We start from the raw sequence: 46,033 nt of genomic DNA, 5'->3' as shown, positions 1-46,033 counted from the left end.
CGGTGATCGACGGACGCGCGAGCTTCGGCATCGCGGGACCCTTGCCCATGCTGCCTGGCGGGCTCGTCGCCGAGCGCCTGACCCACGTGCGCTTGATAATGGTCGCCGCAGCGAACCACCCGTTGGCCGCTTGGAGCGGCGTCATTCCGAAGGAGGAGCTGGCCCGGCACGTCCAGCTGGTCCTGACCGATCGCTCCGCCTTGACGGCCGGGCGTGAGTTTGGAGTCATTGCGCTGACCACCTGGCGCCTCGCAGATCTATTCGCGAAGCACGCCTTTCTTTTGAACGGACTGGGCTGGGGCGGAATGCCTCGTCATACCGTCCAATCCGATTTCGACGCCGGCCGGCTGGTCGAGCTTGCGATCGAGGACATACCTTCTGGCGGGCTCGCCTTACCCATGTCCGTCGTCTATCGGGCGTCCGACCCGCCGGGACCGGCGGGCCGCTGGATGATCGAGCGTCTCGCGGCCTGTCCGGTGGGGATGGGTGGCAAGGGCGCGATCGACCCCGTGTGCCGTTGAGCAAATGCGCTCGCTCAAACGTGAAGAAGGCGCCCCGGTGGGACGGCGCAAGCGGTCCCGCAAATGGCATATGCCTTGAGAGTGGCGATGCGCCTGCGGCGAATAGTCTTCCCGCTCGCGCCGTAGCCAGCCGGTCACCGCGCCGGAAAAGCGGAGCCGGGCCGCCTCGGCTCACGAGAGCCGATGCTCAATATTTCGGCGGAGTGCATTATTTATGTAATTGAAATACATAATGCGTCGACTTCAGATGCGCCGGACGCCGGTCGAGATTCCCCGCCACCGGATCGGCGACGATTTGGAGCGAACGCAATGGGCCAAAGAGCCGGCATTTCTATCGAAGGCCCCCGCAGACGCGCTCGACGCGTGACGCCTATGCTCTTTGCGCAGAAACAGAGACAATTCGGCGCGCTCGGCATTTCCGCGCTCGGCGTGAGTCTCGCGGCGCTTTCGATCTCGGCGGTTCGAGCGCAGAACGCGCCGACCGAGCTCCCGACCGTCGATGTCGCCGCGACCGGCGCGCCGACCAGCGCCGCGACCGTCGAAGGCGGCTATCGAGTCAAAAACGCCTATGTCGGGCCGTTCGGCGACAGGGCCCTGGTCGATACACCGCTTTCGATCACCGTCGTTCCGCTCGATCTCATGAAGAACCAGCAATTGCTCAGCCTGCGCGAAGCCTTTCGGCTCATTCCCTCGGTGCAGGGCGAAAATATCCGTCCGCAGACGCGCGGGATGCAGGCGGGAGTGGTGCAGAACACGCGCGTCGACGGGCTGAATATCGCGGCGACGACCGATTATCCGCTGGAGCAATTCGAGCGCATCGAAGTGCTGAACGGCTTGTCGAGCGCGATCTATGGTCCGTCCAATCCGGCAGGCACATTCAACTACATCCTCAAGCGGCCGACAGAGGCGCCGTTGCGCGAATTCAATTTTTCCTATCTGTCGCAAAGCGCCTGGCTCGGCCACGCCGATCTCGGCGGCTTTCTCGACCCCGAACGCCGATTCGGCTACAGACTGAATCTGCTAGAGCAGAATGGCGATACGTATGTCGACGGCAGCCAGTCGAAGCGCCAACTGGCGAGTCTCGCCTTCGACATTCATGCGACGCCGAGCACCGTGCTCGAAACCAATGCGAGCTTCTACAATTTCGTGACGAAAAACCTGCCGGGCACATTCACGCTCGGCCGCAACGCCACGATTTTTCCGGCTGCGCCCGATCCTTCCCGGCAGGGCTATGGGCAGACCTTTGGGGCGACGACAATCAGACGGCGATCTTCAGCGGCAGGCTGCGTCATGATTTCGATCAGGACTGGCGTCTGACATTGGGCCTCTTGCGCCAATCCAACGATCGCGCCTCGACTGTTCCGACCAATACGCTGACCGACAATTTTGGAAATTATACGACGACGGCCGCGACGACCACATTTTCCTTGGACACGGTGCTCAGCAATCAGGCCGCCCTGAACGGGCGCTTCTTCACTGGACCTGTCTCTCATGATGTCGTCTTCGCCAATAATGGCTTCATCTGGGACCGCTATCGCCCCTATGTGCTGGGCGCCGTCACGCTCGGCAGCGCCAATCTCGCCAATCCGGCGCTGTTTGCCGCCCGTTCTTTTCCCGATTTCAAGAATCGCTTTCTTTCGGTCGAAACATTTCAGCAATCGCTCACCGTCGGCGACGTCATTGGCTTCGGCGAACATTGGGGCGCGCAATTCGCTCTTTCACAGAGCTGGATCAACGCGCGAAACCTGAACAGCGCCGGCGTGACGACCAGCGCTTATGACACGAGCGGCGTGAGTCCGACGGCGAGCCTGTTGTTCAAGCCGATGCGCAATCAGACCGCCTATCTGACCTATTCGGAAAACCTGCAGCAGGGCGACACGGCGCCGAACGGCGTCGCCAACGCCGGGGCCGTTCTCGCTCCCTTCCGCGCCAAGCAATGGGAGCTCGGCTATAAGATCGATCTCGACCGGATCGATCTGCGAGCGGCTCTGTTTCAGATCGAGCGACCCTACGCCTACACGGTCAACAATGTCTATGGCGTCAACGGCAAGCAGATCAATCGCGGCGTCGAGCTGACCGCCTCGGGAAAGGCGACCGACGACCTCACCATTTTCGCCGGTCTCTCCTTGCTCGATCCGAGGCTCTACGACACCGGCTCGGCGCTGACGAACAACAAGCAGATCCTCGGCCTGTCCCATGTCGTATTCAACATTCTCATGGATTATCAGATCCCGTTCGCGCCCGGCCTCGCCGCGAACGCCAACATCAATTTCGCCAGCGACAGGCCCGGCAATTACGCGAACACGACCTTCGTCGACGGCTACACCGTCGCCGACCTCGGTCTACGTTACAGCGCGCGTCTGCTGGATCGCGCTGTGACATGGCGCCTCAACGTCTACAATGTCGCCAATGCGCATTATTGGGCCAATGTCACGCCGACCGGCCAGAACGGCTACAACAGTACGGACTTCGGCTCGGGCACACTCGGCGCGCCACGCACGCTGCGTCTTTCCATGCAGATGGAGCTCTGATCATGTCGATCTCACGAGTCCGGCGCATCGTCGCATTGTCACTCTTTCTTTCTCCGTTCCCGCCATGCGTGGCGGAGGAGGCTCCTGGCGGGCCTCCGCTTCACATTCATGCGGCGGGCAGCCTCGGCGGCGCCCTGCGCGCGATTGTCGCGCGCTACCAACAGGAGACGGGCGAGACGATCACCATGGTTTTCGGCCCTTCGGGCCTGCTGCGCGAGGGCATAGAAAAGGGGAATGAGGCCGGTCTCTTCCTTTCCGCGGATCGGCAGCATCCCGAGCGGCTCGCTGCCGAGGGAAAGGCTGCGCCGCCGGTCATTTTCGTCCGCAACACGCTCTGCGCCACGGCGCGCGCCGATCATGCGCTGACGACCGACCGGCTTCTCGACCACATGCTTGATCCCGCGACAAAGATCGGCACGTCGACTCCCAAAGCCGATCCCGGCGGCGATTACGCCATGGCTCTGTTCGCCAGGGCCGAGAAGGCGCATAAGGGCGCAGAGCAAATCCTGCGAGCGAAAGCGAGAGCCCTCGTGGGTGGAGCCCCGCCGGAGCCATCGGCAATGCAGCCGAATGCGCGAGCCGGACAAAGCGCCCCCGCGCCGACAAAGAAGTTTCTGCTCGATGGAACGGTCGATCTCTTCATCGGTTATTGCAGCCGGCGGGAGACGCATCCCGATCCAGATCTCGTCAGCGTGCCGGCGCCGGAGGCGCTCGCCATGCGCGCCGATTACGCCCTGGCGCTATTGCGCGACAAAGCGCCCGAGCAGCAGGCCGCGGCGGCCCGTTTTGCTCTGTATCTAATGACGCCGCGCGCGCAGGCGATCTTCGCCGATTACAATTTCATCCCCATCGCCGCGCCCTCGGAGCCTTGAAATTGACGGGCTCTCGAAACTGGAAACGACAGCTTCCGGTTCAAGGACAGCTCGGCGAAGGCGGACAAACCTGCAAAGGAGAAGACCAAAACCTGACGACCGACTGACTCGCAAGCCATCTTCAACCCGGGTCATGTATGGATGACCCCGTTCACGCAAGTGGTCTTTGATCGGCGCCGGCGTACGATCGGGTGCGGTCATGTATCAGGCCTTTACTTGCGGCCGGATGCAGACCGCTGGCCGGTATGGAGAAGCGCGGACCTAGTGCAGATCAGTTCTGCGAGCTTTGAAGCTCGATGACTCGCATGCTTTTCCAGGCCCGCCCTGACCGATCGCTTTGCCCTTACCGTTCACTGACCTCCTCGCACGCCGACGTGCCCGGACCGGATCGTTGCCGATCAGGCCGGAACGGGGTCTGCTTGTCTGTAATCCTCTTTCCTGGTCAGCATGGCCCAGACCGCCTGCGCCTTCTTGTTGGCCAACGCGATCGCCACCAGTTTGCGTGGCTTGCGCGCCTGTCATTCGGCGCGCCACGTTGACCCCCAATCGGCGTGGAGGCCACAAGAATATATAGGAACAGGCAACGGCTTGGTCTTGTGCCCCCTTGCCGATTGGGGGTCAAGGCGTCGAGCCGATTCACACATCACGGCGTAGCGGCGCAGCGCTTCCAGCCGAGCATCGGCGAGGCCGTTGGCGCGCTTGCCACCGAAGAGCCAGCCCAGCACGACACGGACGAACGCCGCCCTTCCGGCCGAAGCGGGAAGGACGGCGCCGCGTCTGCAATGCGCCGATTGTGTTGAAAAACTCTGGCGTTGCCGGGCGCCGGGGCTCGTGATTCACTTCCTCTGCTGATTTGCGGAGGATGTGGCGATGATGGGGACTCAGGCAGCAACCGCCCGGTTTTTCTACGATTTCTGCCTCGATGACCATGTGCCGAAGGACCATCAGTTACGCGGAATCGACCGGCATCTCGATCTCGACGGCATTCGCACCGCGCTGAAGCCGTTTTACAGCAGCACCGGTCGTCCTTCGGTGGATCCGGAGCTGATGATCCGCATGCTTCTTGTCGGCTACTGCCTGGGCATTCGTTCGGAACGCCGCCTGTGCGAGGAAGTGCATCTCAATCTCGCCTATCGCTGGTTCTGCCGCCTCGGGCTGGACGGCAAGGTCCCGGACCATTCGACTTTCTCCAAGAACCGGCACGGTCGCTTTCGCGAGAGCGACATTTTGCGCCAGCTCTTCGAATCTATCGTCGAGCGTTGCATGGCCGAAGGCCTTGTCAGTGCCGGCGGCTTCGCCGTCGATGCAAGTCTGATCGCTGCCGACGCCAACAAGCAACGCTCCGTTCCGAGCAGCGAATGGGACCCCGCCGAAATCAAAGATGACGCGTGCCGCGCGGCGCGCGAATATCTTGCGACGCTCGATGACGCCGCATTCGGAGCTGCTTCGCCCGTGACGCCGAAGTTCATCGCGCGATCGGACCCCGCGGCGCAATGGACCGGCGCGCATAAGGGCCACGCCTTCTTCGCGTACGCGACCAATTATTTGATCGATACGGATCACGGAGTAATCGTGGACGTCGAAGCGACGCGCGCCATCCGACAGGCCGAGGTCGGCGCTTTCGAGAACGATGGTAGAGCGCACGGAGGAGCGCTTCGGGCTGAAGCCGGGTTATCTTGTCGCCGACACTGCATACGGTTCGGCAGACAATCTCGCCTGGCTCGTCAAACACAAGCGGATTACGCCCTACATTCCCGTTTTCGACAAGTCGACGCGAACCGGCGGCACGTTCTCGCGTTCGGACTTCGCGTTCGACGCCGAGGCCGACTGCTATATCTGTCCGGCGGGTAAAAAGCTGGTCCAGTTCCGGCGCACCTACGCGACGCCGCGAACCGGAGTTGCGGCAGACGGCACGCGCCGCTACCGCGCTAGCAAAAAGGATTGCGACGTTTGCGAACTCAAAGCGCAGTGCTGCCCCAACGCCGTGGCGCGGAAGGTTCCACGCGATCTGCACGAAGATTCCTGCGACGTTGCGCGAGCGCTCGTTGGGACACCTGAATATGAAACGGCCTGTCAGAGGCGGAAGAAGGTCGAAATGCTGTTTGCTCATCTCAAGCGCATATTGCGCCTTGGGCGCTTGCGGTTACGCGGACCGTGCGGCGCCAAAGACGAGTTCCTGCTCGCCGCGACCGCACAGAACTTGAGAAGGCTCGCTCGACTGAGGCCGCCGACCATGCCGATGGCGGCATAAGCCGCCCACGATGGCGGCCCATGCCGCCATCCCGCCGAGGATCGCTTGCCCAAATCTTGAAAAACGCCTCGAACGGAGGTCGCCGATGCCGTGTCGCCGAGTTTTTCAACGAAATCCGCCCAGGCCTGCCGCTCCGGCCGGAACGGCGGGAGTGGGGATTTAGATGCGCACGAGATTGTGCATGGCGAGCACGCCGAACGGCAGGGAAGCCAGCCGACCACCGACATCCAGCGAGCCGAGATCGATCGCCAGGAAACCGATCGTCTCCAGGATGCCCCGAACCTGTGTCTTGGCGTCGGCATCGTCACCCGAATAGAACAGCACGCGCTGGCCACCGGCGGCTTCCGGCTCGGACAGGACGTTGACGTCGAGATGGTTGAACGCCTTCACCACGCGCGCGCCGGGAACCAGCTTCGCGACCAGGGCGCTCGAATGGATATCGCCCAGATCGACGGCCTTGATGCCATAGGCGGCCAGCGGATTGGTGGGATCGCTCGCTTCAGCCGAGCCGGGTTCGAGGAACAGGACCGGGTTGGTGCCGTCGATCACGATGCGGTTGTTCCAGGCGGGCAGGCCGCCGAGCACGTCCTCCAGCGCGACCCAGGGTATCGCCAGCACGACGATGTCGGCGCTTGCCGCCTCGGCCACCGTGCTAGCCGTGATCGTCTCGCCCAGTTCTGCGACCAGCGCCGTGAGCGAATCCGGACCGCGCTTGTTGGCGATGATAGCCGGGATGCCCTTCTTGGCGAGGGCGCGGGCGACGTTGGAACCGAGTGCGCCCGATCCGATGATACCGATAGTCATGTCATGTCTCCTGAGGAAATGGGGCATGCGAAAGGGGACGGCAGCGCCCCATGGGCTGGCCGTAACCGAAAGCTGAAAGTGTAAGGGTCGCGCCAGCTTCTACTGGCAGATCAGCCCCATTTGAGCGGGACTGCGAACTTGCCGAGGCGGGCGACGTCGGCGGCGATGTCGGCGATCGTCACCCCGGCCAGCTCCGCCTCCATGGCGGTGCGGGCGCGGTCGAGCACCGGGCGGATCGCTTCCTGGATATTCCCGCCCACCGCGCAGCCGCCCAGCGGCGGCATGCGGTGCAGCGTGAACAGCGTGGTATCCTCCACCGCTGCATAGACATCGAGCAGGCGGATCCGGGATGCCGGCTTCGCCAGCAAGGCTCCCCCGCCGGCGCCCAGTTGCGAGGTGGTAAGCCCCGCCTGATGCAACCGGGACAGCAACCCCCGGATGACGACCGCGCTGGTATTGGCCGACGCCGCCAGATCCTCGGATCGCAGCGGCGCGCCGTCGCCCACCGCCATGGCAGCAAGCGCGTGGACGGCAACGACGAAGCGGGAACTGGTTGGCACGCGACCGACCCTTTCGATGGTGTGTAACATTCACAATTACCGTTTTACTGGGCAAGACGGCGTCTTCGGCTTCGGTTCTGCGGAAATCGAAGCGCCGCCGCTCCCTGCCGAAACCCAGATCGCACGCTTGCGGCGGCCGCGGCAGCCTCTATTATTCGATCGAAACCATCGAATTTCCCGATGGTGGGAGTGTGCCGATGATCGACGCCATTTCGCTGGGCCAGTTGCGCACGTTCATCGCGGTGGTGAACGAAGGCAGCTTCTCCTCGGCGGCACGCGCGCTGCGGCGTACCCAGTCCGCGGTCAGCGAATCGATCGCCAATCTTGAAGCGCAATTGTCGGTGGCGCTGTTCGATCGCACCGGCCGCTACCCGCGGTTGACGCCGGAAGGCGCGGCGCTGATCGCCGACGCGCGCGCGGTGGCGACTGCGCTCGACAAGCTGCGCGCTCGCGCCAAGGGCATGGCGGGGGGACTGGAGCCCGAACTGATCGCTGTGATCGACGTGTTCGTGCCGATCGATGTCGTGGCGGATGTGGCCGAGCAATTCGGCGCCGAGTTTCCCTCCACGCCACTGCGGCTTTATGTTGAGGCATTGGGCTCGGCGGTGCAGCCGGTGCTCGAAGGCAGGGCGGGCTTTGCTCTGGTGGGTTCGTTGCCCGTGCTTCCGCCTGATGTCACCGCCGAACGCATCGCCGACGTCAAGCTGCTGATGGTCGCGGCGGCGACCCATCCGCTCAGCCTGCATCGCGGCGTGATCCCGCCGGAGGAACTGGCGCGGCACACGCAACTCGTCCTCACCGATCGATCCAGCCTGTCCGACGGCCAGCAATTCGGGGTGATGGCGCCATCGACATGGCGGCTGGCCGATCTCGCCGCCAAGCACGCGTTCCTGCTGCGCGGTCTCGGTTGGGGCGGGATGCCGGATCACACCGTTAGGCAGGATCTGGAGGAAGGCCGGCTGGTCGAACTGTCGATCCAGAATATTCCGCCTGGCGGCGCCTCGCTGCCCATGTCGGCGATCTATCGCGCCGCGGACCCGCCGGGGCCAGCGGGACGGTGGATGATCGAGCGCCTGAAGCGTTGCACCCAGAACGCCGAATAGTGCGGCGATGCCCCATCGGGTACTCCGATGGCGGCAATCGATTATCAGAGGCTTCTACGATGGCGTTCGCTGCGGCATTTCTTGCGCATCGCTCCCGAGGCGCAATGAAAGGAATGCAGCCATGAACGCACCCGCCGCGATCTCCACGCACCGCCGTGTCCGCTACAAGACGTCGGGCCAGGGCCACCGCCCGATCATCCGCTTGATGAGCCCCGGTGATCTCGGCCAGATGCTGAAGCCGTTCGTGTTCCTCGACCTGTTCTCGCCCGAGGCCGCATCGATCGGCGACATGCCGATCCACCCGCATTCGGGCATCGCCACCGTCACCGTGCTGACCGAAGGCGACCTGCATTTCGACGATCCCGTCGCGGGCTCTGGCTCGATCGGCTATGGCGGTGTCGAATGGATGCGCGCCGGTGGCGGCGTGTGGCACGGCAAGGAAATGTCGAAGGGCAGTTCGCCGCAGATCAAGGGCTTTCAGCTGTGGCTGGCGCTGCCGCCCGAACTGGAAAACGCGGCGGTCGACAGCCAGTATATCGAGGCGCAGGACATGCCGGTGGTCGGCCCGGCAACGGTGATCCTGGGCGAACTTGACGGCGCCGTCAGCCCGGTGCGGGCGCCGGCCGGGATCAACTATCTGCTGGTGACGCTCGCGCCCGGCGAACGCTGGACCTACACGCCCCCGGCCGATCACGACGTGGCGTGGCTGGCGATCAGCCACGGCGCGCTGGTGGGCGACGTGGTCGTCCATACCGGCGAACTGGCGCTGCTCGAGGGTGTAGGGGCGATCCCGCTCCAGGCATCGGCCGAAGGCGCCCGCTTCGTTGTGGCATCCGCTATCGAGCACCCGCACGTTCTGGTGACCGGCTATTATTCGGTCCACACCAACAAGGCGGCGCTGATCCAGGGCGAGGCGCGGATCGCGGCGCTGCGCGAGCGGCTGCCGGCACAGCGCGGCTCCGGCCCGACGCCGGTGTTCCGCGGCTGATCCGCTCGCTTTCATAGATTGCCGGTCGATGGGAGCATCCGCACGCCCGTGTGGATGCTCTTTTCGTTTGTACCCGGGGCAGTTGTTCCGGCCGGGAATAAATGAAACAATGCCGGGCCCATAGCTGATGGGTCGTCTTATCGCGGTTTCCGGGCTCTGCTTCACTCTCGGTGCAAATTAGAATCCTGCAAAGGCGGCATCCGCGCACCAAGGAGTTCGATGCTCGCGCGTCCGTACATGGAGCGCTTGAGCGTTTTCAACCGATTGATCTGCCGTTCTGTCTGTCCGTTGCTCCATGGCCCCACCACGGCATTTTGCACGGCGTCGATGTCTTGTCGCAGAGTCTTCGAAAAACGGCGCATGGCGTAAACGCTGCAAGAAGTCGCGTCCCATATCCACTCGTCCAACTTTTCCAGCGAGCCGCCACGAAATAAGCCGCGAAATCGCATCGCGAACTGGCGCATCACCGCGAAGTCCATCGACTCCGCCGTTAGCGCATCGACAATGCAGATTTGCCGCGGCGTCATTTGTCCCCGCGGCTTGACGCAAAGCGCGGCTGCGGTCAGCGGAGAAATACGGCGACCATTCATTGGATCGATTGCGGGCGCCTTCGCGCACGCGTTGAAGTCTGACGCCGCCGATTTTGACGGTGATGAAACGAAAGGCGCTTCGGCGACGACGTCGAGCGATCCGTCGGGATCTCTCCATGCCGCGAGAAAGCGCGCCAGATTGCTGTAGGAGCCCGCGTATCCCTGTTGCTTGATTTCTTCGAACAGCTGGCGGACGGACCTGCACGCTTCGGCCCAGCGCCGCGCCAGAAATGCCTCGAAACGGGCGGGCGTGCTCGCCGTGGGCGCCATGACGTTGCGCTCCGGCAAAACAAGAAAGCGCGTCCAACGCTCCACTCGCCGGCGCCCAAGCCCCAATTCCCTCGCGATCGCGGTGATTGTCTTGCCAGCCTCGAACAGAACTTTGATTTCTTCGAACCTGGCCTCGCGAGCGGCGCGCGCCGCTCGCTGTGTAGAGCGCCGATGCCTCTCGCCGTCGGAAACGGTGCGAGAGCCATTCTTGGCATTTGGCCCCGTCGAACCATTCGCGTCAACCTCGCTTGCTCTTTTCAGCGGCGGTCCAGGGTGGATCAAATGCCTTTCGACCGCCTCACGGAAATTTTGCAGGAGGTGAAAGCGATCGGCGACCTGCCGTGCTTGCGGGGCTCCTTCGTGCGCGCCCTCGGCATAGAGCCCGGCGCGATCGCGGCTTATGATCTCGATAGTGGGATGTTCCCTGAGCCACGCGGCGGTCGACGCCGCGGAGCGATCAGGAAGAACGTCGACGACCAGTCGCCGCTCGAGATCAACCATCACCGTTCCGTAGTTCGTGCCTTTCTTCCATGCCCAATCGTCGACGCCGACGACTTTGACATGGGCAGGCGCAGCGCCCGCGCGTGCGCTTCGCTTAATCTCTCTCAAAATCGTGGTGTGACCGACCCGCATGCCGAGGCGGCCCATCAGCCTTTCGGATGGCCGTCCGCCGACGCTATGCCCGAATAGGCGAACAACTCCCGCAAGGCGAGTTGTTTGTCGCGCGAACGGGGCTGCGGGCCCTGGAATGCGTTCGGCGAAGATGCGCCGGTCGCAATTTTGATTGCGGCATCGCCAGCGCGTCAAGCGAACTCGAACGTCGATTGGCGTCCCCTGCGCGGGAAGATCGCGGAGCTTTCGATGATAGGAACTATGCCGCGAATTCGATTGCACCCCGCATGCTGGGCATATTGCATGCGCGTCGGCGGTCAGAGAGACCGCCCATTCCGCCTCCAAACGCTCGACTGTCAGAATCTGCAAATTTGGCGCAGGAGCCCAGCGAGTTGATGTTTTCATTCCGAAAGATGCGACATCTCAAGCCAAACCGCAACAATCCGCTAATTTGCACCGAGAGTGAAGCAGAGCCCAGTTAAGAGCAACGTGACAGGCTGGACACCAACCCCGTTACGCCGCTCTCCTCACGCCGTCATCACCCACTTTCCGGCATAGCTCCTCGCACGGCATCGACTGGTTTCCTGATGTTTCGCGGCCACCAAGAATGCGGCCGTGTCGAGAGTCGTATCTAAATGAGGGATCCTCGTCAGGTTGTCTCGAGCGCAGTGCGGAGCTCAACTGGTTCGCGCGACGCAACTGGATTTGATGGCAGGCTTCTTAGCTTCCGCCAGAGGCAACTGCAGCCGGATATGTGTGCCTATCCACGCGCCGTCGAGGATTTCGATGGCGCCGCCGTGCAGGCGCGTAATCTCGAGAGCGAGGCTCAGGCCCAGACCTGCACCGCTCGAGCGCGGGCGTAGTCGATAGAACGGATCGAACACGCGTTCGCGCTCGTCGAGAGGGATTCCAGGTCCCTCGTCGTGGACTTCCACTCCGCCTGTTTCGTCGACCACGACAGTGATGCAGCCCGAGCCGCCGCCGTGCTCAATGGCGTTGCGCAAAAGATTGGCCACGGCGCGCTCGATCTGCTGCGGCCGGACGCAGACCGGCGCTTTGCCGTCGGACGGTTCGAACGAGAACTCATACCCGGCCTCCAGCACCAGCGGCGCGAAATCGGCGGCGAGCATCCTCGCCAGATCGACCAGATCGACCACGTCGCGCGGGCCGGTAGAATGATCGAGCACCTGACGATCGAGCAATTGCTGCGCTAGATGCGACAGCCGCTCGATATCCTTCAGCAGGCGCCGGCTTTCCGGATCCTCGCGCAGCAATTCAGCGCGTGTGCGCAATATGGCGATCGGAGTGCGCAGTTCATGTGCAGCGTCCGTGAGGAAGCGATTGCGCTTCTCATAGCCTTCGCCGAGGCGGGCGAGCGCACGGTTGAATGCCTGCACCAGCGACGCGATCTCCTGCGGCACGTCCTCGGTCCGCAGTTGCACGGCACGATTGTCGATGTCGATGGCGCCGGCTTCCTCGGCGGTGGCGACAAGCCCGGCGAGCGAACGGCGCACGACCGCCGGCGTTGTCAGCAGCGTCGTGAAACCCATGACAGTGACGATCGGTAGCAGCGCGACGAGCGTGACGATGACCAGGATCGGCCCGACGCGCAGCCAGTTGGTGCTGCCATCAGCGTTACGGGCGAGATCGATATGCAGGTCGACATTGATCTCGACGCCCGTATTTTCGTCACGTGAGGCGATAGTAGACGCCAGCACGCCTACTCGCCCCGCGGGCGAATCCAGATTGGCGTAGGAAGCGGCAGGGTGCGGGCATTCCGGCTCGAAGGTCAAGGTTGCACGATCGACTTGTCTGAGCAGCTCGTCGCCGCCGCTAACATAGGCGGCAGGGACATTGCCTCGCCTGAGCTCCTGGCTCTTTTCGTCTCGCACCACGAACCAAAGGCCGGGGAAGCTTTTGCGGAAGCTCTCGAGCTCAAACGTGTCGCGCAAAATGAGCCGACCATCGCCGTCTCGGCCCAAGGCGCCCGCCACCAGCTGCGTAGCCACCTCGTTATCGACAGCAAGACGCGGCTGCGCGATGAAAAACACCAGAGTGAGCAGGCCGAGGAAGACGAGCAGCGTGGCTGCCTGCAGCAGGATGAGCCTGCGCACCAGCACCCATTGCAACGAATATGGATTGGACTTTTTCATGAGGTGGCGCGCAGGAGATAGCCGAGATTGCGGATCGCCCTGATCTCGACGCCGGCGCGGGCCTCGTCGAGCTTGCGGCGAAGCCGTGAAAGATGAGAATCCAGCGCATTGGAGCCGATCTCGTCATCCATGGCGTAGACCGATTCCTCCAGCGTCGCGCGTAGCACCGCCCTGCCTGGGCGGCGAACCAGCGCCTCCAAGGCCAGTTGCTCGCGGCGAAGCAGTTCCAGTGGTTTGTCGCCGACCAGCGCCTCGCGGTGGTGAAAATCATAGGTGAGGCGGCCTATCACGATCGTCTCGGAACGCAGGTTTGCTGGCCGGCGCTTCAAGGCGCGGAGCCGCGCCATCAGCTCCTCGACGGCGAAGGGTTTGGTCAAATAGTCATCTGCGCCGCCATCGAGGCCAGCGACACGGTCGTCCAGGCCGCCGAGCGCCGTCAGCATCAAGATCGGCGCATCGACATGGCTGGCCCTCAGCTTTGGGATCAAATCGAGCCCCTCGCCGTCGGGCAGGCGGCGGTCGAGAACGAGCGCGTCATAGAGACCGAAGGCGGCGGCCGCCTCGGCGTCGGCGATCGTCGCCACATGGTCGACGATGATATGGCGGCGACCCAGCGCCGATTTCAGCACGGAAGCCATCTCCGGCTCGTCTTCGAGCAGCAGAATGCGCATTGTATCCCTCACGTCTCGTCACGCGCAGGCGCCGCCCGTAGCGGATATCCGAGGCTGCCTTGCGGCGATTTTCCGACAGGCTCGAACGCCTCACTCACATTCGAGCCTCGGCTTGCGAAAGCTCGTCACATACCAATCCTTGCCCCCGCCGCGTGCGTAAAATGTGTAGAAACATTCCCGCTCCTGGACATAACCCGGTGTCACCGTTTCTTCGTAGCGCGCGCCGCGCCAAGTATTCTTGATCTCACCGCTGGTCGAGCCGGCCACTACATCGGTTGAAACCTTGCGCCATTGATATGCGCGCTCGTCACGGCCGAGTTCGAGCACGGTGGAGGGTGGGCCGTAATCGATGATGACATCTTCGACCGGCCTGCCGACATAATTCTTCATGATGTCGGAAGCGCAGCCGACAAGAAGGGTTGTCGAGGCGAGCGCGGCGGCCGCGTATGCAGCGCGAATGGTATCGGAAGACATGGCGGATCCCGTTTAGCGTCACTGCCCGGCTGCTGGCGGTTGGCAGCGCGTTGGCGTGTTATTCGGCGAGCAGATTGCGGCCTTGCTCAGACGAGGCGATGTCGCCTGTCGCTATGCGACAGAAGTGTGCGTCCCCAGCCCCTTTGCAGGCGGGCGCAGACAAGGCAAAAAGCGGGGATGGCGGAACAGAAAAGATTGCGCATGACGATCCTCGAGCGAACGGGAGAAAAATAATGTCTGCATTAAAAATCTATCTGACAAGAGATTTTATTATGCAATCGACGCTGTCGCTGCAATGTTCATGCAATCTAGCAAGCATAGACTTCATTTAGCGGTCAGACCGCACATGCCTGGAAGGTCCGTTACGCATACCTACTCTCATCTTCTCCACCGAGAACAGCAGATGACATGTAAACACCGCTTCACCGCCCTGGTCCTGATTTTCTGCACGACGGCCGCCGACGCCGCTGATTTGCCGCGCAGCTACTTCGTCCCTCCCCCGCCTGTTTTCGTTCCCCCGCCGCCTGTCTTTCTGTTCGAAGGCTTCTATGTCGGCGCACAGATCGGCTATGCGCGGACTGCGACCCGCCTGCGGAATGTGTTTGTCCCGACCGGAGCGACGCTCACGTCGAGGACCATTCACGGCGACAGTTTAATCGGTGGCCTACACGCAGGCTATGATTGGCACAGCGGTCCGCTTGTGTTCGGCCTCATCGGGGATATCAATTTCGCGAACGCCCGCAGCTCGGCGGAGACGGTCTTCGGCGACAGCGTCGTGGACAGGGTCGGCCTACAGGGGTCGATGCGTGGCCGCGTCGGCTATGCCTTCGATCGCATTCTCTTCTATGCAACAGGCGGATTGTTCCTCGCGGATGTCTCGAGACATTACTACTCGGGCGCCTTTGCGGCTCATCGCAACGATATTGTCGTCGGCCCTACGCTGGGCCTCGGCGTTGAATATGCGTTAGACGACCGATGGCGCGCCAAGATCGAATATCGCGTCGATGGTCTACCGACGCAACGCGAATATTTCACGCCGATTTCACCCGGCGTGAAGTTGAGGCGCGAGTCCGGCGAGGGAGAAATCAAGCTCGGCTTGAGCTATCGCTTCGGCAATTGATCTGTAAAGCACGCATGTGAAAGCATGCGCCTCGAGGGCATGTCGGGCTCCTCCATTCGGGTCATGGCGCATCGGGGCATGAAGTCGTTCCGCTTTTTCATTGAAACGGCGGACGACTCGGCTTCTGTTTCGATACGTTTCCGACACAAAAACCGCGTCCACGTCGGCTGGCGCCGCTCTACATGCACGTCGAAGTGGATGCGAAGAAACGCTCGGCGTCTGGACTCGTGTGGCATGGGCGAGCAGGGCTGTTCAACGCTCTATACTTTGTCTGATGAATTGATGTTATTTTTCGCTTTTCATGCCTGGAAGTGTCTGAATCTATGGGGAGCAACCCGAATCAGAGGTTGCCCCATGACGACGATCGATCTCGCATCCTGCCTTGCCGCCATCCCGGATCGGCGGCGCGCCGATATTTTTCGCCGCTACGGCGCTGTGTTTCGCGCGGCGCAAGGCGCCCGGCTGTCGCTCGACCAACGCCGCGCGATGGCGGCCATCGAGACGTGCCGGACGGCGGCGCTCGGTGGGCATGTCGAGCGGTGCGAGGACTGCGGCGAGGTTCGCGTCTCGTACAACAGTTGTCGCAAAGGCATTGCCCCAATTGCCAAGGGCTCGCGCGCGCGCAGTGGCTCGTCGATCGTCGCGCCGAGCTCCTGCCGGTTCCCTATTTCCACGTCGTCTTCACCGTGCCGGCGCCGATCGCTGCGATCGCTCTTCAGAACAAGGCGCTCGTCTACGATATTCTGTTCAAGGCGGCGTCCGAGACGATCCGCGTCATCGGCGCCGATCCGAGACATCTCGGCGCCGAGACCGGCATGATCGCCATCCTGCACACTTGGGGGCAGACTCTCACGCATCATCCGCATGTCCTTTGCATCGTGCCGGGCGGCGGCCTCGGGCCGGATGGAGGCTGGGTCGCTTGCCGGCCCGGCTTCTTTCTGCCCGTGCATGTTCTGTCCCGGTTTTATCGTCGCTTGTTTCTCGAGCGCCTGACAGCAGCATCCGACGCCGGCGATCTGACGTTCTTCGGCGATCTCTCGGCGCTGCGAGAGCCGGCTGCGTTCGCGCGATATCTCGCCCCGTCGTACGACATCGAATGGGTCGTCTACGCCAAGCGCCCGTTCGGCGGCGCGCGACAGGTCCTTGAGTATCTCGGCCGCTACACGCATCGTGTCGCTATCGCCAATGGACGGCTGCTGGCGTGCGACGACGGCGCCGTGCGCTTTCGGTGGAAAGATTATCGCGCCAGCAACAAGTCCAAGGCAATGACCCTCGACGCCGGCGAGTTCATGCGCCGCTTCCTCATGCACGTCCTGCCCAAGGGCTTTCGGCGCATTCGTCATTTCGGCTTTCTCGCCAACGCTCGCCGCGCACAGAAGCTCGCGAAAATCCGCGCCGCTCTCGATATTGCCGAACCGCCGCTGGGCGCCGAGCCCGCCGATTATCGCGAGCGCTACGCCACGCTCACCGGCAAGCGCATCGACATCTGCCCCTGCTGCGGCGGCCGCATGGTTGATCTCGGCCCTCTGCCGCGTCCTTCGAAGCCGCGCCACTCGACGCAAAGATGCGACACCTCATGAGGCCGATGGATCACCGCTCGTCCGTATCCGCGAACTTCGACGGACGCATTCCCGCGCCGAACGGGAGCGATCGCCGCGGCGCGCGTTTCGATGCCGCCATCCAGAGATCGCGAGCGCTCGCGTCACCGCAAATCGCGCGTAACTCCGGCGTTATCGACTGTCGTTCCCCTTTCGGCAGCTCGTTGCTCGATCCTCGCGGCGCCTCAAACCTCCGATGGCGCCGTCCAAATCCGGCCCGGCGCATCAGCCTGACGGGCGACTACCTCTGGACCGAGCCGGATATCTCAGGCGACGGCTTCCGACCCCTCAACCTTATCGACGAAGCAGCATAATCGCGGGTGTTCACGCTCTGTCCAAGTTACCGTACAAAAAATCACAAACCTTGAGCTGACCTCCTTTTCGGCGAGGTCGACGAGTTCGTTCGGTGTTCCGCAGCCTTTCAGGGCGCGCATCAGCACACCGAAATTGCGCATCGCGGCGCGGCCGACGCCGAAATTCAGCCACGCGCGAGTGGCGCAGACAGCGTCGCGCGACGCTCCGTTGTCGTACCAGCGCAAATAGTCTGAACCGCGGTTCATGCACACGCCGACACACGAACTCGTGCGGGCCCACGCCGTTCTCCTTACGCGCCGTCGCGTAGCTGATCGCCAACCGGCGGGGACGTTGATGGAAACGACGGCCTTCCATTTCGCGCCGATCGTCGAGCGCATGAGCGCGCTGATGAAGCGGTCTGGCCGCCTGTTCATGGCGAGACTTGGGCGCCGGCGCTCGATCCCGGCCGCGGCCGGACGAAGACGGGCTATCTCTGGGCCGTTCTGCGCGACGACCGCGGGCACGGCGGCGCCCGGCGAAGAGATGATTCTTACGCCCGAGGTGCAATCACCCGTTCATTCTGTCCGTGTTGGAGACGAAGTCGCGGTTCATTCGCGGCGGGACCCTTCGGCGCGGAATCGACGCCAGACCACGTGAAGCGCCGACCTTCGCAATCGTCTCAGTCGCCGATCCAACGGCGCAGCAGGCGCCGCCGGTCGCCGGCAAGCTCTCCGCGACCATGCAACATACGCCTGTTGTCGATGATCAACACGCTTCCCGGGCGTAACGCGATGGCGACGCCGTGTTCCCCGGGAAAGTCGCCGAGCGCCGCGAGCACACGGCAGGCAGCCGGCGAAAGCGACTCCTCGACAATCAGCCAGGGCGCATAATTGACGCGCCAGCCGCCATGTCGATCGCCCGAAAGAAGCGGCAGACTCCCGGCTCCATGCGCGCCCTCGATCGCCGGAAACCGCACCGCGACGCGATTTAAGGCGTTGATTTCCGCCGGCGTCGCGCCGTCGAAAACATGCTTCGTGTCCTTGAGAAGCATTTCGCCGCCAATATCCTGCTGCACGAGGCATAGCCAAACGACGTAGCGGGCGAAGGGCGAGTCGGTATGATAGGCAAGAGGTGCCTCCCGTTTGAAATAACTCGTCGCTCCCGCCTCGACTCGAATTTCGCATTCGTGGATGATCGGCCCGAGCTTGTTGCAGATGTCGTCGTAATCCGCGTCGTCCACGCGATCGGGCGCGAAGAAATAACCGTGGTCGCGGATCTTTTCCCGGATCGCGTCGAGGGACGCCAGCGAAGCGGCCGCCGGAATCATCGCCGATGCTCCGCGGCGAGCGCCTTTGGAGTCGCGCCGATGGCGCCGACGGGGAGACAGCAAATGCGCGCCAGAACATTTTCGAGGACGCGCGACGGGTCCTCGTCCTCGCTCGGCGAGCGCCAGGCGATATACCCGTCCGGTCGCGCCAATAATGCGCCGTCCGCGCCGAGCCCGACCTTATCGAGAAATGTTGCGGACGGGTCGTCGACATCGACGTCCAGGCGGAAACAGTCGAGCGGCGCGCCTCCCTCCGCCGAGCGTCGCGCGGCCTCTATCCACGCGCCGCCGCGCGGACCCGCGAACAGCACGAAGTCACGCCCAATGAGATCATGTGTGGAGACGCTCAGGCCGTTTCGGCGCAGCTCGACATGCGGCAGGCGCGTACCGGGCGAGCCCGACGGCTGCAGCGGGTGTTCCGTCGCCGCGCCGTCGTCCGTCGCATCGGAGACGATGGCGGCGGAGCGATAGCGATAGCCGAGCGCGGCGCTCAGATAGTCCGTTTCATGCGCGCGTACTCTGATCTCGTCCCGATCAGGTTGCAGGCGTTCCACATAATTGGCGAGCTGGCGGGACAGGGCGATATGGGCGACGGGAAGGCGCTCCGCCTGATAGGTGTCGAGAAGCGCCGGCCCTGCGTCGCCCTTCAGCACATAGGCGAGCTTCCAGGCGATGTCGGCGGCGTCCTGAAGCGCGGTCTGACCGCCGAGCCCGCCGACGGGTGGCATGAGGTGGGCGGCGTCTCCGGCGAGAAAGACGCGACCCTGCGCCATGCGCGACGCGATTAGCGCCGATTTTCGCCAAAACAGAATATCGATCACTTTCACGTCAATGTCTCCGGCGCCCAGAGCGGCCCTGACGAGCGCCGCGCAGCGCGCCGCATCGAATTCGTCGGGCGACTCCGCCGCGGGATCGAAAGCGATGTTGAGCTGCCCACGATTGGGATCGTCGCAGCTGACGAAGACTCCCGTGAACACCGCATTGCGCAGATAGCAAAGCACGAAACCGGCGCCGGGAAGAATCGTCGCCAGATCGGCTTCGAACAGAATAGACACGGAGTGCGAGATGACGCCGCGACCCCGCATCTCGATCCCGAGTTGCTCCCGCGTCGTGCCATTCGCGCCGTCCGCCGCGATCATATAGTCGGCGCGCACCTCGATGTCGTCCTCGGCAGCCACGTCGTGGAGACGCGCGGTGACGCCGTCCCGATCCTGAACGAATTGCGTGAGCATCGTCGAAAACCGCACATCGGCGCCGAGCGCTCTCGCATGCTCGAGAAAAATGGGCTCGACCCGATCCTGCCCCGCCGTGCAGACCTGCGCCGGCGAAACGTTGGGGCCGTCGAAATCGCTTTTGGCGATGAGCGTTCGGATTTTCGGTCCCGTGACCGTTGCCGCGATATAAGCGAGAGCGTCGTTCGCCGCCGCGCGGGACGCGCCGAAGAGATCTTTTTCCAGGCCCGGAACGACGCGCAGCAGCTCCATGCTGCGCCGATTGATGCCATGTGCCTTGGGATGGCGGGAGGCGGCCTCGTGGCGCTCCGCCACGAGGCAGGAGATTCCGCGCCACGCCAAGAGCATTGCCGCCGTCAGCCCCGCGTAGCCGCCTCCGCGAATGAGAACTTGTGTGCGAATGCGTTCGACGCTCATTGCGTTTTCCTTTTCATGGTCGCGCAGTCAGCCATCGCGACGATTTTGCGCGCCGCGCCCGGCGGGCTCAACATTGCAAAGCGGGTTGGGGCGTCGGCTCGCGTGGGTCCGAGAGGCGTCTCCAAAGAACGGCCGCGCAAATCGCTTCCGGCGCGATCAAGGCGAGATAAGCGACCGCCGGCTCGTCGAGATGCAATCCGAGCGCGGTCAAGGGCAAGGCGACGAAACAGGCGACAAGGCCGTCGACCGCCGCCGCGTCGGCGAAGCGGCCGTCGGCCTGCAAGGCCCCGCGCATGACGTTCGTCGCAAATCTGATGGGAAGCGACAAAGCGAGCGCGGCGACGAATGTCGACCACCAGCGTCCCTCCTGCTGGTATATGGCCTGTCCGATCCAACCGCTGCTCAACAGCAGGATTGTCCCCGCGGCGATGGCGACGGGAATTCCCTGTCGCCACAAATGAACGATTTGGGACGCAATCTCCGGTCGCGGCCAATCCGAAAGACGCAATGCGAGAAATCTAGTGAGCGCGGTGAAGGGCGTGAAAAGGAGCAGGACGAGAATTTGCCCGGCGGCGTAAGCGTCCGCGCGCGCCGGTTCGAAACGCCCGATCCATGGCGCGGCAAAAAGCGCGAGCGATGTCAGGACGAGAAGTTGAGGCGACAAAACTCTCGCCGCTTCACACAGCGATTGCGCGAGAAACGACCGCGCGAAGGCCCAGGAGGGAAGCCGCGGAGCCGCGTCGTGATCCCGGCGCGCCGCCGCAAACGTCACAGTCGCTCCGGCCGTCGCGGCGACCAAGCCCGCGATGAAACATCCCTTGAAGCCGAAACCGAGCGGATAGACGAGCGTATAGGCGGCCACCGCCTTGAGGACGATCTCGAAGGATTTCCAGCAAAGCGCGACGCGCCCGCGCTCAGTCGCGAACAGGATGAACAGGCCGACGCCGGAGAGGACGCGGAATGGGATCGCGGCCAGATACCAGCCGAGCGCGGATCGAGCGAGACGGACGGCGTCAGTCGTTCCACCGATCAGGGTCAGCCCCGACGGATAGGTCAAGCAGCCAATCGCACCGGCGCCCCCGCCGACAACAAGCGCCACAACCCATAATTGCGCGACGATTCTCGACCTTCCGCAAGTGTCGTGCTCCTTGGCGACGATGACGGAGGCGACGCCCCCCACCGCCGCGACGAGTACGGCGTCGAGGAGGGCGACGCGCGCGAGCAGGGCATATGCCGCCGGCGCGCCGGCGCCTAATCTTGCGATCATCGCCAAGTCGATCTGAAACGAAACCGGCGCGATGGACAGGGTCGCGAGCAAGGGACAAAATCCTCGCCAGAATCCCCTTCCGTTCATAGCGGGAGGCTCCGCCAGCCGGGGAACTCCGCAATCTCCGATCCGGGAGTGGTGAAAAAGCCGAAAAACGCATCTCCGACGGCGATTGGCTGGTCCAGTTCCACCAATTCGACCTGACGGCCCGCGCTCAGGCTGCGGCATTTCCACCCAACGACAAAAGTCGGCGTGGCCGCGCAGCCGATAGCGAGGCCATGCGCCGCGCCGCGGTCTCTAATCGCCCAACGCGCGGCCGAGGCGCCCATGAGCGAAATCAAAAGTTCGTCGCCGAGGCGGTCGCGGAACACCGATTGCCGCAGCCATCGATACAGCCAGAGATAGTAAGACCAGGTGAAGCGAACGCCCTGCTCGCGCGCCCACTCCATGAAAGGCGCGAAAATCGTCATGCCGTCGGGACCAGACAACTCCAGCAGTTCCGGACAGATATCGAAAGTCGAGTGCCAATAGGCGCGCAGACTGACGTCGATCCGGCCATAGGCGCGAGAATTGGGTGGATAGTCCAATATCCGCGAAGGAGATGTCAGAACGTCGAACAACTCACGATCAGTTCGCGCAAGCGATGGCTCGTTCATCCTGCCGCTCCTCGGTCCCGCTGGTGAAAATTTCGCGCAAGCGCCGCAAATCGGCGATGATCGAGTCGTATTCGATATTGCCGTCGCGCTCGTAAGTGATCGTCGCGTCCGGCTTGTCGAAAATATGCCGGCGTCCGCGAAGGAAGGCGAGCGTATCTTCTGCCAACTCTTCCGCATGCGAGTCGTGAACAATATGCGGCGGGTTGACCGCGCGGCTGTAGCCGGCGACGTGAAAGTGATTTGTGGACGCGATCACCTTGTCCCAGGCTTCGAGAGGCGCGCCGCAATTGAGATTGGCGCAGACCGAGTTCGATGCGTCGAAAAGCGCGCCTGCTCCCGTGTCCTGCATCAGCCGCTCGAAAAAGCGCGGCGCTTCCCATCCTCCTTCCATGATCGATGGATAATTCTCGATGAAAATGCGTTGGCCGAGCATTTCCTGCCAAAGATCGACCCGCACGCGCACGCGATCATAATCCCGCGCGTAATCCAGTTCTCCCAAATGAAAGAGATTCACTCCGTGATGAGTGAAGCTCGCGCCATGGTCGGAGACATAAAGCGGCTTCATGTCGCGAATGAACGGACGAAGGCGTGTTGCGAAATTTTCGAGCGCGTCGAGATCTTCGTCGATGAACTCCGAAAACATGATATGAAATCCTGTCGGGCAATCGAACGCTCGCGCCAGCTCCGCCGGCGGGACGCAAAGAAAATTATCGATCAGCAATTCGCAATAATCAATATGTCCTTCGGCGATCATGCGCCGAACCATTTCTGTCGTCTCCGTGAGTGTGAAATTGAATCCGATCCGCATCGCATTCACCTGTGCCAGCGCATGAAGAATGGAATGTATCGTGCGCCGCCCGAAGGGAGGACGGCGCACGATACAGCTGCGATGCTTAGCCCCAGCAAGCAGTGCCGCAGTCGGCGCCGGTGCGGCCGTTGACGACGAGAGTGGTGCGCTTCACGATGTTGATAGCCATGATAGCCTCCTTGGACGATCGGTCGATGTCGCCGCATCTGTCATTGGAGCGGCGGGTCGGTCGCCTGCGCGAGCCTTCCGAAAAACTGAGACGGTTCTCCATGGGAAAACCCGACATGGAATTCGAATTGTTTGTTTCTGGCGCGCGCCTCGATGCGGTCGTCGTCGACTTGCGTCCGAGCCGACCGAGTAAAAATTCGCGCGCCTTGACCAGATTGCGTTCGACGGTTCTCGTGGCGACGCCGCAGCGCGTCGCGACTTCCGTTTGATTGAAATCGTCGATGTGGTAAAGCAGGAAAATTCTTCGACAGATCGGCGGAAGCTCGGCAAGACATGCGAACAACAAGCGCAGCTCGTTTGCGCTTTCGAGCGCGGTGTCCGCATCCGACGCATGGGCGTCCGACATGAGAAAGAAATCGATTGCTTCGTCGTAGCCGGAATGGATCCGGACCTTGCGGATCGCGTCCACAGTGAGATTCGCGACCGTTCGAAAAAGATAGGCTCTTGGATGCTCAACCTGCTGCGTTTTGGCGTGCTGGAGAAATTGCAGAAATGCGTCCTGCACGATGTCTTCAGCCTGCTGCGCGCCGATTCGACGGCGCGCGAAGCGTCGCAATTCCGGAGCATGGGCTCGATAAAGACGCCCGAAGTCGCCGATCGGGCGCTCGGGCGATGGCTCGATAGAATTTATCAAAAGAGACATGAGCTGGGCTCCATCGTTAATACTGGGCATGGGTGGTCGATTGGAGCGGCGTGGTGGAATGCCGCGAAGCTTATTGTCGGTCCAAGTCGAGATGACCCGTTTGCAATTCGATCTGGCGGCGGAAAGCGAGCGGGCGGCGCGAGATGCCAGCGTTCGGGTCCCGCCGCTTCAGCCGCATCTCGTCCAGGCGCATCCGGGTGAAAATGCGTTTAGGCGGCGCGCGGCGGTCCTCGCGCTCGAAAACACACGCCGACGCGTAACGCGTTCCCATTCGAGGATTCGTCGCGCCAGGGCGTCAGCCGCGTCGACGCCAACGGAGGCGACAGGGTCGCGAAATAGACCGGCACGTCTATGCCGCCGCAGGAAAAGCCGGCGAAGATGCAGCAGAGCCGGCAATCTTGAAAATCTGCCGGCGTCGGCGCGCGGGACGGGTCCAAGGCGCAGATCTGGCGAGGCGAAAGGCCGAATGCGCCTCCCCCCGCGGCAACGGGAAGAAGCATGTGAAATAGCAGCCATGCGATCGCCGCGATGCGGAACGCGGCGTGCCTCGATAACATGTCGACCTCGCCGCTCGGGTTTGAATGTTACCCGATGAATGGCCGCGGCTTGCGCCGATCGATTGCCCGATCCGATCGTTACGCTGATTGCCGGAAACGACATTCGGATACGGCGGTCGTCGAGCGTCGACGAGAACACGGCTGACTTCGATGACCGGACGTATTCAATATTCGAAGCGCAACGATCCCAATATGCTTCGCGGCGCCCCGAAGGAGCCGGCGAAACGGCCCGGAAATTGAGACGTTAGATGTAGGTCGAGTTGAGCAGATTATCGACGTTCACTTGCGCCGTGACATGGGTCGGGCCGAGCGCAAAGCGGTAGGACGCCATGGCGCGAAGCAATGTGTAAGCGGGGGCGATAAAGCTGTTCGCCGGATCGACCCAAGCCGTGCCGACCCGCGATGCGCCGATCGCCCCGCTCCATCCTCGGAACGCGCCGTCGGCGTCATATTTCACCCAGAGATTTCCCATATTCTCCGGAACGGCGGGGAGGCGCTTGCCGGCGACAGGCGCCTGCGTGACGATATCGAAAGGATCGCTCGCCGGCAGCGTCGATCCTTTCGTCACATGCGTGTTCATATGCAAAAAATTGGCGATGACGCTCCAATTGTCGTCGATGCGGCCCGTAACGTCGATCTCCACGCCTTTGCTTTCCGCATCGAGCAGATCGTACACGAAGCCTCTCAACGCGCCGGCAAGGCCCGGCGTGTTCCGGGCGATATTGTATTTTTTAATATCGTAATAGGCGAGCGTCACCGAAAGGCGCTTGTCCAACAGTTCGGCTTTGACGCCGCCTTCCATCTGGATCGCGGTTTGCGGGCCGAGTGCCGCGCCGGCGCGCGTGACGCCGTTGTTGAGACCGAAAGACTTCGTATAATTGCCGTAGAAGGAGAGCCACGGATAGGGTTGCACCGAGAGCGTCGCAGCAGCCGATCGAAATGATTCGAAACCCAACATCGGCCGCGTCACTCGCTTCACCGCTCGATGGTCCTGTTCGACAATATTATTGAGATATTTGATGCGGCGGATTTCGATGTCAGCTTCATGCTCCGCTTTGTAGCGTTCGATCGCTGCCGTGTTGGCGCCGCTCTTGTCGATCGTGATCTTCTGCGGCTCGCCACGCTGGCCGATCGCCTTGCGCAAAAAGAGCAACGCAGCTTTGTAGTCCCTCTTGGCCGTCAGCAGAAAATCCACCGTCGCGCCTGCCTTGTCGACAGCCCGATACAAATATTTCCAGCTGCCTTTGACTTTCACGTAGGTCTCATCGAGTCGCCAGCTCGAACCGACCGGGCGCTTGCCAGCACGAAACCGCTTCTCCAGCAAAGGGGCATATTTGACGACCCAATGGTTGAGCGTGGAATGGTCGACATCGACGCCGCGCTCTTCCATCATTTCCTCGAGTTGGCGATAGCTCATCGGATACGCCACATACCAGCGGACGCCCCACAAGACCACGTCGCGTTCAAAATGGCTTCCCTTGAAATCGATCATCGCACACGTCCGCCAGCTCCACTGCCACCGATCATAGCCCAAACCGACCAGCGACAAAAAATTCGCGACAGAACCCGCGCGCGGGCATGGTTCCAAGAGGCGGCCGCCGCGACCCGCGGCGGCCGGAGGATCAATATTCGACGCGCAGCGAGCCGATGACGGAGCGCGGCGCGCCGGGCGTGCCGGCGAAGCGGCCGGGGAATTGCGACGTGCCGTAGTAATAGGTGGAGTTGGTGAGATTGTCGGCGTTGATCTGCGCCGTCACGAAGCTCCCCCCGAGCTGGAAGCGATAGGAGGCCATCGCCTTCAGATTCGTATAGGCGGGCGCGAGAAAGGTGTTGGCGGGATCGACGAAGGCATTGCCGACGCGCGACACGCCGATCGCCCCGCTCAAGCCGCGCAAATAACCGTCCGCCTCATATTTCACCCAGACATTGCCCATATTGTCCGGCACTGCGGGCAGACGCTTACCGACAATGGGGGCCTGAGTCGTGACGTCGAAGGGGTCCGTCGCCGAGGGAATCGAGCCCTTCGTCACATGCGTCGACATATGGGAGAAATTGGCGATGACGCTCCAATTGTCGTCGATGCGCCCTGTCACATCGAGCTCGACGCCTTCGCTGCGCGCGTCGAGCAGATCGAACACGAAATTGCGCAGCGCCGCCGGAGCGCTCGGCGTCGCCTGCGCGATATTATGCTTGTCGATGACATAGTAGGCCGCCGTGGCGACGAGGCGCTTGTCGAAGAGCTCCGCCTTCACACCGCCTTCCCACTGGATCGCGCGCTGTGGGCCGAGCGGCGTATTGTTGCGCGTGACGCCATTGTTGACGCCGAAGGACTCCGTGTAATTGCCATAGAAGGCGAGCCAGGGTAGCGCTTGGACCGAGAGGCCGACGCGCGGGCTGAAGGCGTGATCGGCAACGCGCACGGCGAGATAATTGGCGCGCATCAGCGCATTGTTCAGCACAGCCGAGGTCGAGGACTGGCCCGAGCTCACGGCGCTGGCGAAATCATAGCGGCCGCCGAGCAGAAGATGGACGCGATCGTCGAAGAAGGAAATCATGTCCTGCGCATAGAGACCCTGCCATTCCTGCTTGCGAATGAAGGCCGTGCCATTAGCCGGCGTGATGAAGCGCGAGATTCCGAGGCCGCTATAGGGCGCGAAGCTCGCATCGTAATAATTGGGCGCATAGATGTTGAGCGATTGCGCCTGGTTCGACTGATAAATGTCGCCGACCTGCGAATAGCTCATATGATCCGTGCCGATGAGCACGGAATGATGCAGGAATCCCGTGTCGAACCTGCCCTTCACATCGAGATTGCCGGTGATGGTGCGATAGCTGACCGGGCCCCAATTCAGCGAGACATTGGATTGTCCAACCGGCCATGACGTCGGGCACCAGGCCGCCGGCGTGTTGTTGAGCTGGCCCGGCTGATTGGCGCAGACGAGGAAGAAGCTCGTCTGAATGGCGCGGCTGTTGGAATAGAGAAAGCGATTGGTGACGCTCCAATCCTGGTCGAGATCATAAGTCCAGTCGAAAGCCACTTGCCGGCGCATGTCGTGGCTCGGATTGTCGACGGTGATGCTGGGATCGCCGAGATAGCGGCTGATCGGAATCGGCGCGGCGTTGTAGCCGATGGCGGGAATATTCGGATTGTTGTCGACGCCCTTCACATCCGTATATTCGGCGTCGACATTGAGCTTGAAATGCTCGCTCGGATGATAGGTGATGGTCGCCGAGCCGAACCAGCGATCATCGGTCACATAATCGATGAAGGACGGATTGTGGTTGAATTCCGCCGTCACGCGATAGAGCCACACTTTATCCGGCGTGATCGGGCCGGTGGCGTCGATGGTCGTGCGCGCGCCGCCGAAGGAGCTTCCCTGCTGCTGCACGGAATAATAGGGCGTCTCCAGCGGGCGCTTGATGATCGTGTCGACGAGGCCGCCGGGCTCGATGCGGCCGTAGAGCATTGCGACCGGGCCTTTCACCACCTCGATCGATTGCACATTGGCGGTGCTCGGACATTTTTGCGCCGGCAGCAGCAGGCCGTTGCGATAGGATTGCGAGAGCTGGAGATTGCCGGTCGGAAAGCCGCGGATGATGAGATTCTGGAACAATGTGCAGCCGGTCGGCATCAAGGATGTGCTGCTCACCGCGCCGACGACGGCGTCATTGATGGAGATGGCCTGCTTGTCGTCCATCGTCTGGCGCGTCACCACTTGCACGGCGATCGGCGTGTCGAGGATCGGCGCGTCGAGCTTGGCGGAGGCGGCGCTGGCGGCGGCGTAGCCGGTCACGCGGTCGCCCGATCGCGCGCTGCGCGGATCATCGGCGCCGGCCGGGCGGCGCGCGGCGGTGCCGATGTCGATCGTCGGCAGCAGCTCCTGCGTCTGCGCGTGAGCCAGAAAAGCGAGGGATAGCGCCGTGCTGGCGAGGGCGCGCCGCGCCGCGCGTGAAACAATATGCATTGTGATGGTCTCCGGCCGCGTCTTCGAGGGACGCGCTTGAAGCAGACAGATCATGCGGCCCGACGGCTGCGCTCGATCGGCGGAGAGACGGGCGGCGGGCCGCGGGCCGAGGCGGAGCAGGCGCAGGCCGAAGGCGCGCGAGGCCCTCCGTCTTCGGCGCGGGCGGCGCAGCCGGAGGCGCGCGGCTCGGGAAATGGCGCGCGACTGGTGAGAATGGCGAGCAGATCGGCCTGCTTGTCCGCGCGGTCGACCGAACAGATCAGGCAGCAATCGGCCGGGTGCGGCCGCCCCGGCGTCGTGCGGCCCTGTGGCCGGCATTCGCCTGAGGCCGCGCCGACGCGGCCCATCCCGACCGCATGCGCGGCTGCGGCTTCGCGGCCGAGGCCCATAGCCAAGCCCTGCATAACGAGCAGAAGCGCGAAAACCCGAACCAGACGCCGCAAAATTGCATCCTCACGCCAGATGAGGACAATTCCTCTAACAAAATTCGCATAACGGTAGCGTAACGACAGCCCCGGCGATGGCCGGGCGGCGCGAATTCGCTGCGACCTGTTGCAAAGATACGACACCGGCGGCTAGGCTGTCGTTCGGCGGCGGGGCGGAAAAGAATAGATGCGGATTTTGATCGTCGAGGACCAGCCGGAGCTGGCGATGCTCGTCGCCGGGCGGCTCACCAAATCGGGTTATGTCGCCGACAGCGTCGCGACGCTGGCGGAGGCGGTGGAGGCGGTCGCGCAATTCGATTATCCGGTCGTCCTGCTCGACCGCCGCTTGCCCGACGGCGACGGCGTGTCGATTCTGAAGCAGCTGCGCGCGACCAAGCCGCGCTCGCGCGTGCTGCTGGTGACGGCGGCGCGCTCGATCGACGACAGGATCAACGGGCTCGACGCCGGCGCCGACGACTATCTCACCAAGCCCTTCGACGTCGACGAGCTGCTGGCGCGCATAAGAGCCGTGCTGCGACGTCCACAGGGCGCCGCTCTGCCGCCGGTCGCGCTCGGCGAATTGTCCTTCGATCTCGACCAGCGCGAGGCCTTCGTGCGCGGGAGCCCCCTGGTCCTCGCCAAGCGCGAATTGCTGCTGCTCGAGGCGCTGATGCGGCGCGCCGGACGAGCGGTCAAGCACAGCACCTTGCTCGACGAAATCTATGGGCTCGACGACAATGTGCAGCTCGACGCGCTCAAAATGTCGGTCTCGCGCCTGCGCCAGCGGCTGAAGGAATGCGAGGCCGGCGTCGAGATCCATACGCTGCGCGGCATCGGCTATCTCATCGAGATATCGCGCGCGTGAGGCTGCTTCGCTCGCTCTCCTCCCGGCTCGTCTTCAATTGGGTCGTCTTCTCGCTCATCGCCTTCTTCACCGTTCCGGCGACCGTGCTCTTGCCGCTGGCGGCGTTCGGCGTCAACGATGTCGGCTATGTGCGGCTCGAGGGCCATACGGTGAAGCGCGCGCGCGTCATCGTCATGCACGCCGTCCGCAAGACGCCGGAGGGCCGGCTTCGCATAGAGCCGACGCCGGAGCTGCGAGACTATTTGGCGCGCAATCCGCGCTTCCGTTTCGCGGCTTTCGACGCGCAGACAGGCGAGGCCTTCGCCGGCTCGTCGCAGCAGCTCGTCGATTATTTCAGCAGCCAGCTCGGCAAGCTCGAAATGCTCGGTGCGACCTTCCACATATTAGGCGACGCCGACCCCGACTCGCGCGGCTCCGCCCGAATGGTGCGCACGCCCCTCGGCCGTTTCGGCACCGTCGTCTATGGCGCGCAATTCCATTGGGACGATATGCTGTTCTGGCTCTACAACTATCCCACCACGGCAAATGTCCTCGCCTATATTCCACTCTGCGCGGTGCTGTCGCTGGTCGCGCTCGTCGTCGTGCGCAGGAGCCTGACGCCTCTGCGCGTCAGCGCGGCCAAGCTCGCCGAGATCGACCTCGACTCGCTCGATCGCCGCGTGCCCACGGCCGACATGCCCTCCGAGGTCCTTCCCTTCGTCGAGGCGCTGAATGGCGCGCTCGAGCGCGTCGACGCTGGCGTCGCCCGCCAGCGTCGCTTCATCGCCAATTCGGCGCATGAGCTGCGCACGCCCATCACCATTTTGCGCACGCGGCTCGATCAGCTCGACGACACGCCGATCAAACGAGAGCTAGAGCGCGATTCGCTGCGCATTCAGACGATCCTCGAGCAGCTCATGGTGCTGGCGCAAGTCGAGGAGCGCGCCAAGACTTGCGCAGCGCCGCAGCTCGATCTCGGCGAGGCCGTGCTGACCGTCACCGCCGATTACACGCCGATCGCGCTCCGCGCCGGCCGCCGCCTCGCTTTCGAGCCGCCGCCGACGCTGGTCGTCGCGCGCGCCTATGAATGGGCGCTGGAGAGCGTCGTCGGCAATCTCATCGCCAACGCCGTGCGTGCCGAGCCTTTGGGCGGCGCCGTCGTCGTGCGCGTGACCGCCGACGCCGTGGTCGAGGTGGAGGATCATGGCGAAGGCGTGGAGCCCGCCCATCGCGACGCGATTTTCGAGGCCTTCTGGCGCAAGAGCGAGGCGACGCCCGGCGCCGGCCTCGGCCTCGCCATAGCGCGTGAATTGATGGAGAAGCTCTCCGGCCGAATATGGGTGGAGGAGACGCCGGGCGGCGGCGCGACCTTCAAGCTCGCTTTTCAGAAGAACGACTGAGATCGCCGCCGGCGGTCTCAGGTTGAACACGGCCGTGCGACGTGAGAGTTGTCGATTGGCGCTTCAATCCGGGACTCGGGATGAATGTTACGATTTGCGGCACGCCATATGAGACTTTTGCGTGCTGAGTCTCGATTGAAAGGGTAGGCGGCGCATGAATTCCTTGGGTGAAGCGGGCATCGCCCTCGAAAATGCCTCTGTCGATCGACCGGTCGACGAGTTCGATTTCGAGTGCCCGGAATGTCCGCGCCAGTCTCGATTGAACTGTCTGGGCGGGCACTTCGGTCTCAGCTATCTTGTTGAGATCATTTAATGGGCAAGTCCCGGATTGAAATGCAAATTGACAACACTCGCGATTTCTCGGGTCGATCCCATCAAGTCCGATAAGGTTGGTTTATCGGACATAATCCCACAGCCCTGGATTTCCGGGCGATCGAGGCGGTTTCCGCGCTCGGGAGTGCTCCGCGGCGTCGGATTTTTGGCATCCGAGTGTGCCCGCGGGACGGCCCTTGGACAGGAGAGAGATCTTCGAGCGCTTCCGATGACACGACATCCATGGCCCCAGCCCCGTCCGGCCGACGCCGCTCTGCCTGCGCCGAGCGGCGAGCGCGGGGCGCCGATCGGCCGCGACAGAACGCGTCGTCGCCGTCGCTGCGGGAGATCTTCGGCGTCCCGCCATCTCGGATTTGCCAGGATCTCGCACGTGATGCGTCGGAATTCGCCCGCCCCGCCGTCGCTATACACGTGCGCCGAGCGAAGTCCCGCCGGAAGACCTCGCAACGGCGCGGGGGGCTCGAAGCGCCTCGACAGGGTCGGTAACCAGATCGAGAACCGCGTCCGCCGCGTTGAGCGTCGGGATGCGCAATCGGAGCGGTGAGCACCCGAGCGAATCGGGGGAGCCGATGACGTTCCGGGCGTCGCCACCTGCTGGCGCTGCGCAGCGCCAGAATCGGCCGCGCAATCCCCAGAATGTCGAGCTGCGCCCAGAGTGTCGCCAGGGCCGGGTCGCGCCGCGAGCGGCTCTCCTGTGCGCCGTTCACGATCGCGCTGATCCGATCCTGAAACAAAAGCGGCGCGTCGACGAGAGCGCCCCCCTCCTCCCGCGGCCGTCGGTGGTGCGCGTGGCTCGAGAACCAGGCCGACGGATGGCCAGGGTAGCGTCGCGACAGTGTCAAGCGCCGCAAACGCGCCGGAACGACGTCGCCGGCCCGCGCCCAAGACGTGAGGCGCTCTCGCGTCGCGCAGCGTCGTCGATCGGATCGCGCGCATCGCCCTCCGAGACGAGGAGGTTGATCAAACCGGCCGCATCGAGCCCAAAGGCGAGCAGCCCGCTCAAATCTGATTTAACTCGTGACCATTTGCGGTCGATACGAGTTCGCGCATCTCAATTCGCCTTATCGCCGCTCGTGAAGCGCGAGCGACAGGCGCCTCGGCGACACCGGGGCCGAGAGGACCCGCCACTGGTGTCGCGTTGCCTTTAACTCCGCGAATCCTGCGTTAGGAGGGTCTTCCTCACTTTCCGTGCTCATACTGTCGCGCGAGCCTGCCGAAAGGTATTGAAAGAATGGACAAATGTTAGCCACTCGAGCGATCTTGTTACTCCCGATTTTTCAAGCGGCGCGCATTTCAATATCCCATGTGTTTTCCGAGTGTTACGAATTCGAAGCGGCTATCAGCAGCACGGAAAGTGAGGAAGACCCCCTTCAGACGCGACTTCTCTCTGAAATCGGCGAACAATCCCTTGTCAGAGCAATAAATCAATCATATGATTGATTTATGCCAAGCCATGACCAAAAGCAGTCCTATATTCGCAAAGACGAACGCCGGACGATGATCGCTGAAGCCGCAAGGGCGCTGATCCTGGAAAACGGGTATGCTGCGTTACGGACCCGAGACGTCGCGGCGCGTGTCGGCATCAACATTTCCACCTTGCATTTTCATGTACCAAACAAGGCCGCATTGGTTGTGCTGGTCGCTGAAACCACGCGAGATGACTTTCTTCGCAAATTGCCGCCGCCCCCCGATGCGGAGAGGCCTGCCGGTGCGCAGCTTCGTGCTGAAGCGCAGGCATATCACGACAGTCTTCGCGACAGTCCTGAGTTGGCGGCTTGCTTGGCTCAACTCAGACAGGTCGGTCGATCCGAGCCAGAAGTTGCGGCAATGATCGATTCCTTCACACAGGAATGGTGCCGCCGTTACGCGGAGATCATTACGATAGGGCAGCAGCAAGGTGCGTTCCGCTCCGATCTGACAGCGCTACCCGCCGCGCTGGTCATCACCGGTGCATTGACGGCCTTTGGCGCTCGTGAACCTCACGACTTGGAAATGTTCTGGCCCGTTTTCGACGAGCTGGAGCGAGGATTTTTGGCTTGATCAAGAGCAAAGGGAAAGCAACAGTGAAATTTTCCAGTCTGGCTGAAAGGCAAATTCTAAAGGCTCAAATCGAAGGTCAATTCGATAACCTAAAGGGGGCAGGAAAACCCCTAGATCTGAGCGGTGGTAGCAGTGTGGACGCCATCGGCTTCCGCATCATGTCTGAAGCTGGAGCCTTACCCCGTGAAATCGAATTGCGTAAAGCCGTCGAAGAGCAGACCCGCGTATTGCGCGCTGCTCCAGACGAAGAAGCGCGTAGACGTGAAATGAAAAAGCTTGCGGACTTTCAGTTGCGGCTCGACATAGAGCAAGAAGCCAGACGGCGCTTCTATGGCGGTTAACGGCTCTCAATGCAGTCCCCGACCTAATCGAAAAAGAAAGTCTTTCAAACTGGGAGGGCTGAAAGATGAGGTATAAGCTGCCTGGTCAAAAAAGAAGAGGCCGCAAAAGCATCATAAGTTTGGCGAAATACTGAAGACAGCGAAGGATAATATTTCTGCGGTCGGCCTTGCGACAACAGCCAGCCGATCCATACGAAATATTCGCGACAAGTGGTTACCCAGGGGCCAAGCGCGCATGTGCGGACGGACAATCCTGCGTTATCGACGGTGATGTGATCTCCTCGGCGAATTTCAGCCGGATGGTCATCGATTACTGAACGGGTCGCGGTCAATCAACTCTCCGCGGCCGCCACATGCTGCTTCACGACGACGAAGCTGTCGGGCGTCACCGACACAGAATGGATCCCGCATTCGACCAGGAATTCGGCGAAATCGGGATGGTCGCTCGGCGCTTGCCCGCACAGGCCGACCTTGGCTCCCGCGTCGCGCGCGGCGTCGATGACGGTGCGGATCATCCATTTCACCGCCTCGTCCCTCTCGTCGAACAGATCGGAGAGCTCCGCCGAGTCTCGGTCGACGCCGAGAGTGAGCTGCGTGAGATCATTGCTGCCGATCGAGAAACCATCGAAGCGCTCCGCAAAGGCGCGGGCGAGAATGACATTCGAGGGAATCTCGCACATGACATAGACCTGAAGCCCGTTCTCGCCGCGTTTCAACCCATTGGCCGCCATGACCTCGAGCACGCGATCCGCCTCTTTGACCGCCCGGCAGAAGGGGATCATCACGATGACATTGGTGAATCCCATTTCGTCGCGAAGACGGCGTATGGCGCGGCATTCGAGCGCGAACCCTTCTTGATAGCGCGGAGAGTAATAACGCGACGCGCCGCGGAAGCCGATCATCGGATTTTCTTCCCTCGGCTCGAATTGGGCGCCGCCGACCAGAGAGGCATATTCATTGGTCTTGAAATCGCTCATGCGCACGATGACCGGCCGCGGATGAACGGAGGCGGCGATGCGGCCGAGCGCCCGCGCGAGCCCTTCGACGAAATAATCGCTCTTGTTCTCGTAACCGACCGTCGCCTCGGCGATGATCTTTTTGGCCGCCTCATCCTTCAGCGAATCATAATGGACCAGCGCCATCGGATGGATCTTGATGTGATTGTTGATGACGAACTCCATCCGCGCGAGGCCCACTCCGTCGGAAGGGAGACGCCACCAGCGAAAGGCCGCGGCGGGATCGGCGAGATTGAGCATGACCTCGACGCGCGTCGCCGGAACGGCGGCGAGATCGAGCTCCTCGATCTCGATCTCGGCGACGCCATCATAGACGAATCCCGTGTCGCCTTCGGCGCAGGACAAGGTGACGATCTGTTCGTCGTGGAGCAGTCGCGTCGCATCCGGCGCGCCGACGATCGCCGGCAATCCGAGCTCGCGGCTGACGATCGCCGCATGCGAGGTGCGTCCGCCATGCTCGGTCACGATCGCCGTGGCCCGCTTCATGATGGGCGCCCAATCCGGATCGGTCGTGCGCGTGACCAATATGGCGCCATCGACGAAACGACCAATGTCGCGAACATCCTCGATGACGCAGACCTTGCCGGTCGCCACCGCGTCGCCGATCGCCAATCCCGTGCAGATCCTGCGGCCTTTCTTGCCTATGCGATAAGACTTCAGCGCGCTCGCCTCGCGTCGCGATTGAACCGTCTCCGGACGCGCCTGGACGATGAAGAGCTCGCCGGTCTCGCCATCCTTGGCCCATTCCATATCCATTGGCCGGCCATAATGGTCCTCGATCAGACAGGCCCAGCGAGACAGAGTCAGAATGTCCTCGTCTGCGAGCACGAAGGAGGCGCGCTCGGCCTTGGACGTCGGGACATTGCGCGTCGGCTGCTCGCCGCCCTGTGCATAGATCATCTTCACCAGCTTGCCGCCGCGCTTCTTCTCGATGATCGGCGACAGCGCCGCATTGGAGACGAACGGCTTGAACACGACATATTCGTCGGGGTCCACCGCGCCCTGCACGACATTCTCGCCGAGGCCCCAAGAGGCGTTGATGAGCGCGACCTTGTCGAAGCCCGTCTCCGTGTCCAGCGAGAACATCACGCCCGCGCCGCCTGTGTCGGACCGGACCATGATCTGCACGCCGACCGACAGCGCGACTTTCATATGGTCGAAACCCTGCGCCTTGCGATAGCTTATCGCGCGATCCGTGAAGAGCGATGCGTAGCAGCGCCGACAGGCGTCGAGCAACGCCCGCTCGCCGCGAATGTTCAGATAGGTCTCCTGCTGTCCTGCGAAGCTCGCATTCGGCAGGTCTTCGGCGGTTGCGCTCGACCTCACCGCGACATCGGGCGCGTCCCTGCCGATGCGCCGACCCAGCTCGCGATAGGCCTCGACGATGGCGCTCGCCATTTCGCTCGACCATTCGCCGCGTAGAATGGCGTTACGAATTGTTCGACCGGCGTCGGCGAGCGCGATGCGGCCGGATTCGAGGTCGTCGAGCGTCGTAGCGATGACATTCCGCGCGCCATTGCTGTCGATGAAGCGCCAATAGGCTTGCGCTGTCGTCGCAAATCCAGAGGGCGTCCTAACGCCTTTTTCTGTGAGTCGGGAAATCATCTCTCCGAGCGAGGCGTTCTTTCCGCCGACGCTCGGAACATCGTCGCGCGTCACTTCCTCGAACCAGACGATTTGCCGCGCCGCGTCGATCATGCGACTTCCCTCGCTTCGAATCTCGAAGTCCGCTCTTCTTGTCGTCGGACCACGACGTCCGCGACGACCATCTATGGCTCATTCTAGCGAGTGCGAGTAGAGCGACCGAATGTCACTTCCTTCCACCGATCTCGTCGATGTGGAACAGTAGATCGGCGGGATCGTCATAGACGCGAAACGCGCCAGACTGCCGCAGCTCGTCGGATCCGTAGCCCCCACTCGAAAGGCCGACGCCCAGCGCCCGGCATCGGGTCGCGGCGAGCATGTCCCATATGCTGTCGCCGACGACGAACGCCGTCGTTATGGGCGCGTTCAGCCGTTCGGCTGCAGCGAGAAAGAGGTCTGGGTCGGGCTTGGCGTGCGCGACCTGGTCGCGGGTGACGACCGGCGTGCGGGCGGGATCGACGCCGAGCGCGGCGAGATTGACGCGCGCCGTCTCCATGCGACCGCTCGTCGCGATCGCCCAGGGGACGCCGGCGTCGGTGAGCCATGCGAGGAGCTCCCGCGCGCCCGGGAGCGGGCGCACGCCGTCGGCGATCTCGAGATAAGCGGAGGCGTGGGCGGCGCTCAAACGGCGCACGCGCTCGGCGTCGATTTCCATGCCCGTCTCGCGCAGCAGCTGGTTGACGAACAAGCCCCCGCTCATGCCGACCTTACGATGAATGCGCCAGACCGACAAATCGATGTGCTCCGCGTCGAGCGCCTTTTTCCAGGCGAGGACGTGCTGATAGACGCTGTCGACCAGCGTGCCGTCGAGGTCGAATAGGAAGGCCGGGTCGATGCGCATCGGGAGTTCACTCCATCTTCTTCGGATAGCCGATCGTCTGCGACAAAAGCACCTGATGGTCGTGGCTGAGCCCCAGCGCCTGCGCGATCGCCTCGCGATCGATCCAGGCGCGGATCACAGTGGCGAGGCCCGCGCTCGCCGCGAACAAATACACATTCTGCGAGATCGCGCCGGCCGCGAACGAGGCGAAGCTCTCGCGCTGAGCGACCGGCACGAGCGCCATTCTCGTATGGTCGGCGACGAACACCAGATCGAGCGGCGCTTCGTCGACGAAATCCTGATAGCCGGTCACGCGCCTCATGTCGCTCGCTGCGACCAACCCCAGGGTGTGCGCCGCGGCGACGTAGAGATAAGCGCCCGAGGGCAGCGCGACATAGACGTCGATTTCCTGAGCGTCCAAAGCGGAGGGCGCGGTCCGTCCGCCTTTGGCTCGATTCACCCCGTCCGCGGCCCACAGCAGGTCGGACAGGAGCTGCAAGGGCAGCTCGTCCGGCGCGAATTCTCGGGACGAACGCCGCTCGGCGATCGCCTCCATCAATGGCATGCCGCCTTCCTTATGCGGAGGGGGAAGCGCGATCTGCGCCGCAGCGGCGTCTCGCGCAGGTTTCGGACGCAGCCGCCCCATCATGCCGAGCGCGAGCTTGGTCAGCGTGCTCATTGCGACGGCCTCCTCGTGAGACCATGCAATATCGTGGGGGAATGTAGATTTTCGAGGGCGGAGAAGAAATTTGCACATTCGGCGGAGGAGAGCTCCTTCAGCATTGAGCCGATCCTGTTCCATAGGGCGTCGACGGTTCGCTCGGGGGCTTTCCGGAGCAGAGCTTTGAGCTTGGAGAATGGCTTCTCGATCCGATTGAAGTCGGGACTGTAGCGCGAACGAGCTCGAGCGCCGTTCTCTTGCTTTTTCGTCGTTTTGTGAAGCTGGGGCGATATGTAGCGTGATAAAGTCCACGCTCCGCCAGTCGCCGAGGCTTCGGTGCGCCGAGTCGGGGGAAGCCGGAAGCGTGGAGCGTGCGATTTCGCCGCCAGCGGCGTCGAGCGAGGCAAGTCGATGACCCGAATACTCGCCGCAGCCTTGTCGAGCGCGCTCCTTCTCGGGAGCGCTTCGGCCGAGACATTGAAGGACACTCTTCCGCATATTTCCGTGACGGGAGAAGCCTCGGAGGAGGCGCTTCCCGATCGAGCGATCCTCCACCTGGACATTGTCGCGGATCGGCTCACCGCGACCGAGGCCGTGACCGAGAATGAGCGGAAGACGCGCTCCTTGTCGGAGGGCTTCGTCCGGCAAGGCGTGCCGATCGACGACATTCGCGTCGTCGGCGCGACGCTCCAGGCGGTCGCGGCGGAGGAAGCCGCGGCGCGCGGCGCGCATGGAAAGCGCGTCTCCAGGGGCTTTCGGGCGCGAAGCGAGTTGAGCGTGACGGTGAATTCGCTCGATGAGGCCGCGTCTTTGCTGTCTCGGGCGATCGACGCCGGCTCGAACGACCTTCGCGGCGTGGAATTCGTCGTCAGCGACGAAAGGACGCGCCTCGAACGACTGCGGATCGCTGCGGTGAAAGATGCGGAACAGCGGGCGAGAAACTATGTCGAGGCCGTGGGCGCCAAGCTCGGCCGTATCATCGAAATCGATCATCAGGAGGCGGTTTCGGCCACAGAGGCGAACGGCCGAACGGAGCCCTTGGCTTCCGCGAGCGGAGCGGCGTTTCTGCGTCTTCGGCCCGGCGCGCGACGGCTCACCGCCAGGGTCTCGGCGACTTGGGCGCTTTCGCGCTAGAATGTCCAGGATTTCGAACCAATCGGCGAGATGCTCGATCGGCGTGCAAATGAACGAGGCGGCTTCTTCTCACACGAGCGCGGCGCGTCACGGCACGGTCTCGGCCGTTCGCGGCGCCGTGATCGACGTGCGCTTCGAGAAGGGCGAATTGCCGGCGATCGAGGACGCCTTGCTCGTCGAGGCCGACGGCGGACGTGAAATCTACGCCGAGGTGCAGGCTCATCTCGACCGGAACAGCGTCCAGGCCATCGCTCTGCAATCGACGGTCGGCCTGTCGCGCGGACGCCGGGTGAAAGCGACCGGCGGGCCGATCGAGATTCCGGTCGGCGACGCGACGCTCGGACGGCTGATCGATGTGACGGGAGCGATCGGCGACAATGGACCGCCGCTGCCGGCGGACGCGCCGCGCCGGCCGATCCATCGCGCGCCCCCGCCGCTGGCCCAGAGGCCGAGCGGCGGTGAGATTTTCGCGACGGGGATCAAGATCATCGACCTGCTGACGCCCATCGCTCAGGGCGGCAAGGCCGCCATGTTCGGCGGGGCGGGCGTCGGCAAGACCGTGCTCGTGATGGAGCTCATTCACGCGATGGTGACGGGCTATCGGGGCGTATCGGTGTTCGCCGGCGTCGGCGAGCGCTCGCGCGAGGGCCATGAGCTTCTGCGAGACATGGGCCGCTCCGGCGTGCTCGAGCGCACGGTTCTGGTCTATGGCCAGATGAACGAGCCCCCCGGCGCGCGCTGGCGGGCGCCGCTCGCCGCTCTCACCATCGCGGAATATTTCCGCGACGAGCAGCGCCAGAACGTGCTGCTGCTGATGGACAATATCTTCCGCTTCGTCCAGGCCGGGGCCGAAGTGTCGGGCCTCCTGGGGCGATTGCCGTCGCGCGTCGGCTATCAGCCGACGCTGGCGAGCGAAGTGGCGGCCCTGCATGAGCGGATCGCCTCGGTCGGCGGGGTCGGCGTGACGGCGATCGAGGCGGTCTATGTTCCCGCGGATGATTTCACCGATCCTGCGGTGACGACGATCGCCACCCACATCGACAGCATGATCGTACTCTCCCGACAAATGGCGGCCGAGGGCATGTATCCGGCGATCGATCCGATCGCTTCCTCCTCCGTGCTGCTCGATCCGCTGGTCGTCGGCGAGGCGCACGCCGAAGTCGCGACCGAGGTCCGCCGGGTGATCGAGCATTATCTCGAGCTGCAGGACGTCATCGCCTTGCTCGGCGTCGAGGAGCTCGCAGCCGAGGACCGCAAGATCGTCGGGCGCGCGCGGCGCCTCCAGCGCTTCCTGACCCAGCCTTTCACCGTCACCGAGGCCTTCACCGGAGCGCTTGGCCGCTCGGTTCCCCTCGCCGACACGCTCGCCGGCTGCCGCGCTATTCTCTCCGGCGCCTGCGACGATTGGCGAGAGAGCTCCTTCTATATGGTCGGGTCCATCGACGAGGCGGAGCAGAAGGAGAAAGCTGCCGCGCGCATGGACGCCGAGGCGGCGGGAGGCCGGCCGTGAGCAGAGCATTGCGGCTCGCCATCACCACGCCGAACGCCGTGCTGCTCGACGAAGCCGGCGTGCGATCCGTCCGCGCCGAGGACGAGAGCGGCGGTTTCGGCTTGCTGCCGGGCCACGCCGATCTGCTGACGGTGCTGCCGCCTTCGGTCCTGCGCTGGCGATCCGCCGACGGCGCCGAGCGCTATTGCGCGATCCGGGGGGGCGTGCTGACCGTCAGGGGCGGAGAGAGCGTGTCGGTCGCCTGCCGGGAGGGACTTCTCGGTCGCGATCTGCGCAAGCTCGACGCCGAGGTGCGCGCCGCGCGCGCGGCCGAGAAGGACGCGGCGGCGCGCGCGCGCGTCGAGGAGACGCGGCTGCACGTCAGCGCCGTGCGTCGCCTCGTCCGTTATCTGCGTCCGTCCGGCGCCTCGGAATTGTTCGGCGATGGAAAGGACGCGCCATGAGCGAGGCCGGCCCCGAACGGGAGCGCGATTCGATGGCGGAGGCCTCGCAACTGGCCGCCGAGCGGCGCGAGATGCAGCGCAGGAACGCCGAGCCCTCGCTCGGACGCCGGCTGGGGCAGATCGGCGTTCTCGGCTGGACCATCGTCCTGCCGGCGCTCGCGGGGCTGTTCCTCGGACGTTGGCTGGACAAGATGTACGACATGGGCGTCTTCTTCTCCGCGCCTCTCGTCATGATCGGCGCCGGAGCCGGCCTCTGGCTCGCCTGGAAATGGATGTCGCGCCAATGACCGTTTCCGCCGCCCCGCTCGCTCTCCAGCTCGTCCTCGGCGCGGGCGCGGGATTCGCCGCGGGCCTCGCTTACTTCCGGGTCCTGCGTTGGAATGTCGCCCTCTTCGAGCAGGGGGTGACGCCGAAGGCCATTCTCTTGCTCATAGCGCGCTTCGTTGCGCTCGCCGCGGCGCTCGCAGCCCTCGCGAAGATCGGCGCCCTCGCTCTGCTCTCCGGCGCGCTGGGACTGCTCGCGGCGCGCCGCGTCGTCCTGCGTCGTCTGGGAGGTCTCGAATGAAATCCTCGCCGCTCGCGCTCGAGCCCGGCTTTCAGCTCGGACCCGTGCCCGTCAGCAAGCCCGTCATCGTCACTTGGGCGCTGATGGCGGCGCTCGCTCTCGCGAGCCTTCTCGTAACTCGGCGGCTCTCGTTGCGGCCGGGGACCGGACAATCCGCGCTCGAGCTTATCGTCGAGACGCTCGACCAGCAGATAAGAGACACGATCGGCGTGGACCCAGCCCCCTATCGCGCCTTGCTCGGAACGATCTTCCTCTTCGTGCTCGTCGCCAATTGGTCGTCGCTCGTCCCCGGCGTGGAGCCGCCGACGGCGCGGCTCGAAACCGATGCGGCGCTGGCTCTGATCGTCTTCTTCGCGACCATCTATCACGGCCTGCGCACGCGCGGCCCGCTCGGCTATCTCGCGACATTCGCCGAGCCGAGCATCATCATGATCCCGCTCAATCTCGTCGAGCAGATCACGCGGACCTTCTCGCTGGTCGTCCGCTTGTTCGGGAACATCATGAGCGGCGTGTTCGTCATCGGCGTCGTGCTGTCGCTCGCGGGTCTGCTCGTGCCGATTCCGCTGATGGCGCTCGATTTGCTGACCGGCGCGGTTCAGGCCTACATTTTTGCGACGCTCGCCATGGTGTTCATCGGCTCGGCGGTCGATGGACACGGCTCGCGGGCGCGCGGCTAGACGAGAGCGAGGAAGAATGGACGACATTCAATATATCAGCGTGATCGCCGCCGCCGTCGCCGTGTCCTTCGGAGCGATCGGCCCCGCCCTCGCGGAAGGCAAGGCGGTCGCGGCCGCCATGGAGGCGATCGCGCGTCAGCCGGAGGCCGCCGGCGTCCTGTCGCGCACTCTGTTCGTCGGCCTCGCGATGATCGAGACCATGGCGATCTACTGTCTCGTGGTCGCGCTTCTGCTTCTCTTTGCCAATCCTTTCGTCAAATAGGGCGTTCGCAGGCATGCAGATCGACTGGTGGACGCTCGGTTTGCAGACCGTCAACGCCCTCGTGTTGATCTGGCTGCTCTCCCGCTTCCTTTTCCGCCCCATCGCATCGATCCTCGCCGAGCGCGAGGCGATGGCCCGGCGGCTCCTGGACGCCGCCGCCGCCGCCAAAGCCTCGGCCCTGACTCTGGAAGAACGCGCGCGCGCCGCCGTCGACGCGATGGCGGCCGATCGCGCGGCGACGATCCACGCCGCCACGACGGAGGCGAAGGACGCGCGAGACCGGCTGCTCGAGGTCGCCAGGGCCGACGCCGATCGCATGCGAGCGGACATGCGGACCGAGATCGAGCGCGCGGAACGATCGGCCCGTCGCGCCGAAGCCGAGCGCGCGAGCCTGCTCGCCGTCGACATTGCGCGGCGTCTGCTCGAACGCTTGCCTGCATCATCCCGCGTCGCCGGCTTCATCGACGGTCTCGCGGACGCGGTCGCGGCTCTGCCGGAATCCGCGCGCGCCGATTTCGCCGCGCGCGGCGAGCCCATACTGACCGCGCCGCGTCCGCTCACCGCCGAGGAGGACGCGCTGTGCCGCGGCAGGCTCGAAAGCGCTTTCGGCCGCCCGCTGAAATTCGAGCTTCGCGTCGATCCGACATTGCTCGCCGGCCTCGAATTGGAGAACGCCCACACCGGCATTCGCAACAGCCTGCGCGCCGATCTCGAGCAAATTTCCGCGACCTTGCTGACGGAGCCGGAAAATGAGCGATGAGCCGGCCGTCGCCGAATGGCTCGCGCGCGGTCGCGAGGCGGTCGCGAGGATCGATCTCGGGCCCAAGGTCGAGACGGTCGGCCGCATCGAGAGCTATGCGGACGGAATCGCCTTCGTCTCCGGCCTGCCGCAGGTCGCGCTCGACGAGCTGCTGCGTTTCGAGACCGGCCAGCTCGGATTCGCGCGCGTGCTCGAAGCGGATCGGGTCGGCGTGGTGCTGCTCGATCCGGGCGACGAGATCGAAGCCGGCGCGCGCGTCTTCGCGACCGGCGAGGTCGCGCGCACGCCGGTCGGGGAGGGGCTGCTCGGGCGCGTCGTCGATCCGCTGGGCCGCCCACTCGACGGCGGCGAGCCGATCGCCGCCGCCGCCTTTCATCCCGTCGAGCGCGACGCGCCGAGCATCATCGCGCGCGATCTCGTGACCGAGCCCGTCGAGACCGGCCTATTGGTCGTCGACTCCATGTTCGCCCTGGGGCGTGGTCAGCGCGAGCTCGTCATCGGCGATCACGCCACCGGCAAGACCTCGATCGCCATCGACGCCATCATCAACCAGCGCCGCTCGGACATCGTCTGCGTCTATGTCGCCGTCGGCCAGCGGACGACCTCGGTCGAGCGCGCGATCGAGGCGGTGAGGAGCGGAGGAGCCGCCGATCGCACGATCTTCGTCGTCGCGCCCGCCGCTTCGCCGCCTGGCCTGCAATGGATCGCGCCTTTCGCGGGCTTCGCCATGGCGGAGTTCTTCCGTGATCGCGGCGGCCATGCGCTCGTGGTCATCGACGATTTGAGCAAGCATGCGGTCACGCATCGCGAGCTCGCCCTGCTGACCCGGGAGCCTCCCGGACGCGAAGCCTATCCCGGCGATATCTTCTACGTCCATGCGCGACTCTTGGAGCGCGCCGCGAAATTGTCGAAGGCGTTCGGCGGCGGCTCGCTCACGGCGCTGCCGATCGCCGAGACCGATTCCGGCAATCTCTCGGCCTATATTCCCACCAATCTGATCTCCATCACCGATGGACAGATCGTGCTCGACCGCCGCTTGTTCGCCGCGAACCATCGTCCGGCCGTCGATGTCGGCCTCTCGGTCAGCCGAGTCGGCGGCCGCGCGCAGCCGGACGCCTTGCGCGACGTCTCGGGACGATTGCGTCTGCAATACACGCAGTTTCTGGAGCTCGAGATGTTCTCGCGCTTCGGCGGCATGTCGAACGCCCGCATCGAGCGGGAGCTGACGCGGGGCGAGCGCATTCGCGGCCTGCTGACGCAGCCGCGCTTTTCGCCGCTGCGCCTCGCCGATCAGGTCGCTCTGCTCGCGGCGCTCGACGCCGGCGTTCTCGATTCCCTTCCGGCGCGAGCCATTCCTGCGCTGACCGCGAGGCTTCCCGCGCATCTCGACTCGGTCGCCGCGCCGAGCGTCGCGGCGATCTCCCGTCACGCCCCGCTCGACGACGCCATGCGCGCGGATCTCGTGGCGCGGGTGCGCGATCTTTCGACAGAGCTCGCGGCGCGTCCCTCATGAGCGAGCGCTCCGCCGACATCAAGGTCCACATCGTCGCGACCCGGCAGCTCGAGAGCGTCATCACGGCGATGCGCGGCGTCGCCGCCATCCGAACGCGCGAAGCCCAATCGCGTCTTTCCGGCGTGCGCGCCTATGCGGGGACGTTGGGCGACGCCATCTGCGCGGCGCTGGCGCTGAGCGAGGAAGCGCCGCCTTCGCGGCTCGTCTCGGAGCGCCGGCCGGCCGGCGGCCATATCGTCCTGGCGTTCTGCTCGGAGCGCGGCTTCGTCGGCGCATTCAACGAGCGCATCCTCGACGCGGCGGCGCGGTTCGCTGACGGCGTCGAGCGGCCTGCTCTGTTCATCATCGGCGAGCGCGGCGCGACGCTCGCGCAAGAGCGCGGATCACGGGCCGATTGGACTCTGCCAATGGCGTCGCGCGTCGATGACGCGCCGTCGCTCGCCGACCGCATCGCGCAAGAGCTTTATGGACGTCTGGGGGAGGGGCTCGCCGATCGCGTGACGCTCATCCACGGCGCGCCGGGCGCGGCCGGAATCGAGATCGTCGCGCGCTCGCTCGTGCCGCTCGACCTCGCCCGCTTTCCGCCGGCGTCCGCCGCGGTTCCGCCCCTCGTCACATTGCCGCCGCGCGCGCTCGTCGAGGGCCTCGCGCAAGAATATGTCTTCGCCGAATTATGCGAGGCGGCGGTGCTGTCCTTTGCGGCGGAGAACGAGGCGCGAATGCGCGCGATGATCGAAGCCCGCGACAATGCGCACAAGACGCTCGAGCGACTGGAGGCGCGGCATCGGCAAACACGTCAGGAGGAGATCACTGAAGAGATCATCGAGCTCGCGAGGCCCGCGCCCCGCGGGGCGCAGGCTCGTCGAGGCGACGACTAAAGGGGTGTCGATTTCCGTCGAGATTTGACCCAGGATTTCCGTTGAGAACCGACCCGGGTTGAAGATGGCTTGCGGGTCAGTCAGTCGTCAAGTTTTGGTCTTCTCCTTTGCAGGTTTGTCCGCCTTCGCGGAGCTGTCCTTGAACCGGAAGCTGTCGTTCCCGGTTTCGAGGATGTGGCAGCGGTGAGTGAGGCGATCGAGCAGAGCCGTCGTCATCTTGGCGTCCCCGAAGACGGCGGCCCATTCGCCGAAGCT

42 protein-coding genes and 8 pseudogenes are annotated in these 46,033 nt (G+C 63.6%); 25 read left to right on the top strand and 25 right to left on the bottom strand.

Going from position 1 to position 46,033, the window contains the following annotated elements; genetic code table 11:
• The 4 genes from EDE12_RS20200 to EDE12_RS20190 all read left to right on the top strand — a co-directional run.
• Positions 1-521, top strand: a 521-nt coding sequence (locus EDE12_RS20200; RefSeq protein WP_245511947.1) for a LysR substrate-binding domain-containing protein, incomplete at its 5' end; no start/stop codon positions are given.
• A 372-nt stretch (positions 522-893) separates the two neighbouring features.
• Complete coding sequence (locus tag EDE12_RS22390) at positions 894-1,838, top strand: TonB-dependent receptor plug domain-containing protein (RefSeq protein WP_245275742.1); 945 nt, start codon at positions 894-896, stop codon at positions 1,836-1,838.
• Positions 1,790-3,052, top strand: a complete 1,263-nt coding sequence (locus EDE12_RS22385) for a TonB-dependent receptor (protein WP_348630688.1) — start codon at positions 1,790-1,792, stop codon at positions 3,050-3,052. Before EDE12_RS22390 ends, EDE12_RS22385 begins: the two co-directional genes overlap by 49 nt.
• Positions 3,053-3,054: 2 nt before the next feature.
• Positions 3,055-3,924: a substrate-binding domain-containing protein gene (locus tag EDE12_RS20190; RefSeq protein WP_024881635.1), complete on the top strand. Its 870-nt coding sequence runs from the start codon at positions 3,055-3,057 to the stop codon at positions 3,922-3,924.
• A gap of 398 nt (positions 3,925-4,322) precedes the next feature.
• Here EDE12_RS20190 and EDE12_RS20180 read toward each other — a convergent pair.
• A pseudogene (locus EDE12_RS20180) lies at positions 4,323-4,439 on the bottom strand (IS110 family transposase); the annotation flags it as partial.
• A 355-nt stretch (positions 4,440-4,794) separates the two neighbouring features.
• On the opposite strand from EDE12_RS20180, the pseudogene EDE12_RS20175 reads away from it, so the two are divergent.
• Positions 4,795-6,175, top strand: a pseudogene (locus tag EDE12_RS20175) (IS1182 family transposase).
• A gap of 159 nt (positions 6,176-6,334) precedes the next feature.
• Here EDE12_RS20175 and EDE12_RS20170 read toward each other — a convergent pair.
• Positions 6,335-6,979 carry an NADPH-dependent F420 reductase gene (locus EDE12_RS20170; RefSeq protein WP_024881633.1) on the bottom strand — a complete coding sequence of 215 codons (645 nt, stop codon included), beginning with the start codon at positions 6,977-6,979 and terminating at the stop codon, positions 6,335-6,337.
• 110 nt (positions 6,980-7,089) lie between these two features.
• Complete coding sequence (locus EDE12_RS20165; protein WP_245275736.1) at positions 7,090-7,569, bottom strand: Rrf2 family transcriptional regulator; 480 nt, start codon at positions 7,567-7,569, stop codon at positions 7,090-7,092.
• Positions 7,570-7,736: 167 nt separating this feature from the next.
• Between EDE12_RS20165 and EDE12_RS20160 the strand changes: the two genes are divergently transcribed.
• Both EDE12_RS20160 and EDE12_RS20155 read left to right on the top strand, forming a co-directional pair.
• Positions 7,737-8,642, top strand: a complete 906-nt coding sequence (locus EDE12_RS20160) for a LysR family transcriptional regulator (protein ID WP_026598318.1) — start codon at positions 7,737-7,739, stop codon at positions 8,640-8,642.
• Between the two features lie 121 nt (positions 8,643-8,763).
• On the top strand, positions 8,764-9,630 hold the full coding sequence (locus EDE12_RS20155) for a pirin family protein (protein ID WP_026598319.1): 867 nt from the start codon (positions 8,764-8,766) through the stop codon (positions 9,628-9,630).
• Positions 9,631-9,791: 161 nt separating this feature from the next.
• On the opposite strand, the gene EDE12_RS20150 is transcribed toward EDE12_RS20155, so the two are convergent.
• The 4 genes from EDE12_RS20150 to EDE12_RS20135 form a co-directional block, all read right to left on the bottom strand.
• Complete coding sequence (locus tag EDE12_RS20150) at positions 9,792-11,507, bottom strand: ISL3 family transposase (RefSeq protein ID WP_026598320.1); 1,716 nt, start codon at positions 11,505-11,507, stop codon at positions 9,792-9,794.
• A gap of 272 nt (positions 11,508-11,779) precedes the next feature.
• Positions 11,780-13,255 (bottom strand): HAMP domain-containing sensor histidine kinase, encoded by a 1,476-nt coding sequence (locus EDE12_RS20145; RefSeq protein WP_026598321.1) that lies wholly within the window; start codon positions 13,253-13,255, stop codon positions 11,780-11,782.
• Positions 13,252-13,926, bottom strand: coding sequence for a response regulator transcription factor (locus tag EDE12_RS20140; protein WP_024881627.1), 675 nt, complete (start codon positions 13,924-13,926; stop codon positions 13,252-13,254). Before EDE12_RS20140 ends, EDE12_RS20145 begins: the two co-directional genes overlap by 4 nt.
• A gap of 90 nt (positions 13,927-14,016) precedes the next feature.
• Positions 14,017-14,400, bottom strand: coding sequence for a hypothetical protein (locus EDE12_RS20135; RefSeq protein WP_024881626.1), 384 nt, complete (start codon positions 14,398-14,400; stop codon positions 14,017-14,019).
• 295 nt (positions 14,401-14,695) lie between these two features.
• Here EDE12_RS20135 and EDE12_RS20130 point away from each other — a divergent pair, with 295 nt between their 5' ends.
• The 3 genes and pseudogenes from EDE12_RS20130 to EDE12_RS20125 all read left to right on the top strand — a co-directional run bounded on the left by EDE12_RS20130 (position 14,696) and on the right by EDE12_RS20125 (position 17,100).
• The gene (locus tag EDE12_RS20130; RefSeq protein ID WP_083967348.1) at positions 14,696-15,520 is read left to right on the top strand and encodes an outer membrane beta-barrel protein; all 825 of its coding nucleotides are present in this window, start codon (positions 14,696-14,698) and stop codon (positions 15,518-15,520) included.
• 24 nt (positions 15,521-15,544) lie between these two features.
• A pseudogene (locus EDE12_RS22555) lies at positions 15,545-16,048 on the top strand (hypothetical protein); the annotation flags it as partial.
• Positions 16,024-17,100 carry an IS91 family transposase gene (locus tag EDE12_RS20125; RefSeq protein WP_245511946.1) on the top strand — a complete coding sequence of 359 codons (1,077 nt, stop codon included), beginning with the start codon at positions 16,024-16,026 and terminating at the stop codon, positions 17,098-17,100. The pseudogene EDE12_RS22555 and the gene EDE12_RS20125, both read left to right, overlap by 25 nt.
• 284 nt (positions 17,101-17,384) lie before the next feature.
• Here EDE12_RS20125 and EDE12_RS22550 read toward each other — a convergent pair whose 3' ends face one another.
• Complete coding sequence (locus EDE12_RS22550) at positions 17,385-17,678, bottom strand: hypothetical protein (protein ID WP_134188268.1); 294 nt, start codon at positions 17,676-17,678, stop codon at positions 17,385-17,387.
• 142 nt (positions 17,679-17,820) lie between these two features.
• Here EDE12_RS22550 and EDE12_RS22545 point away from each other — a divergent pair.
• Positions 17,821-17,942 (top strand): annotated as a pseudogene (locus EDE12_RS22545) (transposase); the annotation flags it as partial.
• A gap of 149 nt (positions 17,943-18,091) precedes the next feature.
• Here the strand turns inward: EDE12_RS22545 and EDE12_RS20110 are convergent.
• From EDE12_RS20110 to EDE12_RS21990, 12 genes and pseudogenes are all read right to left on the bottom strand, one after another.
• Positions 18,092-18,739 carry a TauD/TfdA family dioxygenase gene (locus EDE12_RS20110; RefSeq protein WP_024881622.1) on the bottom strand — a complete coding sequence of 216 codons (648 nt, stop codon included), beginning with the start codon at positions 18,737-18,739 and terminating at the stop codon, positions 18,092-18,094.
• Positions 18,736-20,388: a methanobactin biosynthesis FAD monooxygenase MbnF gene (gene mbnF / locus EDE12_RS20105; protein WP_051592406.1), complete on the bottom strand. Its 1,653-nt coding sequence runs from the start codon at positions 20,386-20,388 to the stop codon at positions 18,736-18,738. Before mbnF ends, EDE12_RS20110 begins: the two co-directional genes overlap by 4 nt.
• Positions 20,389-20,455: 67 nt before the next feature.
• Positions 20,456-21,742 carry a hypothetical protein gene (mbnM, locus tag EDE12_RS20100; protein WP_026598323.1) on the bottom strand — a complete coding sequence of 429 codons (1,287 nt, stop codon included), beginning with the start codon at positions 21,740-21,742 and terminating at the stop codon, positions 20,456-20,458.
• Positions 21,739-22,311 (bottom strand): methanobactin biosynthesis protein MbnC, encoded by a 573-nt coding sequence (mbnC, locus tag EDE12_RS20095; RefSeq protein ID WP_026598324.1) that lies wholly within the window; start codon positions 22,309-22,311, stop codon positions 21,739-21,741. Before mbnC ends, mbnM begins: the two co-directional genes overlap by 4 nt.
• The gene (gene mbnB, locus EDE12_RS20090; RefSeq protein ID WP_026598325.1) at positions 22,283-23,119 is read right to left on the bottom strand and encodes a methanobactin biosynthesis protein MbnB; all 837 of its coding nucleotides are present in this window, start codon (positions 23,117-23,119) and stop codon (positions 22,283-22,285) included. Before mbnB ends, mbnC begins: the two co-directional genes overlap by 29 nt.
• 85 nt (positions 23,120-23,204) lie before the next feature.
• Positions 23,205-23,288, bottom strand: a complete 84-nt coding sequence (gene mbnA / locus EDE12_RS22540; RefSeq protein WP_161915583.1) for a methanobactin — start codon at positions 23,286-23,288, stop codon at positions 23,205-23,207.
• A gap of 195 nt (positions 23,289-23,483) precedes the next feature.
• Positions 23,484-23,990 (bottom strand): annotated as a pseudogene (locus EDE12_RS22535) (RNA polymerase sigma factor); the annotation flags it as partial.
• A gap of 70 nt (positions 23,991-24,060) precedes the next feature.
• Positions 24,061-24,261, bottom strand: coding sequence for a hypothetical protein (locus tag EDE12_RS20080; RefSeq protein ID WP_134188266.1), 201 nt, complete (start codon positions 24,259-24,261; stop codon positions 24,061-24,063).
• 530 nt (positions 24,262-24,791) lie between these two features.
• Positions 24,792-25,421, bottom strand: a pseudogene (locus EDE12_RS22365) (TonB-dependent receptor); the annotation flags it as partial.
• 54 nt (positions 25,422-25,475) lie between these two features.
• Positions 25,476-26,039, bottom strand: a pseudogene (locus tag EDE12_RS22360) (IS6 family transposase); the annotation flags it as partial.
• 130 nt (positions 26,040-26,169) lie between these two features.
• On the bottom strand, positions 26,170-28,512 hold the full coding sequence (locus EDE12_RS20070) for a TonB-dependent siderophore receptor (RefSeq protein ID WP_166671907.1): 2,343 nt from the start codon (positions 28,510-28,512) through the stop codon (positions 26,170-26,172).
• Between the two features lie 50 nt (positions 28,513-28,562).
• Positions 28,563-28,955 (bottom strand): hypothetical protein, encoded by a 393-nt coding sequence (locus tag EDE12_RS21990; RefSeq protein ID WP_166671906.1) that lies wholly within the window; start codon positions 28,953-28,955, stop codon positions 28,563-28,565.
• A gap of 169 nt (positions 28,956-29,124) precedes the next feature.
• Between EDE12_RS21990 and EDE12_RS20065 the strand changes: the two genes are divergently transcribed.
• The 4 genes from EDE12_RS20065 (at position 29,125) to EDE12_RS20050 (ending at position 33,895) form a co-directional block, all read left to right on the top strand.
• Positions 29,125-29,802, top strand: a complete 678-nt coding sequence (locus EDE12_RS20065; RefSeq protein ID WP_024881818.1) for a response regulator transcription factor — start codon at positions 29,125-29,127, stop codon at positions 29,800-29,802.
• The gene (locus EDE12_RS20060) at positions 29,799-31,181 is read left to right on the top strand and encodes a HAMP domain-containing sensor histidine kinase (protein ID WP_026598329.1); all 1,383 of its coding nucleotides are present in this window, start codon (positions 29,799-29,801) and stop codon (positions 31,179-31,181) included. Before EDE12_RS20065 ends, EDE12_RS20060 begins: the two co-directional genes overlap by 4 nt.
• A gap of 1,830 nt (positions 31,182-33,011) precedes the next feature.
• Positions 33,012-33,554, top strand: coding sequence for a TetR/AcrR family transcriptional regulator (locus EDE12_RS20055; protein ID WP_198029873.1), 543 nt, complete (start codon positions 33,012-33,014; stop codon positions 33,552-33,554).
• Positions 33,551-33,895: a DUF1992 domain-containing protein gene (locus tag EDE12_RS20050; protein WP_198022825.1), complete on the top strand. Its 345-nt coding sequence runs from the start codon at positions 33,551-33,553 to the stop codon at positions 33,893-33,895. The genes EDE12_RS20055 and EDE12_RS20050 overlap by 4 nt, the downstream gene beginning before the upstream one ends.
• A gap of 332 nt (positions 33,896-34,227) precedes the next feature.
• Here the strand turns inward: EDE12_RS20050 and ppsA are convergent, their stop codons facing one another.
• The 4 genes and pseudogenes from ppsA to EDE12_RS22355 form a co-directional block, all read right to left on the bottom strand.
• Positions 34,228-36,609 (bottom strand): phosphoenolpyruvate synthase, encoded by a 2,382-nt coding sequence (gene ppsA / locus EDE12_RS20045; RefSeq protein ID WP_026598331.1) that lies wholly within the window; start codon positions 36,607-36,609, stop codon positions 34,228-34,230.
• Between the two features lie 112 nt (positions 36,610-36,721).
• Complete coding sequence (locus tag EDE12_RS20040; RefSeq protein WP_024881814.1) at positions 36,722-37,396, bottom strand: HAD family hydrolase; 675 nt, start codon at positions 37,394-37,396, stop codon at positions 36,722-36,724.
• Between the two features lie 7 nt (positions 37,397-37,403).
• On the bottom strand, positions 37,404-38,054 hold the full coding sequence (locus tag EDE12_RS20035; protein ID WP_026598332.1) for a SagB/ThcOx family dehydrogenase: 651 nt from the start codon (positions 38,052-38,054) through the stop codon (positions 37,404-37,406).
• A pseudogene (locus EDE12_RS22355) lies at positions 38,051-38,266 on the bottom strand (hypothetical protein); the annotation flags it as partial. The pseudogene EDE12_RS22355 and the gene EDE12_RS20035, both read right to left, overlap by 4 nt.
• A gap of 181 nt (positions 38,267-38,447) precedes the next feature.
• On the opposite strand from EDE12_RS22355, the gene EDE12_RS20030 reads away from it, so the two are divergent.
• The 10 genes from EDE12_RS20030 to EDE12_RS19985 are packed head-to-tail and all read left to right on the top strand — an operon-like array spanning position 38,448 to position 45,778.
• Positions 38,448-39,170: an SIMPL domain-containing protein gene (locus EDE12_RS20030; protein WP_026598333.1), complete on the top strand. Its 723-nt coding sequence runs from the start codon at positions 38,448-38,450 to the stop codon at positions 39,168-39,170.
• Positions 39,171-39,219: 49 nt separating this feature from the next.
• A complete protein-coding gene (gene atpD, locus EDE12_RS20025) occupies positions 39,220-40,680 on the top strand; it encodes a F0F1 ATP synthase subunit beta (RefSeq protein ID WP_026598334.1) in 1,461 nt (486 codons plus the stop codon).
• Positions 40,677-41,123 carry a F0F1 ATP synthase subunit epsilon gene (locus EDE12_RS20020; RefSeq protein ID WP_024881810.1) on the top strand — a complete coding sequence of 149 codons (447 nt, stop codon included), beginning with the start codon at positions 40,677-40,679 and terminating at the stop codon, positions 41,121-41,123. Before atpD ends, EDE12_RS20020 begins: the two co-directional genes overlap by 4 nt.
• Positions 41,120-41,410 (top strand): AtpZ/AtpI family protein, encoded by a 291-nt coding sequence (locus EDE12_RS20015; protein WP_024881809.1) that lies wholly within the window; start codon positions 41,120-41,122, stop codon positions 41,408-41,410. The genes EDE12_RS20020 and EDE12_RS20015 overlap by 4 nt, the downstream gene beginning before the upstream one ends.
• Entirely contained in the window at positions 41,407-41,688 is a 282-nt protein-coding gene (locus EDE12_RS20010; protein WP_036290607.1) for an ATP synthase subunit I, read from the top strand. Before EDE12_RS20015 ends, EDE12_RS20010 begins: the two co-directional genes overlap by 4 nt.
• Positions 41,685-42,365, top strand: a complete 681-nt coding sequence (locus tag EDE12_RS20005; protein WP_024881807.1) for a F0F1 ATP synthase subunit A — start codon at positions 41,685-41,687, stop codon at positions 42,363-42,365. Before EDE12_RS20010 ends, EDE12_RS20005 begins: the two co-directional genes overlap by 4 nt.
• A 16-nt stretch (positions 42,366-42,381) precedes the next feature.
• A complete protein-coding gene (locus EDE12_RS20000; protein ID WP_026598336.1) occupies positions 42,382-42,627 on the top strand; it encodes a F0F1 ATP synthase subunit C in 246 nt (81 codons plus the stop codon).
• Between the two features lie 13 nt (positions 42,628-42,640).
• Complete coding sequence (locus EDE12_RS19995) at positions 42,641-43,387, top strand: F0F1 ATP synthase subunit delta (protein WP_026598337.1); 747 nt, start codon at positions 42,641-42,643, stop codon at positions 43,385-43,387.
• Positions 43,377-44,900, top strand: a complete 1,524-nt coding sequence (locus EDE12_RS19990) for a F0F1 ATP synthase subunit alpha (RefSeq protein WP_024881805.1) — start codon at positions 43,377-43,379, stop codon at positions 44,898-44,900. Before EDE12_RS19995 ends, EDE12_RS19990 begins: the two co-directional genes overlap by 11 nt.
• A complete protein-coding gene (locus tag EDE12_RS19985) occupies positions 44,897-45,778 on the top strand; it encodes a F0F1 ATP synthase subunit gamma (protein ID WP_026598338.1) in 882 nt (293 codons plus the stop codon). The genes EDE12_RS19990 and EDE12_RS19985 overlap by 4 nt, the downstream gene beginning before the upstream one ends.
• Positions 45,779-45,865: 87 nt before the next feature.
• On the opposite strand, the gene EDE12_RS19980 is transcribed toward EDE12_RS19985, so the two are convergent.
• The coding region (locus EDE12_RS19980; RefSeq protein WP_166671904.1) for an ATP-binding protein at positions 45,866-46,033 on the bottom strand (168 nt) is incomplete at its 5' end.

Source organism: Methylosinus sp. sav-2, from assembly GCF_004366495.1.
Lineage (GTDB): Bacteria > Pseudomonadota > Alphaproteobacteria > Rhizobiales > Beijerinckiaceae > Methylosinus.
Note: the sequence above shows the minus strand (reverse complement) of the source record. Positions and strands in the feature narration are given on the sequence as shown.

Excerpts from the sequence above, each read along its gene's own strand:
- EDE12_RS22390 (WP_245275742.1), top strand. The coding sequence starts at position 894 with ATGCTCTTTGCGCAGAAACAGAGACAATTCGGCGCGCTCGGCATTTCC.
- EDE12_RS20190 (WP_024881635.1), top strand. The coding sequence starts at position 3,055 with ATGTCGATCTCACGAGTCCGGCGCATCGTCGCATTGTCACTCTTTCTT.
- EDE12_RS20170 (WP_024881633.1), bottom strand. The coding sequence starts at position 6,979 with ATGACTATCGGTATCATCGGATCGGGCGCACTCGGTTCCAACGTCGCC.
- EDE12_RS20165 (WP_245275736.1), bottom strand. The coding sequence starts at position 7,569 with ATGTTACACACCATCGAAAGGGTCGGTCGCGTGCCAACCAGTTCCCGC.
- EDE12_RS20160 (WP_026598318.1), top strand. The coding sequence starts at position 7,737 with ATGATCGACGCCATTTCGCTGGGCCAGTTGCGCACGTTCATCGCGGTG.
- EDE12_RS20155 (WP_026598319.1), top strand. The coding sequence starts at position 8,764 with ATGAACGCACCCGCCGCGATCTCCACGCACCGCCGTGTCCGCTACAAG.
- EDE12_RS20150 (WP_026598320.1), bottom strand. The coding sequence starts at position 11,507 with ATGAAAACATCAACTCGCTGGGCTCCTGCGCCAAATTTGCAGATTCTG.
- EDE12_RS20145 (WP_026598321.1), bottom strand. The coding sequence starts at position 13,255 with ATGAAAAAGTCCAATCCATATTCGTTGCAATGGGTGCTGGTGCGCAGG.
- EDE12_RS20140 (WP_024881627.1), bottom strand. The coding sequence starts at position 13,926 with ATGCGCATTCTGCTGCTCGAAGACGAGCCGGAGATGGCTTCCGTGCTG.
- EDE12_RS20135 (WP_024881626.1), bottom strand. The coding sequence starts at position 14,400 with ATGTCTTCCGATACCATTCGCGCTGCATACGCGGCCGCCGCGCTCGCC.
- EDE12_RS20130 (WP_083967348.1), top strand. The coding sequence starts at position 14,696 with ATGTTCATGCAATCTAGCAAGCATAGACTTCATTTAGCGGTCAGACCG.
- EDE12_RS22550 (WP_134188268.1), bottom strand. The coding sequence starts at position 17,678 with ATGAACCGCGGTTCAGACTATTTGCGCTGGTACGACAACGGAGCGTCG.
- EDE12_RS20110 (WP_024881622.1), bottom strand. The coding sequence starts at position 18,739 with ATGATTCCGGCGGCCGCTTCGCTGGCGTCCCTCGACGCGATCCGGGAA.
- mbnF (WP_051592406.1), bottom strand. The coding sequence starts at position 20,388 with ATGAGCGTCGAACGCATTCGCACACAAGTTCTCATTCGCGGAGGCGGC.
- mbnM (WP_026598323.1), bottom strand. The coding sequence starts at position 21,742 with ATGAACGGAAGGGGATTCTGGCGAGGATTTTGTCCCTTGCTCGCGACC.
- mbnC (WP_026598324.1), bottom strand. The coding sequence starts at position 22,311 with ATGAACGAGCCATCGCTTGCGCGAACTGATCGTGAGTTGTTCGACGTT.
- mbnB (WP_026598325.1), bottom strand. The coding sequence starts at position 23,119 with ATGCGGATCGGATTCAATTTCACACTCACGGAGACGACAGAAATGGTT.
- mbnA (WP_161915583.1), bottom strand. The coding sequence starts at position 23,288 with ATGGCTATCAACATCGTGAAGCGCACCACTCTCGTCGTCAACGGCCGC.
- EDE12_RS20080 (WP_134188266.1), bottom strand. The coding sequence starts at position 24,261 with ATGGGAACGCGTTACGCGTCGGCGTGTGTTTTCGAGCGCGAGGACCGC.
- EDE12_RS20070 (WP_166671907.1), bottom strand. The coding sequence starts at position 28,512 with ATGCATATTGTTTCACGCGCGGCGCGGCGCGCCCTCGCCAGCACGGCG.
- EDE12_RS20065 (WP_024881818.1), top strand. The coding sequence starts at position 29,125 with ATGCGGATTTTGATCGTCGAGGACCAGCCGGAGCTGGCGATGCTCGTC.
- EDE12_RS20055 (WP_198029873.1), top strand. The coding sequence starts at position 33,012 with ATGATCGCTGAAGCCGCAAGGGCGCTGATCCTGGAAAACGGGTATGCT.
- ppsA (WP_026598331.1), bottom strand. The coding sequence starts at position 36,609 with ATGATCGACGCGGCGCGGCAAATCGTCTGGTTCGAGGAAGTGACGCGC.
- EDE12_RS20040 (WP_024881814.1), bottom strand. The coding sequence starts at position 37,396 with ATGCGCATCGACCCGGCCTTCCTATTCGACCTCGACGGCACGCTGGTC.
- EDE12_RS20035 (WP_026598332.1), bottom strand. The coding sequence starts at position 38,054 with ATGAGCACGCTGACCAAGCTCGCGCTCGGCATGATGGGGCGGCTGCGT.
- EDE12_RS20030 (WP_026598333.1), top strand. The coding sequence starts at position 38,448 with ATGACCCGAATACTCGCCGCAGCCTTGTCGAGCGCGCTCCTTCTCGGG.
- atpD (WP_026598334.1), top strand. The coding sequence starts at position 39,220 with ATGAACGAGGCGGCTTCTTCTCACACGAGCGCGGCGCGTCACGGCACG.
- EDE12_RS20015 (WP_024881809.1), top strand. The coding sequence starts at position 41,120 with ATGAGCGAGGCCGGCCCCGAACGGGAGCGCGATTCGATGGCGGAGGCC.
- EDE12_RS20010 (WP_036290607.1), top strand. The coding sequence starts at position 41,407 with ATGACCGTTTCCGCCGCCCCGCTCGCTCTCCAGCTCGTCCTCGGCGCG.
- EDE12_RS20005 (WP_024881807.1), top strand. The coding sequence starts at position 41,685 with ATGAAATCCTCGCCGCTCGCGCTCGAGCCCGGCTTTCAGCTCGGACCC.
- EDE12_RS20000 (WP_026598336.1), top strand. The coding sequence starts at position 42,382 with ATGGACGACATTCAATATATCAGCGTGATCGCCGCCGCCGTCGCCGTG.
- EDE12_RS19995 (WP_026598337.1), top strand. The coding sequence starts at position 42,641 with ATGCAGATCGACTGGTGGACGCTCGGTTTGCAGACCGTCAACGCCCTC.
- EDE12_RS19990 (WP_024881805.1), top strand. The coding sequence starts at position 43,377 with ATGAGCGATGAGCCGGCCGTCGCCGAATGGCTCGCGCGCGGTCGCGAG.
- EDE12_RS19985 (WP_026598338.1), top strand. The coding sequence starts at position 44,897 with ATGAGCGAGCGCTCCGCCGACATCAAGGTCCACATCGTCGCGACCCGG.